The sequence below is a fragment of the Streptomyces sp. B21-105 genome, assembly GCF_036898465.1.
GTDB lineage: Bacteria > Actinomycetota > Actinomycetes > Streptomycetales > Streptomycetaceae > Streptomyces.
Genome location: NZ_JARUMJ010000001.1, coordinates 689001 through 746671 on the forward strand (window position 1 = coordinate 689001; position 57671 = coordinate 746671).

Annotated in this window: 38 protein-coding genes (2 of these 38 cut by a window edge); 24 read left to right on the forward strand and 14 right to left on the reverse strand. The window is 72.5% G+C overall.

Features of this window, described 5'->3' with window-relative positions:
* On the forward strand, window positions 1-914 hold the 3' portion of the coding sequence (locus QA802_RS02855; protein WP_319165340.1) for a carbohydrate ABC transporter permease. 10 nt of this gene lie to the left of the window's left edge; the window shows 914 of its 924 coding nt (coding positions 11-924); its start codon lies beyond the left edge, outside the window; its stop codon occupies window positions 912-914.
* Window positions 911-1816 (forward strand): carbohydrate ABC transporter permease, encoded by a 906-nt coding sequence (locus tag QA802_RS02860; protein WP_319165339.1) that lies wholly within the window; start codon window positions 911-913, stop codon window positions 1814-1816. The genes QA802_RS02855 and QA802_RS02860 overlap by 4 nt, the downstream gene beginning before the upstream one ends.
* Before the next feature lie 34 nt (window positions 1817-1850).
* On the opposite strand, the gene QA802_RS02865 is transcribed toward QA802_RS02860, so the two are convergent.
* Window positions 1851-3047, reverse strand: coding sequence for an RNA-guided endonuclease InsQ/TnpB family protein (locus tag QA802_RS02865; protein WP_334517857.1), 1197 nt, complete (start codon window positions 3045-3047; stop codon window positions 1851-1853).
* Between the two features lie 154 nt (window positions 3048-3201).
* On the opposite strand from QA802_RS02865, the gene QA802_RS02870 reads away from it, so the two are divergent.
* From QA802_RS02870 to QA802_RS02880, 3 genes are all read left to right on the forward strand, one after another.
* Window positions 3202-4230, forward strand: a complete 1029-nt coding sequence (locus tag QA802_RS02870; RefSeq protein WP_334517858.1) for a LacI family DNA-binding transcriptional regulator — start codon at window positions 3202-3204, stop codon at window positions 4228-4230.
* A 261-nt stretch (window positions 4231-4491) separates the two neighbouring features.
* Window positions 4492-4839, forward strand: coding sequence for a VOC family protein (locus tag QA802_RS02875; RefSeq protein WP_319165337.1), 348 nt, complete (start codon window positions 4492-4494; stop codon window positions 4837-4839).
* 307 nt (window positions 4840-5146) lie between these two features.
* Window positions 5147-5491 carry a MarR family winged helix-turn-helix transcriptional regulator gene (locus tag QA802_RS02880; RefSeq protein ID WP_334534270.1) on the forward strand — a complete coding sequence of 115 codons (345 nt, stop codon included), beginning with the start codon at window positions 5147-5149 and terminating at the stop codon, window positions 5489-5491.
* Window positions 5492-5531: 40 nt separating this feature from the next.
* Here the strand turns inward: QA802_RS02880 and QA802_RS02885 are convergent, their stop codons facing one another.
* Window positions 5532-5930 (reverse strand): SseB family protein, encoded by a 399-nt coding sequence (locus tag QA802_RS02885; protein WP_334517859.1) that lies wholly within the window; start codon window positions 5928-5930, stop codon window positions 5532-5534.
* A 442-nt stretch (window positions 5931-6372) separates the two neighbouring features.
* Window positions 6373-7164 carry an IclR family transcriptional regulator gene (locus tag QA802_RS02890; protein ID WP_334517860.1) on the reverse strand — a complete coding sequence of 264 codons (792 nt, stop codon included), beginning with the start codon at window positions 7162-7164 and terminating at the stop codon, window positions 6373-6375.
* A gap of 238 nt (window positions 7165-7402) precedes the next feature.
* On the opposite strand from QA802_RS02890, the gene QA802_RS02895 reads away from it, so the two are divergent.
* The 11 genes from QA802_RS02895 (at window position 7403) to QA802_RS02945 (ending at window position 32288) form a co-directional block, all read left to right on the forward strand.
* Window positions 7403-8218 (forward strand): AraC family transcriptional regulator, encoded by an 816-nt coding sequence (locus tag QA802_RS02895; RefSeq protein ID WP_334517861.1) that lies wholly within the window; start codon window positions 7403-7405, stop codon window positions 8216-8218.
* Between the two features lie 546 nt (window positions 8219-8764).
* Window positions 8765-9031, forward strand: a complete 267-nt coding sequence (locus tag QA802_RS02900; protein ID WP_319165330.1) for an acyl carrier protein — start codon at window positions 8765-8767, stop codon at window positions 9029-9031.
* Window positions 9015-9872, forward strand: coding sequence for a thioesterase domain-containing protein (locus QA802_RS02905; protein ID WP_334517862.1), 858 nt, complete (start codon window positions 9015-9017; stop codon window positions 9870-9872). The genes QA802_RS02900 and QA802_RS02905 overlap by 17 nt, the downstream gene beginning before the upstream one ends.
* Before the next feature lie 83 nt (window positions 9873-9955).
* The gene (locus QA802_RS02910; RefSeq protein WP_334517864.1) at window positions 9956-16978 is read left to right on the forward strand and encodes an SDR family NAD(P)-dependent oxidoreductase; all 7023 of its coding nucleotides are present in this window, start codon (window positions 9956-9958) and stop codon (window positions 16976-16978) included.
* Window positions 16979-17086: 108 nt separating this feature from the next.
* Window positions 17087-22219 (forward strand): beta-ketoacyl synthase N-terminal-like domain-containing protein, encoded by a 5133-nt coding sequence (locus QA802_RS02915; protein WP_334517866.1) that lies wholly within the window; start codon window positions 17087-17089, stop codon window positions 22217-22219.
* Between the two features lie 59 nt (window positions 22220-22278).
* On the forward strand, window positions 22279-24996 hold the full coding sequence (locus QA802_RS02920; protein WP_334534273.1) for a 3-hydroxyacyl-[acyl-carrier-protein] dehydratase FabA: 2718 nt from the start codon (window positions 22279-22281) through the stop codon (window positions 24994-24996).
* A gap of 35 nt (window positions 24997-25031) precedes the next feature.
* The gene (locus QA802_RS02925; protein WP_334517868.1) at window positions 25032-26657 is read left to right on the forward strand and encodes a PfaD family polyunsaturated fatty acid/polyketide biosynthesis protein; all 1626 of its coding nucleotides are present in this window, start codon (window positions 25032-25034) and stop codon (window positions 26655-26657) included.
* Between the two features lie 38 nt (window positions 26658-26695).
* Complete coding sequence (locus tag QA802_RS02930; protein ID WP_334517870.1) at window positions 26696-28429, forward strand: acyl-CoA dehydrogenase family protein; 1734 nt, start codon at window positions 26696-26698, stop codon at window positions 28427-28429.
* Window positions 28430-28442: 13 nt separating this feature from the next.
* Complete coding sequence (locus QA802_RS02935; protein WP_334517873.1) at window positions 28443-30218, forward strand: acyl-CoA dehydrogenase family protein; 1776 nt, start codon at window positions 28443-28445, stop codon at window positions 30216-30218.
* A gap of 1 nt (window position 30219) precedes the next feature.
* Complete coding sequence (locus tag QA802_RS02940; protein WP_334517875.1) at window positions 30220-30918, forward strand: 4'-phosphopantetheinyl transferase family protein; 699 nt, start codon at window positions 30220-30222, stop codon at window positions 30916-30918.
* Window positions 30919-30935: 17 nt separating this feature from the next.
* A complete protein-coding gene (locus QA802_RS02945) occupies window positions 30936-32288 on the forward strand; it encodes an NAD(P)/FAD-dependent oxidoreductase (RefSeq protein ID WP_334517877.1) in 1353 nt (450 codons plus the stop codon).
* On the opposite strand, the gene QA802_RS02950 is transcribed toward QA802_RS02945, so the two are convergent.
* Window positions 32285-32902: a MerR family transcriptional regulator gene (locus tag QA802_RS02950; protein ID WP_334517879.1), complete on the reverse strand. Its 618-nt coding sequence runs from the start codon at window positions 32900-32902 to the stop codon at window positions 32285-32287. The two genes, QA802_RS02945 and QA802_RS02950, sit on opposite strands and share 4 nt — an antisense overlap.
* 118 nt (window positions 32903-33020) lie before the next feature.
* Between QA802_RS02950 and QA802_RS02955 the strand changes: the two genes are divergently transcribed.
* The 3 genes from QA802_RS02955 (at window position 33021) to QA802_RS02965 (ending at window position 36563) form a co-directional block, all read left to right on the forward strand.
* Window positions 33021-33422, forward strand: coding sequence for a DUF3291 domain-containing protein (locus QA802_RS02955; protein WP_334517882.1), 402 nt, complete (start codon window positions 33021-33023; stop codon window positions 33420-33422).
* A gap of 28 nt (window positions 33423-33450) precedes the next feature.
* Window positions 33451-34896 carry an MFS transporter gene (locus QA802_RS02960; protein WP_334517884.1) on the forward strand — a complete coding sequence of 482 codons (1446 nt, stop codon included), beginning with the start codon at window positions 33451-33453 and terminating at the stop codon, window positions 34894-34896.
* A 221-nt stretch (window positions 34897-35117) separates the two neighbouring features.
* Complete coding sequence (locus QA802_RS02965; RefSeq protein ID WP_334517886.1) at window positions 35118-36563, forward strand: glyceraldehyde-3-phosphate dehydrogenase; 1446 nt, start codon at window positions 35118-35120, stop codon at window positions 36561-36563.
* A gap of 176 nt (window positions 36564-36739) precedes the next feature.
* Here the strand turns inward: QA802_RS02965 and gnd are convergent, their stop codons facing one another.
* The 9 genes from gnd to QA802_RS03010 form a co-directional block, all read right to left on the reverse strand.
* On the reverse strand, window positions 36740-38179 hold the full coding sequence (gnd, locus tag QA802_RS02970; protein ID WP_319165313.1) for an NADP-dependent phosphogluconate dehydrogenase: 1440 nt from the start codon (window positions 38177-38179) through the stop codon (window positions 36740-36742).
* 272 nt (window positions 38180-38451) lie between these two features.
* On the reverse strand, window positions 38452-38958 hold the full coding sequence (locus QA802_RS02975) for a MarR family winged helix-turn-helix transcriptional regulator (protein ID WP_334517889.1): 507 nt from the start codon (window positions 38956-38958) through the stop codon (window positions 38452-38454).
* A 370-nt stretch (window positions 38959-39328) separates the two neighbouring features.
* A complete protein-coding gene (locus tag QA802_RS02980) occupies window positions 39329-40954 on the reverse strand; it encodes a cellulase family glycosylhydrolase (protein ID WP_443042068.1) in 1626 nt (541 codons plus the stop codon).
* Between the two features lie 357 nt (window positions 40955-41311).
* Window positions 41312-41884, reverse strand: a complete 573-nt coding sequence (locus tag QA802_RS02985; RefSeq protein WP_334517891.1) for a MarR family winged helix-turn-helix transcriptional regulator — start codon at window positions 41882-41884, stop codon at window positions 41312-41314.
* A 196-nt stretch (window positions 41885-42080) separates the two neighbouring features.
* Complete coding sequence (locus QA802_RS02990) at window positions 42081-43022, reverse strand: LLM class flavin-dependent oxidoreductase (protein WP_334517893.1); 942 nt, start codon at window positions 43020-43022, stop codon at window positions 42081-42083.
* Between the two features lie 59 nt (window positions 43023-43081).
* Window positions 43082-44779: an amidohydrolase gene (locus QA802_RS02995; RefSeq protein ID WP_334517895.1), complete on the reverse strand. Its 1698-nt coding sequence runs from the start codon at window positions 44777-44779 to the stop codon at window positions 43082-43084.
* A 364-nt stretch (window positions 44780-45143) separates the two neighbouring features.
* Window positions 45144-46145 (reverse strand): ABC transporter permease, encoded by a 1002-nt coding sequence (locus QA802_RS03000; RefSeq protein WP_334517896.1) that lies wholly within the window; start codon window positions 46143-46145, stop codon window positions 45144-45146.
* Window positions 46142-47773 carry a sugar ABC transporter ATP-binding protein gene (locus QA802_RS03005; protein ID WP_334517898.1) on the reverse strand — a complete coding sequence of 544 codons (1632 nt, stop codon included), beginning with the start codon at window positions 47771-47773 and terminating at the stop codon, window positions 46142-46144. The genes QA802_RS03000 and QA802_RS03005 overlap by 4 nt, the downstream gene beginning before the upstream one ends.
* An 11-nt stretch (window positions 47774-47784) precedes the next feature.
* Window positions 47785-48822, reverse strand: coding sequence for a sugar ABC transporter substrate-binding protein (locus QA802_RS03010; RefSeq protein ID WP_319165301.1), 1038 nt, complete (start codon window positions 48820-48822; stop codon window positions 47785-47787).
* Window positions 48823-49089: 267 nt separating this feature from the next.
* Here QA802_RS03010 and QA802_RS03015 point away from each other — a divergent pair, with 267 nt between their 5' ends.
* The 3 genes from QA802_RS03015 to QA802_RS03025 all read left to right on the forward strand — a co-directional run bounded on the left by QA802_RS03015 (window position 49090) and on the right by QA802_RS03025 (window position 52695).
* On the forward strand, window positions 49090-50127 hold the full coding sequence (locus QA802_RS03015; RefSeq protein WP_319165299.1) for a helix-turn-helix transcriptional regulator: 1038 nt from the start codon (window positions 49090-49092) through the stop codon (window positions 50125-50127).
* A gap of 242 nt (window positions 50128-50369) precedes the next feature.
* Window positions 50370-51794 carry a family 43 glycosylhydrolase gene (locus QA802_RS03020; protein WP_319165572.1) on the forward strand — a complete coding sequence of 475 codons (1425 nt, stop codon included), beginning with the start codon at window positions 50370-50372 and terminating at the stop codon, window positions 51792-51794.
* A gap of 232 nt (window positions 51795-52026) precedes the next feature.
* Entirely contained in the window at window positions 52027-52695 is a 669-nt protein-coding gene (locus QA802_RS03025) for a YceI family protein (RefSeq protein WP_319165297.1), read from the forward strand.
* A gap of 184 nt (window positions 52696-52879) precedes the next feature.
* Here the strand turns inward: QA802_RS03025 and QA802_RS03030 are convergent, their stop codons facing one another.
* A complete protein-coding gene (locus QA802_RS03030; RefSeq protein WP_334517904.1) occupies window positions 52880-56065 on the reverse strand; it encodes a glycoside hydrolase in 3186 nt (1061 codons plus the stop codon).
* A 328-nt stretch (window positions 56066-56393) separates the two neighbouring features.
* Here QA802_RS03030 and QA802_RS03035 point away from each other — a divergent pair, with 328 nt between their 5' ends.
* Window positions 56394-57011: a hypothetical protein gene (locus QA802_RS03035; protein ID WP_334534280.1), complete on the forward strand. Its 618-nt coding sequence runs from the start codon at window positions 56394-56396 to the stop codon at window positions 57009-57011.
* Between the two features lie 171 nt (window positions 57012-57182).
* On the forward strand, window positions 57183-57671 hold the 5' portion of the coding sequence (locus QA802_RS03040) for a class I SAM-dependent DNA methyltransferase (protein WP_319165292.1). It continues 258 nt past the right edge of the window; only the first 489 of its 747 coding nucleotides appear in the window; the start codon lies at window positions 57183-57185; its stop codon lies beyond the right edge, outside the window.

Sequence of the window (57671 nt, forward strand, 5' to 3'; positions counted from 1 at the left end):
CACGCCGGACGTCGTACGGGGTCAAGGGCGCCCCGTACGCGTTCCTCGTCCCCGCCGCCGTCCTCTTCGCGCTGTTCTTCGCGCTCCCCATCGGGTACGCGGTCTGGCTCAGCTTCCACAAGGTGCGCGTCTCGGGCCTCGGCCTGGGCGCGGGCGCCCGCAAGGAGGTCTGGGCCGGCCTGGAGAACTACACCGACGCCCTCACCGACAGCGAGCTGGTCCACGGCGCGCTGCGCGTCCTCGGGTACGGCTGCATCGTCGTCCCCGTCATGCTGGGCCTGGCGCTGCTGTTCGCGCTGATGCTCGACTCCGAGAAGGCACGGCTCGCCCCGTTCACCCGGCTCGCGATCTTCCTGCCGTACGCCATTCCCGGCGTCGTGGCGGCGCTGCTGTGGGGCTTTCTGTACCTGCCGGACGTCAGCCCCTTCTACTACGTTCTCGGGAAGCTGGGCCTGCCGCAGCCGGACCTGCTGGACGGCGGTCCGCTCTACCTCGCCCTGTCGAACATCGCGGTCTGGGGCGGCACCGGCTTCAACATGATCGTCATCTACACCTCGTTGCGGGCCATCCCGGCCGAGGTGCACGAGGCGGCGAAGCTGGACGGTGCGACCCCGCTGCAGACCGCCCTGCGGATCAAGATCCCGATGGTGGCGCCCTCGCTGGTGCTGACCTTCTTCTTCTCGATCATCGCCACCCTCCAGGTGTTCAACGAGCCGACCACCCTCAAACCGCTCACCAACTCCGTGTCCACGACGTGGAGTCCGCTGATGAAGGTGCACCGGGACGCGTTCGGCACGGGTGACGTCTACCAGGCGGCCGCCGAGGCCGTGATCATCTCCCTGGCCACGCTGGTGCTGTCCTTCGGCTTCCTGCGGGCCGCGAACCGCCGTAACAGGCAGGAAGCGGCGTCATGAGTGCACTCGCCGTCCACAAGGCCCCCTCCACGGCCGGCGCGACCGGCGCCGCGCGCGGGCGTCCGCCGCTGCGCGGCCGGATCGCCCTGATCCCCACGGTCACCCTGCTGCTGGGCGCCGTGTACTGCCTGCTGCCGGTCGCCTGGGTGGTCATCGCGTCCACCAAGTCCGGCCGTGAGCTGTTCTCCACGTTCACCTTCCTGCCGGGCACGGGTTTCACGGACAACCTCAAGGACCTCAACTCCTACCGCGACGGCGTGTACTGGACGTGGATGGGCAACTCCGCGCTGTACGCGGGGATCGGCGCGCTGCTGTCGACCTGCGTGTCGGCGTTCAGCGGCTACGCCCTCGCCGTGTACCGCTTCCGCGGCCGGGAGCCGATCTTCAACATCCTGCTCGCGGGTGTGCTGATGCCGCCGGTCATCCTGGCCGTCCCGCAGTACCTGCTGCTGGCCCAGGCCGACCTCACGGACTCGTACTGGTCCGTGCTGCTGCCGCAGATCCTGTCGCCCTACGGCGTCTATCTCGCCCGCATCTACGCGGCCGCGGCCGTGCCCGGCGACGTGGTGGAGGCCGGACGGATGGACGGCGCGAGCGAGTGGCGGATCTTCAGCCGGATCGCGCTGCCGATGATGATCCCCGGGCTGGTGACGGTGTTCCTGTTCCAGTTCGTGGCGGTGTGGAACAACTTCCTGCTGCCGTACATCATGCTCAGCGACGACGAGAGGTTCCCGATCACGCTCGGCCTGTTCACGCTGCTGGAGCAGGGGGCCAACCAGCCCGCGCTGTACACGCTGGTGATCACCGGCGCGTTCCTGGCCGTGATCCCGCTGGTGGCGCTGTTCCTGGTCGTCCAGCGGTTCTGGAGTCTTGATCTGCTGTCCGGAGCCGTAAAGTCATGACCTTGACGCTCCCCTCCCTGAAGGGAGGAGGTTCTTACGGCTCGCGCCGTGAGACTTCCTGTTTCATCGCCGACTGCCCGCCCGGAGTACTCCGTTGAGGTCTTACACCGGCTCCACAGGCCGACACCGCCCGTCCGGCGGCCAGCAGGTTCTTCGCCGCGTTCACGTCCCGGTCGTGGGTCGTGCCACAGCTGTCGCACGTCCACATGCGGACGTGCAGCGGCATCTTCTCCTGGAGGGCGCCGCAAGCGGAGCACAGCCTGGACGAGGGGAAGAAGCGGTCCACCGCGATCACTTCCCGCCCGTGCCAGGCGGCCTTGTACTCCAGCATGCTCCGGAACTGCGACCACGCCGCGTCGCTGACGGCGCGGGCCAGGGTCCGGTTCTTGACCATGTTGCGCACGGTCAGGTCCTCGATCACGATCGTTTGGTTCTCACGAACGAGTCGAGTGGTCAGCTTGTGCAGCCCGTCACGGCGACGGTCGGCGATACGGGCATGGATCCTGGCGACCTTGCGCGCCGCCTCGGCGCGATTCGCCGACCCCTTGGCCTTCTTCGCCAGACGACGCTGGGCCAGGGCGAGGCGGGAACGGTCCTTGCGCTCGTGCCTGGGGTTGGCGACCTTCTCGCCGGTGGAGAGCGTCAGGAGGTGATCGAGGCCGACGTCCACGCCGACGGCGGCATCGCTCACGGGCAGCGGCTTGAGCGTCGGGTCGTCGCACAGCATCGAGACGTGCCAGCGCCCGGCTGCGTCCTGGGAGACGGTCACCGTGGACGGCTCGGCGCCCTGCGGGAGCGGCCGGGACCACACGACGTCGAGCGGCTCACGCATCTTGGCGAGCGTCAGTTCGCCGTCGCGGAAGCGGAAACCGCTGGTGGTGTACTCGGCGGACTTGCGGGACCTCTTCTTCGACTTGAAGCGCGGGTACTTCGCCCGCTTGCCGAAGAAGTGGGTGAACGCGGCTTGCAGATGGCGCAGGCATTGCTGGAGCGGCACGGAAGAGACCTCGTTGAGGAACGCCAGTTCCTCGGTCTTCTTCCACGCCGTCAGCATGGCCGACGTCTGGTTGTAGTTCACCCGCTCCTGCCGCGTCCATGCCTGTGTGCGGGCGGCGAGGGCCATGTTGTAGACCTTGCGGACACAGCCGAACGTGCGCGACAGCTCTGCCGCCTGCTCGTCCGTGGGATAGAAGCGGCACTTGAACGCCCGCTTCACCTGCGTCGTGGTCACTCTCACAAACTAGCGTTACGCCAGGTGAAGCTCAAACCCGCTGGTCAGAGCGCGGTCTTTCGCCCAGGAGGCGAAACCCCGCATCTTGCCCTGCTCCGCAGGAGTCCGTTTCCTCTCCGCCTTCTGAAGGACGGAGTATCCACGGAGGTTCCCGATGAACAATGGTGCGGGGGGCCGGCGCAGACCGCCGACCATCCACGACGTGGCGCGCGAGGCGGGGGTCTCCCGGGGCACCGTCTCGCGGGTGCTCAACGGCGGCCACTATGTCAGCCCCGCGGCGGCGGAGGCGGTCAACGCCGCCATCCGCAGGACGGGTTACGTCGTGAACCGGCACGCCCGCTCGCTGATCACCGGCCGGTCCGACTCCGTGGGCTTCCTGCTGACGGAGCCCCAGGAGCGGTTCTTCGAGGACCCCAACTTCAACGTCCTGCTGCGCGGCTGCACCCAGGCGCTGGCCGCGCACGACGTTCCCCTCCTGCTGATGCTGGCCGGCACCGAGGACGAGCGCCGGCGCATCACGCGGTACATCACCGCCGGGCACGTCGACGGGGTGCTGCTGGTCTCCAGCCACTTCGGGGACCCGATCGCCACCGAGCTGGGGGAGGCGGGGGTGCCCCTGGTCGCCTGCGGCAAGCCGATGGGGATCGGCGCGAAGGTGAGCTACGTGGCCGCCGACGACCGTGACGGCGCCCGGGACATGGTGCGGCATCTGCTGGCGCGGGGCCGTCGGCGCATCGGCGTGGTCACCGGCCCGCTGGACACCCCGGGCGGTGTGGAGCGGCTCGCCGGATACCGGGAGGTGCTCGCCGAGGCGGGCGTCCCCTACGACGAACGGCTCGTCGTGTCCGGCGACTACAGCCGGGCCAGCGGCGAGGCCGGCGCGGAGCTGCTGCTGGCCCAGGCGCCGGAGCTGGACGCGGTGTTCGTCGCGTCCGACCTGATGGCGCAGGGCGTGCTGGCGGTGCTGCAGCGGGCGGGGCGGCAGGTGCCGCAGGACGTGGCGGTCGGCGGCTTCGACGACTCCCCTGCGGCCACCGCCGCCAGCCCCTCCCTCACCACCATCCGCCAGCCCTGGGACCGGATCAGCAGCGAGATGGTCCGGGTGCTCCTCGCCCAGATCGGCGGCGAGGACCCCTCGGCGGTGATCCTGCCGACGGAACTGGTCCGACGCGAGTCCACCTGACCCCGTGGCCCGCCCGGCCGCCCGGTGCGGAACCGGCTCGGGTCAGGCTGAGCGCGGCCCGGACCGGGGTCGGGCCGGGTCGGCGGCGGGTGGGTGGTGGTGGTGCCCGGAGGGGGCCGCGGGGCGGGGAAACGGACGGGAGCCGCGAGCGGTCAGGATCGGAGAAGCGGTGCGGCGCGTTCTCGTCCTAGCGTGGGAACCACGAGAACACGGAGGTGTTCCCGGGTACCGCATCCGCATCACTTCACCGAGGAGAGCCTCATGGCCGCCGGACTGCAGACGATCATCTACCCCGTCAAGGACGTCGAGCGGGCGAAGGCCCTGTTCACCGCGCTGCTGGGGGTCGAGCCGTATGCCGACCAGCCGTACTACGTCGGCTACAAGGCGGCCGGCCAGGACGTCGGACTGAACCCGAACGGCCACGCCCAAGGGCTGACCGGGCCGGTCCCCTACTGGCACGTCACCGACATCCGGGACCGTCTCGCGGCGCTGCTGGCGGCGGGCGCCGAGGTGCTCCAGGACGTCCAGGACGTCGGCAACGGCCGGCTCATCGCCTCCGTGAAGGACACGGACGGGAACCTGGTGGGGCTCCTCCAGGACCCCGCCTGAGGACGGACCTCCCACCACCGTATGCACTCGCACTAATTGCATCGTCAACAAATGGCCCGGACGGCGTTACGATGTGGGTGTGACTCCTCCCCCTCGTGAACGAGGCGGCTTCTCGCGTGGGTTCGAAAGCCCTCATGACGGCCAAGCCCTGACCGCTGCCGAAGCGGATACGCAGAGTGCCACGTCGCTACACGGCGTAGAAAATCAGGGTGCGTCTCCCTTCCCGGTTGAAGCCGGGGATACCCGCGCGAGATCAGGGACGGCAGCGAAAACGGCCGGTACAGGCCTCGAGGAGCGGTGGCGGGACATCCTGTCGGTGCACGCCCGCACGATGTGCGAGATCGACCGCGCGCTGCATCCGCACGGCCTGGGAGCAAGCGACTTCGAGGTGCTCGACATCCTCGCCTCCCAGGCTCCCCGGGCGGGCGATCAGTGCCGGGTGCAGAATCTCGTCGGACGGGTGCACCTCAGTCAGAGCGCGCTGTCCCGTCTCATCGGCCGCCTGGAGAAGGAAGGCCTGGTGGAACGCTCGATCTGCGCCGAGGACCGGCGCGGGGTGTGGGTCGCCCTGACCCGCAAGGGCCGCGACCTGCACACCGAGGTCCTGCCCCTGCAGCGGGCGGTGCTGGAGCGGATGCTGACCGGATCCTAGGCAGGGCCGGCGCCCTTGTCGGCGCCCCGGCCCGTGCCGCTCAGCGGACGAGCAGGGTGCGCACTCCTTCGGACGTGAGCGTCAGCGGGTGGTCGCCGGCCGCGTCGATGGACAGGGACAGCTCGCCGGTCGGCCACTGCGCGGCGAGCGCGCCGAGCGGCACCAGCCGGTAGCGGTCGACCTCGGGCAGCAGGCCGGCCATCTCCGGCTCGGAGGTGAACACCGGCACCACGGGCGCTCCCCCGGGCTGTTCGAGAACGGGCAGTGCGACGGTGGCCGGGTTGGTGATGTCCTCGTCGACGGCGTCGTCGGGCACCGGCACGAGCACGTCGCTGTGCGCGAGTGTGTCCAGCGCCGAGGCGTCCTCGGTGTCCCGGGCCAGCGCGTCCAGCGCCAGTGCCGCCGGGTTGTCGGTGCGGTCGTGTGCGGGCGTCTCCATGTCGTCTCCCCAGGTAGCAGCGGTCCGGCTCGCGTACCCGGGGAGGCGGGGCTCAATCCCCCCGGGCGGCGCCCGACCGGACGGCCGGGAACGTGCGCGGGCTCGCGCGGGGCGGGCAGGGGCCGCAGTGACCGGCGCCCCCGCCGGGGTCGGCGGCGGGGACGCCGGCAGCGTCCCGGGTGGGGGACGCGGGTTCATGGGCGCCGGCCCCGACGCGGGTTCATGGGGCGCCCGCCCCGACGCGGGAGTCACCGCAAGCGCCTGTTCCGTGGGCGACGGGCAGCGGGATACGTGCCCCTTCGACGGGCAGCGGGGTACGCGCCCGTCCGGTGGGAAGCGAGGCGCCGGCCGGGAGATTCTCCCCTACCGCCCGACGGCGCCCCGATCGCCCGGAACAGCGGCCGGGGTCTGCCCCGCGTCGCCGTCCGGCCCCTTGTTCAGCTCACGCGCCGACCTCCGCGACGCGCAGGCCCTCGCCGCGCACACATCGTTGGATCATCACGGCGGCGGCCCGCACATGGGGCGCGACCCGCGCCGGCTGAATCACTTCGGCGGGCCCGACGACGCCCACGGCGGCCACGACCATGCCGCGGCTGTCGCGCACCGGGACCGCGAACGCACCCCGTCCTTCGGCCAGGGTGCCGTGCGCGGCGGCGTAGCCCTCGCGCCGGACCTTGGCGAGACAGCGATTGAGGCGGGCGCCGTCGGTGATGGTGACGGGGGTGAAGGCGCGCAGCGGCCCGGAACACACCTCCTTCTCCACGGCGGCGCCGGCGTGGGCGAGGAGGACCAGGCCGAGCGCGGTGGCGTGCAGCGGGACGCGACGGCCCTGGTCTCCGTAGACGGCGATCAGGTCCGCGTCGTCGGAGACGAAGGAAAGGCAGACGCTCTCCCGGCCGTCGCGGATGGCGACAGTCGCCGCGGCAGAGGTCCGGTTGTGCAGCGCAACGAGATGCGGCTGCGCCACCTCGGCCATCGTGCAGGAGCGCGGCGCCAGCACGGCCGTCTCCCACAGCCGAAGACCGATGGTGTACATGCCGTCGACGCACCGCTCGAGGGCGCCCCAGCCGTGGAGTTTGTTGACGATGCGGTGCACGGTGGCCACGGGCAGCCCGGAGCGTCGGCTGATGTCGCTGAGCGTCAGGGTTCTGTTGTCCCGGTCGAAGGCACCGAGGATGCTGAGCGTCCGGTCGACGACTGAGCGCTCCGGAGCGGCGGAGTGGGGAGTGGTCATCCCGTTCAGAGTCCCTTCACCTTCAGGTCGAGGGTGCGTACTGACACGTGCGCGCACTTGTGCGTGCACATGCATGCACCAGGAGTAGTGATCGGGCATCGGGCGACCGGATCTATCATTGAACCCTCAAGTGGCCGCTTGAAAGGTCGATTCCGGAACGCTCATGGTCGATTTCGCTTCGTTACCTATCCCCGTCATCCGCTACAGATGCGTCGCCAGACCTGGTCTCGGCATCGCGATGGCGACTGTGCGGGAGCTGTTGACATACGCCCCCACCAGCTTCCTGGCGGCCCCCCACCGGCTCGAGTTCCACCAGCTCGTGCTGGTCACGCAGGGCGCGGGCGTCTACTCGGCCGACTCCACCAGCCACGAGTGCCGGCCCGGCACGCTGGTGTGGATCCGCCCCAACCAGGTGATCCAGTTCTTCCCCGAGCCGGGCATGGACGGCGACATCGTCATGTTCACCGAGTCGTTCCCGCTCCAACTGGGCGCCCACATGGGGATGCTGGACGATGTGCTGCGCCCCTCGCAGTGGCAGCTGCCCGACGTCGAGCTCAGGGCGTTCGAGCGCGTTCTCCATGTGCTGAAGGAGGAGTTCGAGCGGCCCGACCAGGGACTCGGCGAGGAACTGCTGAAGCACCTGCTGGCCGTGGTCCTGCTGCACATCGACCAGATGTGCCGCCAGCACCGCTGCGGCACCGCCGCGGTCAGCGGCGACAACGGGGACCTCTTCCTGCGCTTCCGCCGCGAGCTGGACCACTCCTTCCGCTCCAGCCGGCTGGTCGAGGACTACGCCGCCGCCCTCAACTGCAGCACGCGCGCGCTGGCCCGGGCCTGCCGTGCGGTGGCCGGAAGCTCCACGAAGGACCTGATCGACGCCCGGGTCGCGCTGGAGGCGCGCCGGCTGCTCGCCCACTCCGACCTGCCGATCAGCGCCATCGCCCGGCAACTCGGATTCTCCGAAGTGACCAACTTCGGCAAGTTCTTCGCCCGCCGCGTGAATATGACACCGGGCTCGTTCCGCCGCGAGGCAAAAGTGGGACATCAGCCGTAATGCGGCCGAGTCGACCGGCTTCACCGGCGGTTCACCTATTACCGCCGCAAGGTGTCCTCGAGGTCTACGCACGTATACCTCGATTTCTTTCCACTCTTCGGAAGACCGGTTGTTGAAAATTCCGAAAACTGGCAAGACTTGGCCTGCGTGCTTCGGGCGGCCACTCCGAAGTCACCCCCCGCACCTGCGATCCAGCAGGTCTGCACCATCGAGCACCGATGAACGACCGAAAGATCACTGACCGGTTTTATTCGCTGCCCCCACGGCGATCACCAGAAAGTTGCCCATAGCTCACACCCCCCACGTATTCACGCTGGTCCGGACTTCCGGCCCTCTTTCACGGCTCTCGCGCCCGTCACCCGGGGGGATACCCGGACGTCCCTGGCGGGCGCGCCGTGAGACGCCCTCGGCATGCCGCCCGGCGTCTGCCACGGCCCCTGATCCGTGCGCCGACCGCGTACGCGATCCGCCGTACGCACCCGCATTCACGCGCCCTCCGGCAACTCCCCGGACAAAGGTGCGCCCAAAAAGGAAGGACGTCGCAACATGCCCGCAGTCACCGCAACGGAAGCCGAGAACTGGCTGATCGAGAAGATCGCCCACCGCCTCGGCGTGGCGGCCACCGAGGTCTCGCGCGAGGTCTACTTCGACGAGCTCGACCTCGACTCCACCGAAGCCCTCATCCTGGCGGGCGAGTTGGAGAACTGGCTCGGTTTCGAGCTGAGCACGACGACCCTCTGGTACCACCCCACGGTCAAGGACCTGGCGGCGTACCTGGCCGAGGAGAGCGCGCAGCGTGCGGCCGCCGCGTGACGCACGGCCGCCGGTCGCCCTCCTGCTGCGGACCGCGGCGCCCGGCCGGCGCACCGTGTACGTCGTCCATCCCGGCGCGCTGTCCGCCCGGGTCTACCAGGGTCTCGCCGACGCGCTCCCGGAGGGCGACGGGCTGACCGTGCTGGACCTGAGCGCCGTCCCCGCCTACGCGGAGGCGGCGCTGACCGGGGGCCGCGCGGCGACCACCGTGGAGGCGCTGGCCGACCGGCTGCTGGCCGCGCTGGAACCGGCCGACGGGCCGTACTCCCTGGCCGGCTGGTCGTTCGGCGGCACGCTGGCCCTCGCGATGGTCCACGCCATGCCCGCCGGCCGTCGTCCCGAACGGCTGGTGCTGCTCGACAGCATCGCGCCGACCGACGCGTACAAGCAGCCCGACGACTCGCTCGAACCGGACCTGCTCCTGGGCTGGTTCACCATGTACCTCGGCGCGAAGCGGGGCCGCCCCGTCGACCTGACCCCCGGCCGGCTCGCCGGCTGCGGAGTCGACGACGGACTGCCCGTCGTCCTCGACACGGCTGTCGCCGCCGGGGCGCTGCTCCCGGGCACCCCGCTGCCGGGTCTGCGCAAGCTCTACGACACGTACGTGGACGGGCTGTTGCGCAACCACCGGCTGGTGACCCCGCACCGTGCCGTCCCCGCACCGCTCCCCCTCGTGCTGGTCAAGGCGGAGCGGAGCCTGATCCCGGACGACCCGCACCTCGGCTGGCAGCCGCTCGCCCCGCACGGCCTGACGCTGCACAGCTCGCCCGGCGACCACTACACGATGCTCGGCCGCACCGACTCGCTCGAGGTGCTCGCCCCGCTTCTGCACACCGTCTGATCCCCCCTTACGCGTGTCACCCCCAGGGCCCCGAACCGGCCCGGGCTGTAACGGCCCTGCCGTCCGACCGAGAGAGCCTCGCCGTGAACGCTTCGCACCCTTCTGACCTCGACCGCCGACTCGCCCGGGATCCCATCGCGATCGTCGGCCTGTCCGCTCTGTACCCCAAGTCCCGTGACCTGCACGAGTTCTGGGCGAACGTGGTCTCTGCCGCCGACTGCATCGAGGACGTCCCGGCGTCCCACTGGGACGTGTCGGAGCACTACGACCCCGATCCCACCGTCCCCGACAAGACGTACTCCCGGCGCGGTGGCTTCATCCCCACCGTGGACTTCAACCCGCTCGAGTTCGGGCTGCCGCCCAACACCCTCGAAGTCACCGACGTCCTGCAGTTGCTGAGCCTGGTCGTGGCGCGTGACGCGCTCAAGGACGCGGGCGCCGACCAGGAGTGGTACGACGCCTCGCGCACCGGCGTGATCCTCGGGGTGACCGGCGCCAACCAGCTCACCCAGCCGCTGTCCAACCGGCTCCAGACCCCGGTCCTCAAGGAGGTCGTGCGCTCCTGCGGTCTCTCCGAGCGCGACGCCGAGGAGATCGCGGAGAAGTTCAAACTGGCCTTCGCGCCCTGGGAGGAGAACTCCTTCCCCGGCATGCTGGGCAACGTCGTCGCCGGCCGGATCGCCAACCGCCTGGACCTGGGCGGCACGAACATGACCGTCGACGCGGCCTGCGCGAGCTCGCTGGGCGCGGTCAAGAGCGCCATCAGCGACCTGCTGGAGCGCCGCTCGGACACGATGCTGGTGGGCGGCTGCGACGCCGAGAACACCATCTTCATGTACCTGTGCTTCAGCAAGACGCCCGCCTTCTCCAAGACCGGCGGCATCCGCCCGTTCGACGAGAACGCCGACGGCACCCTCATCGGCGAGGGCATCGGCATGCTGGCCCTGCGCCGGCTGTCCGACGCCGAGCGGGACGGCAACCGGATCTACGCCGTCGTCCGCGGCATCGGCTCCTCCAGCGACGGCCGCTTCAAGTCGATCTACGCCCCGCGCAAGGAAGGCCAGATGGCCGCGTTGCGCCGGGCCTACGAGGACGCCGACGTGTCCCCGGACTCGATCGAGCTGTTCGAGGCGCACGGCACCGGAACGGCCGTCGGCGAGGCGACCGAGCTGTCCGCGCTGAGCGCGGTGGTCTCGGGGCACGGCGAGGACCGGCAGTTCGCGGCGGTCGGCAGCGTGAAGTCGCAGATCGGCCACACCAAGGCGGCCGCCGGCGCGGCCGGGATGATCAAGCTGGCGCTCTCCCTGCACCACCGGCTCCTGCCGCCCACCATCAACGTGGAACGGCCGAACCCGTCGGTGGACTGGGAGAAGAGCCCGTTCTACGTCAGCTCCCGCACCCGCCCGTGGATCCGCGACCCGCGTCGCCCGCGACGCCGGGCGGCCGTCTCGGCCTTCGGGTTCGGCGGCACCAACTTCCATGTGGTGATGGAGGAGCACGGCACCGGGGACGACCTGCGGGTGCTGTTCCCGGTGAGCCGGGTTTATGCATGGCATGCACCTGACATCGGTGGGCTGATCCGGGCGCTCGACGAGGGTGCGGAGCCCGCCCCGGCCCCCGCACCGGCGGGCCACCCGAGGCTCGCGCTGGTCGCCCGTTCCGGCGCCGAGCTCACCGAACTGCGCGCGCTCGCCCTGGCCGAACTGCGCGGCCGGCCCACGGCCGAGTCCTGGTCGCATCCCCGGGGCGTCTACTTCCGCGCGTCCGACGCGCCCACCGGCAAGGTGGCCGCGCTCTTCGCCGGCCAGGGCAGCCAGTACGTGGAGCCCGGCCTGACGGCGGTGCTGGCGCTGCCCCCGCTGCGGGCGGCCTTCGACGAGGCCAACGCGGCCTTCGGGGAGCACGGACGCCCGCTGTCCCGGGTGGCGTTCCCGCCGCCCGCGTTCGACGAGGCGACGCGCACCGCCCAGGAGAGCGAACTGCGCCGCACCGAGTACGCCCAGCCCGCGATCGGCGCGCTGGCGGCCGGCCACTACCGGTATCTCACCGAACTCGGCTTCGAGGCCGAGGGTTTCCTCGGGCACAGCTTCGGCGAACTGGCCGCGCTGTGGGCGGCCGGCGCCCTCGACGACGACGCGTTCTTCGCCCTGGCCCGGGCGCGCGGCGCGGCGATGGCGCCGCCCGCCGACGCACCCCCCGGCTTCGACCCCGGCGCCATGGCCGCCGTCACCGCCCCCGAGGAGCGGGTGGCCGAACTGCTGTCCGCGCACCCGGAGTTGACCGTCTGCAACCGCAACGCTCCGGACCAGATCGTGGTCGGCGGCGCGACCGACGCGGTGGAACGGTTCGTCGAGGCGGCGGGCGCGGCGGGCGTCCGGTCGCTGCGGCTGCCGGTGTCGGCGGCCTTCCACACACCGTTCGTCGCCCACGCGGTGGAGGCCTTCGGGCGCCGGGTGGACGAGGTCGAGATCCGTGAGCCCGGGCATCCGGTGTACGCCAACTCGCCGGGCGCCGCGTACGGTCCGGACGTCGACGCCAACCGGCGCACGCTGGTCGAGCAGATCGGCAGGCCCGTGGAGTTCGCCGGCCGGGTCGAGGAGATGTACGCGGCCGGGTTCCGCACCTTCGTCGAGTTCGGACCGAAGGGCGTGCTGACCCGACTGGTCGGGCGCGTCCTCGACGGACGCGAGCACTTCGCGGTGCAGCTCGACCCCGGCAGCGGCGCGGACGCGGATCTGACGCTGAAGCGGGCCGTTGCCCAACTGGCTGTGCTGGGCCTGCCGTTGACCACCTCCGACCGGTACGTCGCCGAGCCGGTGAGCGCCGAACCCGTCAAGGGGATGACCGTCCCGCTGAACGGCATCAACCATGTGCCCGAGGCGCGGAAGGCGGCGTACCGCGACGCTATCGAGAACGGGTACCGGGTGACTCCGGGCGGAGCGGACGGCCCGGACGGTCCGCGGCCGCTCGCCGGTGCGCTCCCGGCACCCGCCGCCGTACCCCTTGCCGCGCAGCCGGTGCCGGCCCTGCGGCAGACCTCAGCGCCGATGCCCGCACCGGCCGCCGCCGACACCCGGGGCGCGCTGTCGCCCGTCGCCGTACGCACGGCGCCGGCGGCCGCCCTGCCCGTCCCCGCCGACGACCTGGAGAGCGAGCCCGTGCACCAGGAACACCCTTCCCCCTCCCCCGCCCCGGCCACCGCGGCCGCTCCCGCCGACGACCGGCTCTCCTCGCTGATCGCGGATCATCTGGCCCTCCACGACGACTACCTCCAGGGACAGCTCGACAGCGCCCAGCGCATGATGGGGCTCCTGGAGCGGGCCGACGGCCAGGGCCGCGTCGACGCGGTGATCCCGGGCGTGGCCTCCGTCAAGGAACACGGGCTGGCGATCGGGCGCACCCACGTCCGGGCCAACGAGATCCTGCGCGACCTGGCCGCCATGGAGCTGGGCAGCGCCCCTCCGGCGAACCCGGCGAACCCGGCGGCGCCCGCTGTCGCGGCCGGCCCGTCCGTGACGGCGGCCGTGGAACTGCCCGCGACGTTCGCGGCGACGCCCGCCGCCCTTGTTCCGGCGCCCGCCCCTGCGGCACCGGCGTTCCCCGCCGTCCTCCCCGACGCACCGGCCGCCCCCGTCGCGGTGACCCCGCCACCGGCGGCGGCCGTCCCCACCCCGCCGCAGAGCCCGTCCGACCAGGGACCGTCCGACGAGGGGCCGTCCGAGGACGACATCGCGGCGGCGCTGCTCGACGTGGTCGCGCAGAAGACCGGTTACCCGGCGGAGATGCTCGAACTCGGCATGGACGTGGAGGCGGACTTGGGCATCGACTCCATCAAGCGCGTCGAGATCATGGGCGTCCTCCAGGAACGCTTCCCCAGCCCCACCCCCGTCGGCCCCGAACAGCTCGGCGAACTGCGCACCCTCAGTGAGATCGTGGGCTTCGTCCTGAGCCTGGGCAGTGTGCGCCCCCGCGCCCGCACCGCCACCGCAGCCGCCGGCGTCCCCGCGTCCGTCGCCGGCCCGGCTCCCGCCGCGGCCGTCAGCACCGAGGACGTAGCCACCGCCCTGCTCGGCGTGGTGGCGGAGAAGACCGGCTACCCGGCCGACATGCTGGACCTGGGCATGGACGTCGAGGCCGACCTCGGCATCGACTCCATCAAACGCGTCGAGATCATGGGCGTCCTCCAGGAACGCTTCCCCAGCCCCACCCCCGTCGGCCCCGAACAGCTCGCCGAGCTGCGCACGCTGAACGAGATCGTCGGCTTCGTACTGGAACTGCGCGGCACGGACGCCCCCACGGCACGGACGGAGGTCGCGGCGACGGCCTCGACCGCCACCGCCGACGACGTGTGCGACGCCCTCCTCGAGGTCGTCGCCGCAAAGACGGGCTACCCGGCCGACATGCTCGACCTGAGCATGGACGTCGAGGCCGACCTCGGCATCGACTCCATCAAACGCGTCGAGATCATGGGCGTCCTCCAGGAACGCTTCCCCAGCCCCACCCCCGTCGGCCCCGAACAGCTCGGCGAACTGCGCACGCTCAAGGACATCGTCGGCTTCGTCACGGGGCTCGCCGGTCCCGCGTCCGAGCCGCAGGTGCAACCCCGGGGGCAGCAGGAGCAGACGCCGACGGCGTCCGGCGTGTCCGGCGTGTCCGGCGTGTCCGGCGCGTCCGGCGCGCCCGACACGTCCGGAGCGCCCGTGCCCCCCGGGATCGGCCGCGGACAGGCCGCCCTCGTGGAACTCCCGTCCCCCGACCAGCTCGTCGACGCCTATCCGCAGGGCGCGGCCGCGCTCGTCGTGGACGACGGCAGCGAGGTGGCGCGGGCCTCGGCGGCCCGCCTCGTCGAGAGCGGCTGGCAGGTGCGCGTGCTGCGGCTGCCGGGGGTGGCACAGCGTGTCAGCGGGGCCGCGGACGTCGCTCTCAGCGGCTGGGGAACCACCGAACTGGCCTCCGCTATTGATCAGTTGGGCAAGGAAAGGGTCCATCTCGTGCTCGGCTTCGGGGCCGCCGAAGGCCTCGGCTGGGCCGAGGGGGTGCGCCGGCTGGCCCATCACCTGCTGATCGCCCGCCATCTGGTCGGCCCGCTGCGCGAGGCCGCGGCGACCGGCGGGCGTGCCGCGTTCGTCACCGTCACGCGGCTCGACGGCTCCTTCGGACTCGACGGGGTGGCCGAGGAGGCCACACCCGCCGGCGGCGTCGCCGGACTGGTCAAGACGCTCGCGGTGGAGGCGCCCGGGCTCTTCTGCCGGGCCCTGGACCTGTCCCCCTCGCTGAGCGCCGCCGAGGCCGCCGAGCTGGTCCTGGAGGAGGCCTACGACGCGGCTCCCGCCCCGGTCCAGGTGGGCCGTGACGGGGTCCGCCGGGTCGCCCTCACCCTGGGAGACGCGGCGCACGACGCGGCGCACCGCACGGCGGGGCCGGCCGCGGCCGGGCTCACCGAGCAGGACCTGCTCGTGGTCACCGGTGGCGGACGCGGCATCACCGCCGCCTGCGTGGCCGAGCTGGCCCGGCGGCACCGGCCCGGGCTGCTGCTCCTCGGACGGACGCCGCTCGACGACGAGCCGTCCTGGGCCGACGGGGTGGCCGACGCGGGTCTCAAGGCCGCCGCGGCCGGCGAGTTGACGGCCCGGGGCGAGAAGCCGACCCCGAAGCGGGTCGAGCAGCTCTACCGGGCGGTGACCGGCGCCCGGGAGATCCGTGCCACGCTGGCGGAACTCCGGGCGGCGGGCAGCCGGGCCGAGTACCTGGCCGTGGACATCACCGATCCGACCGCCACCGCAGCCGCGCTCGCCCCGTACCGGGAGCGGATCACCGGTCTGGTGCACGGCGCGGGCGTCCTCGCCGACCAGCTGATCGGCAACAAGAAGGCGTCCGAGATCGAACGGGTCTTCGCGCCCAAGCTGGACGGCCTGCGGGCGGTCACCGCGGCGCTGCCCGCGACGGCCCTGCGGCACGTGCTGCTCTTCTCCTCGGTGGCCGGCTTCTTCGGCAACCGGGGCCAGTCGGACTACGCGATGGCCAACGAGGTGCTCAACGCCTGGGCCGCGTCGTTCAAGCGGCGTCACCCGGCGGCCCGGGTCACCTCGCTCAACTGGGGCGCCTGGGACAGCGGAATGGTCTCGCCCGAGGTGAAGGCCGTCTTCGCGCAGCGCGGTCTGGTCCTGATCCCGTCGCAGACCGGCGCCCGGATGTTCGCCGAGCAGTTCACCGCCGAGCGTGCGCATGACCTGGTGACCGTGCTCGGCCCCACCACCCCGCTGTCCGAGCGCGAGACGGCGCTGCCGACGGCGCCCGTCACCGTGGAGCGCGCGCTGGCCGGTCTGGAGCACGACCCCATGGTCGCCGACCATGTGATCGGCGGGGTTCCGGTGCTGCCGGCGGCGATTCCGCTCGGCTGGGCACTGGCCGCGGTGGAGCGCGCCTTCGGCACGACGGCCGCCGTGGTGCGGGACTTCACCGTCTACAAGGGCATCGTGTTCGACGCCGGCCGGCCGGAGCGCTGGCAGCTGACCATGACCCCGGCCGGGGACGCCGTGCGGATCGACATCCGCGGCATCGAGCCGGACGGCACCGTGCGGCCCCGCTACGGCGCGCTGGTCGTCCCGGGCGCGGCGCCCGCGGCGGCCGAAGTCGCCGGGCTGCCCGCACCGGGCGGCGGCCGGGACGCCTCAGGCTTCTACCACGACAGCACCCTCTTCCACGGACCGTCGCTGCGGGGCGTGCGCCGGGTGCTGGCCGAGGACCGCTCCCGGCTGGTCCTGGAGTGCGCCCTGCCCGAACTGCACCCGGCCTCGGGCGCGTTCGACAGCTCCCGGTTCGCCCCCGGCACCGCCGACCTGCTGCTGCAGGCCGGGCTGGTGTGGGGCAGCCTGTTCCGGGACGCGGCCGGACTGCCGCTCTCGGTGGAGGGCGCCGAGCTGCACCGGCGGCTGCCCGACGGCGAGCCCTTCCTGATCGTCGTGGAGCCCGCCTCCTCCGACCGGGACACGACGGCCTCCTTCACCATCACCGCCTGCACCCCCGACGGGCAGGTCCTGGCCCGTCTCGACGGGGTCTCGGTGGTCTCCGCTCCCCAGCTCGCGGCCAAGTTCGTCAACGACTGACCGTCCCGGAGCGACAGACGCAGGCGCCCGCCGGTCCGCACGGCTCCGCCGACCGCACCCCCGGAGCCGTCCGGGCCGGCCGCCCCCTCAGAAGGGATCCCAGCTTCCATGAACACCTATGCCGTCGTCGGCCTCTCCTGCCTGTTCCCGGGGGCCGACTCGCCCGCCGGATTCTGGCGGAACCTCCGTGCCGGGGTGGACAGCCGCCGGGAAGGAGGCGAGGAGATCTTCGGCGCGGCGCCGGACGACCGCGACGCCGACCCCGGCCACCCCGTCTACTGCCGCAAGGGCGGCTTCATCGACGACTTCGCCTTCGACCCGTCCGGCTACCTCCTCGACGCCGGCCGACTGGCCCGGCTCGACCGGCTGTTCCACTGGTCGCTCCATGTGGCCCGCCAGGCGCTGCGGGACTCCGGCCACGCGGACCGGCCCGACGTGCTGGCCAGGACCGGGCTGATCCTCGGCAACTACTCCCTGCCCACCCCCGTCTCGGCCGAGGGCAGTGTGCCGCTCTTCCAGGAGGCGGTGCTGGCGGGCCTGCGCGCGGCCCGGCTGCCCGCGCTCGACGGTCTGCCGGGCCCTGGGCCGCTCGTCGACGGCGGCGGCCTGCTCGCGGAGAACGCCCGCGTCAGCGGCTCCCCCGCCGGCGTCGCGGCGGCCGCACTCGGGCTCGGCGGCCCCCGCTACGCCCTGGACGCCGCCTGCGCCTCCGCCCTGTACGCGCTGAAGCTGGCCTGCCACCACCTGGACACCGGGCGCGTCGACCTGGTGCTCGCCGGCGGTGTCTGCGCCCCCGACCCACGTCTGCTGCACGTGTCCTTCTCGGATCTGCACGCCTATCCGGAGGACGGGTTCAGCCAGCCCTTCGACACCCGTTCCGGCGGCATCGTCACCAGTCAGGGCGCGGGCATGCTCGCCGTGAAGCGGCTGGCGGACGCGGTGCGCGACGGCGACCGGATCCACGCCGTGGTGGACGGCGTGGGCCTCTCCAACGACGGCAGCGGACGCCATCTGCTCGTACCGCAGGCAGCCGGTCAGCTCCAGGCCTACGAACTCGCCTACGCCGAGGCGGGGTTGGACCCGGCCGGGATCGACTACCTGGAGTGCCACGCGACCGGGACCCCGATCGGGGACAGCACCGAGGCCGAGTCGGTGAGCGCCTACTTCGGCGGTCGCGGACGGGTGCCCCTGATCGGTTCGGTCAAGGGCAACGTCGGGCATCTGCTCACCGCAGCGGGACTGGCCGGCCTGCTCAAGGTGATCCTCGCCATGGCCGAGGGTCACATCCCGCCCACCATCGGCGTGGAGCAGCCGGTCACCTCCAAGGACGGCCGGGTCGGCTCCGACACCCTGGTGCGGACGGGACGGGCGTGGCCGCGAGGGGAGGGGCCGCGCCGGGCGGGGGTGTCCGCCTTCGGCTTCGGCGGCGCCAACGCGCACGCCGTGCTGTCCACGCCCCCGGAACGACCCGAGGCGACGGAACGACCCGAAGCCACGGAACCGCCCGAGGCGGCCAAGCGGCCCGAAGCGGCGGACGGCCCGCAGGCCTGCGTACCGGCCGCCCTCGACGTCATCGGGCTCGGCGCCCACTTCGGTCCCCTGGAGTCGCTGGAGGCCTTCGAACAGTCCCTGCACAACGGTGCCGACGCCTTCCGCGACCTGCCCGAGCGGCGCTGGCGCGGCCTGGAACAGACCCCCGGCGGCTCCCTGGACCGTGCCGGGGCGGGGCCGGACCCGCTCCCGGTGGGCGGCTTCGTGGACGGGGTCGGCATCGACCCGTTGGATCTGCGGATCCCGCCGGCCGACCTGCGGATGTACAACCTCCAGCAGGCGCTGGTGGTGAAGGTCGCCGACGAGGCGCTGCGCGACGCCGGGTTCAGCCGCGCCCCAGCCGAGGGGCGGTCGGCGCCGCCGCCGCGACGGATCGCCGTCGTGGTGAACATGGAGATCGAGCCCTACACGCACGCCCGGATCGCCCGCTACGGCCTCGGCGACTTCCTGCGCCGCGAGTTCGACCGGGCCGGACTCCACCCGACCGAGGAGCAGCGGGCGGCGCTGGCCGCGCTGGCCCGGGACGCGGTGGCCGACCCGGTGGGCACCAACGAGGTGCTCAGCTTCATCGGCAATGTGATGGCCAGCAAGATCTCCTCGCTGTGGAACCTGACCGGCCCGTCCTTCACCGTCTCCGCCCACGCCGCGGGCACCGTGGAAGCGCTGGAGATCGCCCGGCTGCTGCTGCTCGACCCGGGCATCGAGGCCGTCCTGGTCGGCGCGGTCGATCTGGCCGGCTCGGCGGAGCAGGCCCTGTTGCACGCCGGGACCGCCGCCGGAGCGGCCGCGGGGGCCGGGCTGTCCTTCGGTGCGGGCGGCCCGGTGCGGCGGGCCGGCGACGGCGCGGGCGCCGTGCTGGTCACCCGCCCCGGGGGCGCCGACGCGTCGGCCGGCCGGCGCGACGCCACCGGGGCCGGCGGCCGGGTCTACGCCCGGCTGGACGGTCTCGCCCTGCGGCACGCCCTGCCGGTGGACGGCGTCGTGCCCGAGGCCGCCGTGGAGCCGATGGCCGGGGCCGCCGAGGCCGCGCTCGCGGAGGCCGGCGTCCGCGCGGCCGACGTGGGGTATCTGGAGGCCCACGCGGGCGGCACCGCCGTCCAGGACCGGGCCGAACTGGACGCCCTGGCGCGCGTCTACCCGGCCGGGCCCGGCAGCACGGCCCTGGGCAGCGCGAAGGCGCAGATCGGCGACACCGGGTGCGCGGCCGCCATGGCCGGGCTGATCCGCGCCGTGCTGTGCCTGCACCACGGCTATCTGCCCGGCGCCCCCGGCTGGAGCCGGCCGGCGGACGAACTCGCCGGTTCCTTCGCCGCTTCGGCCCTCTACGTTCCGGAGTACTCCCGGCCGTGGCTGCGGGCCCGGGGCACTGACCGCCGGTACGCGGCGGTCGCCGTCATCGGCGCCGACGGGGCGCACGGCCATCTGGTGCTGTCCGCGGACGCCACCCGGGGCCGCACGGTGACAGCGGACTGGCGGCGGGCCGGCGGCCCGGTCCTGCTGCCGCTGTCCGCCGCCACCGCGGACGGGCTGCTGGACGCCGTCGAGGAGCACCGCAGGCTGCTGGCCGACGGCGCCGACCCCGGCGCGCTCGCCCGGACGGCCGCCGCCGCGCTGCCCGACGGGGCGCTGCGCGCCGTGCTCGTGGGCGCAGACGGCGCAGAGCTTGCCCGCCAGTTGGAGCTGGCCGCGCGAGGCCTGCCGGCCGCACACGCCCGTGGCGAGGAGTGGGCCACACCGGCCGGTTCGTTCTCCACCGGGTCGCCGATCGGCCCGGCGGGGAAGGTGGCGCTGGTCTTCCCCGGCGCGTTCAACTCCTATCCCGGCCTCGGGCGGGACTTCTTCCGGGCCTTCCCCGGGCTGCTCGACCGGTTCGAGGCGCGCTCCGACGAACCGGCCCGGCTGCTGCGGGAACGCCTGCTGTACCCGCGCGCGCAGACCGCCCGGGGACGGCGCGAGCTGATGGAGCACGAGTCGGCGCTCGGCGAGGACATCCCGTTCATGCTCGCCACCGGCACCAGCTTCGCCATCCTCTACACCGAACTCGTCCGGGACGTCCTCGGCGTCCCCGTGCGCGGCGGGTTCGGCTACAGCCTGGGCGAGTCCAGCATGCTGTTCGCGACCGGCGGCTGGCGGTCCGAGGGCCGTCGCGACGACCTCATCAGCGACACCCCGATCTTCCGCGACCGGCTGTGCGGTGCGCGCCGCACGGTCCGCGAACTGTGGGGGCTGCCGGAGGACACCCCCGACCAGGACGTGTGGGGCAGCCATGTGCTGCTGACCGACGCGGAGACGGTGCGCGCGGCGCTCGCCCGCTACGACAGGGTGTTCCTCACCCACGTCAACACGCCCCGCGAACTGGTGATCGCCGGCGATCCCGCCCAATGCCGGTCGCTCATCGAGGACGTGGGCTGCCCGGCGGCCCGCTCCCCGGTCAACGCCGTCATGCACGCCCCCGTCGTGGACGCCGAACTCGACGGGCTGGCCGGCCTCAACGACTACCCGACCGGCTCCGTCGGCGATCTGGAGCTGTTCAGCGCCTACGACTACCAGGTGCTGCCCGGGCTCGACCGCGGGCGGATCTCGCGGCGGATCGCGCACACGCTGCGGTCCACGATCGACTTCCCGCGTCTGGTGCACACCGCCTACGACGCCGGGTACCGCTACTTCATCGAGGTCGGCCCCAGCGCGACCTGCTCCCGCTGGGTGCGCGACACCCTGGGCGACGCGGCGCACGTGGCCGTGCCCGTGGACCGGCGGGGCAGTTCCGCCGCCCGTTCCACGGCCCAGTTGGTCGCCCGCCTGGTCGGGCACGGTCTGCCGGTCGACCTGGCCGCGCTGCTCGCCCCGGAGCCGGCCGCGGCGCCGGCCCGGCGGCAGATCCGGGTGGGCGGCGGCGAGCCGATCCCGGCACGGGTCGCCCGCGGGGCCCGCGAACTCGCGTCTCCCTCCGCCCGGTCCACGGCCCCGGCTCCGGATCCGGCTCCGGCCTCGGCACCGGTGCCCGCCGCACGGTCCGCCTCGCCGGCCGCCACGGCCGCGCCCTCGGCCCGGCCGGCCGGAACTGCCGTACCTGCCGGGTCCGCACGATCCGCCGCGCCCGCCGGGACCGCCAGGGCCGCCGGGTCCGGCAGGCCCTCGGGATCAGCCAGGCCTTCGGGGTCCGCCGCGTCCGCCGGGGCCGCTGCGCCCGCAGGTCCCATCGGGGCCACTGGAGCCGTCCGTTCCGTGGGGGCAGCCGAGTCCGCCGCTTCTGCCGTGCCCTCGGACGCCGCGTCCGCCACGCCCGCCACACCCGCCACTTCCGTCGGGGCCACCGGGGCCGTCCGGTCCGCGGGGTCCGCAATGCCCTTCGGGGCCACCGGGGGTCCGGGGACGCCGGATCCGGTACGGCGGGCGGCTCGTCGCTGCCCGTCCCGCCCGACGTCCGGGCCGTACCACCGGCCTCGCCTGTTCCGCCCGTCCCACCCGTCCCGTCCTCCCCGTCTGTTCCTGTTCCCGTTCCGTTGGAGGAGCCAGCGCCCATGCCCGCTGACCCGACGCTCGCCGACCCCGAGACCCTCACCTTCGACGGTGACCCGATCGCCTTCCTGCCCTGGGCGCCGGAGGAGCCCGCCGCTCCGGCCGGCCCGCCCGCGGCCCCGTCCCGTCCGGCACACCGGCCGCGGCCGGCCGCCGCCACCGGCGCCGTGACGACCGCGGACGTCATCCGTGAACTGCGCGAACAGATCGTCACCACCCACTCGGTGGTCATGGAGACGCAGCGCGTCCTCCAGCAGGCCACTCTCAGTCGTGCCGAAGCGCTGCTCGACACGGGTCCGGCCCGCACGAACCCGGCAGCCCCGACGGCCTCGACGGTCCCGACGGCCTCGCCGGCCGGGCGTCCGGCTGCCCCGGCCCTCCCGGCCGCCGCTCCGTCCGCGCTCTCCCCCGCACCGGCCCCCAGGGCCCTGCCGCCCGTGCCCGAATCCCCCGCTCCCCCGCTCGGACGCGGCGACGAGATCTGGAACGAGGCCGATCTCCTGGAGTTCGCGACCGGCTCCGTCGCCAAGGTCTTCGGCGAGCGGTTCGCCCCGATCGACGGGTACGGCAAACGCGTCCGTCTCCCGGCGCCCCCGTACCACTTCGTCACCCGCGTCACCGCGCTCAAGGGCGAGACCGGGGTCTTCGAGCCCGCCACCATCACCACCGAGTACGACGTGCCGGACGACGCCTGGTACGCGGTGGACGGCGGTGTCCCGCCGGCGGTGACCGTCGAGGCCGGACAGTGCGACCTGCTCCTGGTCAGCTACCTCGGCATCGACTTCAGGAACCGCGGCGAGCGCGTCTACCGGCTGCTCGACAGCTCCCTGATCTTCCACGGCGATCTGCCGCGCACCGGGCAGACCCTGCGCTACGACATCTCCATCGACCGCTTCGTCCACAACGGCGACACCACGCTCTTCTTCTTCAGCTACCTCTGTTACGCCGACGGCGAGCTGATCCTCGAACTCAAGGACGCCTGCGCCGGCTTCTTCAGCGCGGCGGAACTGGCCACGCCGCTCGGCGTCGTCATGACCGCCAAGGAGAAGGCCGCGCGGGAGGCGCTCACCAGGACCTCGTTCAAGCCGCTGGCCCGCACCGACCGCGATCACCTCACCCCGGCCGACCTGGAACTGCTCGCGCAGGGCCGCCCCGGCGACGTCTTCGGCCCCGACCACGCCCAGGACGAGGGCGTCAACCCCTCCCTGCGTCTCCCCCACGAGATGCTGCGCATGATCGACGACGTCACCATCGACCGCACCGGCGGACCGCGCGGCATCGGACGGATCAGCGCGACCAAGCGACTCGAGCCCGACGCCTGGTACTTCACCTGCCACTTCCCCGACGACCCGGTCCTCGCCGGCTCCCTGGTCGCCGAGGGGGCGGTGCAGCTGCTCCAGATCTACCTGCTGCACCAGGGCCTGCACCTCACACTGCCCGACGCCCGCTTCCAGACCGTGACGGGCCGCCGCATCGACGTCCAGGTGCGCGGTCAGATCACCCCGCGCGACCGGGAGATCCGCTACGAGGTCGAGGTGATGGAACTGACGCTGCTGCCGCGGCCCACCGTGGTCGCCGACGTCCTCATCTACCTCGGCGACAAGCCCGTCGTCCGGATGAAGAACCTGGGCCTGAAGATCCAGGAGAAGGAGGGCACCGCGTACCGCCCGGAGACCGGCGGGATGCCGCGGTTCCTCGGCCGCCGCAACCGCGACGGCGAGCCGGCGATGATCAACGAGCTGCATCTGGCGCACGCCGCCAAGGGGCAGCTGGACATGGCCATGGGTCCCGAGTTCGAGATCTACCGCGACCGCCGGGCGCCCTACATCCCCAACGGGGACTTCCAGTTCGTCGACCGGGTCATGTCCCTCACCGGCGCCCGCGGCGATCTGCGCCCCGGGGCGGAGATGGTGACCGAGTACGACTCGCCGGCCGACGCCTGGTACTACCGGCACAACTCCCACCCGCACATGCCCAACTGCGTCTACATGGAGTCCTCGCTCCAGGCGGCCATCTTCCTCGGCTACTACCTGGGCGCCACCCTCAAGCAGCCGCAGGAGGAGTACGCGATCCGCAACCTCGACGGCCGTGCCACCCTCGTCAAGGACGTGGACCTGCGCGGGAAGACCGTCCGCCACCGGTCCCGGCTGCTGATGACGAGCGCGGTCTCCGGGGCCGTCCTGCAGAACTTCTCCTACGAACTGTCCGCCGACGGCGAGGTGTTCTACACCGGTGAATCGCTCTTCGGCTACTTCAGCGACAACGCGCTCGCCAACCAGGTCGGCCTCGACAGCGGGACGTACGTCGCGCCGTGGCTCGAACAGGAGCGGGAGCAGGGCCGGCCGGCCGACGACCGGGTGCGGCGCATCGAACTGCCCGCCGACGCGGCCGTGTTCACCGACCCGGCGCTGGGCGCGCTGCGGCTGCCGGGCGGCCACTTCCAGCTCGTGGACCGGGTCGACCTGGTCGAGGACGGCGGCCGGCACGGCGCCGGATATCTCACCGGGTACCGGGAGATCCGTCCCGACGAGTGGTACTTCGACTGCCACTTCCACCGTGACCCGGTGATGCCCGGTTCGCTCGGCGTCGAGGCCGTGCTGCAGGCGATGCGGCTGTTCGTACTGGAGCGCGGACTCGCCGAGGGCGTCGAACGGCCGCGGTTCGCCATGGCGACCGACGTGGAGATGAAGTGGAAGTACCGGGGCCAGATCCTGCGGGACGACCGGGAGCTCCGCTTCGACGTGCACATCAAGGAGGTCCGCCGGGAGGCGGACCGGGTGCTGCTGATCGCCGACGCCGACCTGTGGAAGCCCGGCCTTCGGATCTACGAACTCACCGATGTGGCGATCGAGGTCCGCAGTTGCGCCGACGACCCCGCCGCCCCTGCCGCCTGGGCCCCCTCCGCCTCGGCCTCCTCCTCCTCGTCCTTCTCCTCCGACGAAGCCTGACCGGACGCCCGTCCAGCCCAAGGAGCTGCGTTCTCATGACCATGCACGTGCCCCCGCTCCGCTGGTCCGGGGAGGGGTACCCGAGCACCGACGCCGCGAGCGTCTACCAGGCTCTGGCCGAACTGGAGGCCCCCTGCTTCGTCGTACGGACGGCGACCGGGACCGGTGTCGTCGCCGGTGGCACCGCGGTGGCGGGCGGAGCGGGACCGGTGGTGCTCGCCGCGGCCCAGCCGCTGCCCCCGCACCGCCTCGGCTCCGCCGCGTTCCTCGCCGCCCACGGGGTGAGCCGGCCCTACATGGCCGGCGCCATGGCGGGCGGGATCGCCTCCGCCGACCTGGTGATCGCGCTGGCCCGTGCCGGATGTCTGGCGTCCTACGGGGCCGCCGGACTGCTGCCGGAGACGATCGCGAAGGCGCTTGCCCGGTTCGCCGCCGAGATCCCCAGCCAGCCGTACGCCGTCAACCTGATCCACTCGCCGAGTGAGCAGCGGCTCGAACGGGAGGCGGTGGAGCTGTTCCTCGCGCACGGTGTGCGCTGTGTCGAGGCCTCCGCCTACATGGACCTCACCCCGCACGTGGTGCGCTACCGGCTGGCCGGGCTGAGCCGGGGCCCCGACGGCCGGGTGGTGGCCGGGAACCGGCTGATCGCCAAGGTGTCGCGGCCCGAGACCGCCGAACGCTTCATGCGCCCGGCGCCCGCGGCCCTGGTCAGCGCGCTTTCGGCGCAGGGGCTGATCACCTCGGAGCAGGCCGGGCTCGCCCACCATGTGCCGCTGGCCGACGACATCACCGTGGAGGCGGACTCCGGGGGGCACACGGACCGGCGTCCGCTGCCGGTGCTGCTGCCCACGCTGCTCCGGCTGCGTGACGCGGTCCAGCGCGAGCACCGCTATCCGGTGCCGGTCCGGGTCGGCGCGGCCGGCGGGCTCGGTACCCCCGGCGCGGTGGCCGCCGCCTTCGCGATGGGCGCCGCGTACGTGGTCACCGGGTCCGTCAACCAGGCGTGCCTGGAGTCCGGGGCGTCGCCGGCCGCGCGGGCGAAGCTGGCCGAGGCGGGCATCGCCGACTGCGACATGGCGCCGGCCGCCGACATGTTCGAGATGGGCGTGGAGCTGCAGGTGCTGAAGAAGGGCACGCTGTTCCCGATGCGGGCCCGCCGTCTGTACCAGCTCTACCAGGCCTTCGACGGGCTAGAGGCGATCCCGGCGGACGAGCGGGCCAAGCTGGAGCAGCAGGTCTTCCGGCGTCCGCTGGAGGAGGTGTGGCAGGAGTGCGTGGGCTACTTCGAGCGCCGTGACCCCGAGCAGCTCGCCCGTGCCGCCGGCAACCCCAAGCGCCGGATGGCGCTCGTCTTCCGCTGGTACCTCGGCATGGCCTCGCGCTGGGCGGTGACCGGTGACGAGGAACGGAGCATGGACTACCAGATCTGGTGCGGTCCGGCGATGGGCGGCTTCAACGACTGGGTGACCGGCAGCTATCTGAAGAACCCGGCCAACCGGCGGGCCGCCGAGGTCGCGCATCACCTGCTGCGGGGCGCCGCCTTCCACACCCGGCTGGCCCAGCTGCGCACGGCCGGGGTGGGCATCCCGTCCGCGTGCGCGGACTACCGGCCGGTGCCGCTGGAGGCCCCGGCGGGCCAGACCCCGGCGGGCGCCCGATGACCGCGCCGACGCCCGACGGGCCGACTTCCACAGCCCTGGTGACCCAGGCGTCGACTCCCGCGCCGCTGACTCCCGAGCGCCTGGAGGAGACGCTGGGCGACCCCTACGACGACGACAATCCGTACGGGTTCGCGGCGGCGGTGGCCCGCGACGAGGCCGACGCGTTCCCCGAGGAGCTGTGCGCGGCGCTGCGGGGCACGGGCTTCCATCTCGCCTACCTGCCCCAGGAGTGGGGAGGCTCCTTCGAGACGTTCGACCGCAGCATCGCCCTGGTGCGGGCCGCCGCCCGCCGGGACGTGAACGTGATGCCCGGCACCATGTTCAGCATCATCGCCGCGACCTGTCTGCAGATCCACGGCAGCCCGGAGCAGCGCGAGCGGGTCGCGGCGATCCTGCGTGAGGGCGGGGCCGTGGCGTTCGCGCTGTCCGAGGCGGAGCACGGCAGCGATCTGCTGGCGGGCGAGGTGCGGCTGGCCGACGACGGAACGCTGCACGGCGAGAAGTGGATGGTCGGCAACGGAAGTCGCTGCTCGGCCGTCTACGTGGTGGCCCGGACCGGGGAGCGCGGGCCCGGCGCCTTCTCCTCGTTCCTGCTCGACCTCGCCGGACTGCGGGCGGAGAGCGACGGTCTGACCCGGGCGGCCTCGCCGCGCACCGGCGGGATGCGCGGCATGGACTTCGCGCATCTGCGGTTCGCCGGGCTGCCGGTGCCCGAGGACGCCCGGGTCGGGAGGGCGGGCGAGGGCCTGGAGGTCGCCATCAAGGCGCAGCAGGCGGTCCGGCTGATGAGCATGGCCGGCTCGCTGGGCATCGCGGACTCGGCGCTGCGGCTCGCCCTCGACTTCGCCCTCGAGCGCCGGTTCGGGCGGGCCGTGCTCAGTGAGACGCCGTACGTGCGCCGGGATCTGGCGGCCGCCTCGGCCGCGCTGATCGCCGCGGACGCGGTGGCGCTGGCCGCCTCCAGGGGGGTCCACGCGCTGCCGGAGGCCTTCAGCGTGTGGGGCCCGGCGGCCAAGCACGTGGTGGCCGAGGCGAGCGAGGAACTGGTCCGGCGCTGTGGGGCGGTGCTCGCCACGCGTTCGGTGCTGCGGGCCGGCGCGCCGGGCTCCGGAATGTTCCAGAAGTTGCAGCGCGACGCGCAGGTGGTGCGGGTCATCGACGCCAGTCCGCTGGCCAACCTGCGGTCCTACGCGGGTCAGATCCGCACGCTGGCGGCCGGCGGCGCGGAGGTGAAGCCGGACGTGCTGGAGAGCGTCTTCACCCCGGGCGCCCCGCTCCCGCCGTACCGGCCGGCCCTGTTCGATCTCGTCACGCGCGGGGCCGATCCGGTGCTGGGCGGTCTCGGGCCGGTCGCCGACGCCGTCGGCGAGGCGCTGCGGGGGGACGAGGGGCCCGCCGCCGCCCTGGTCGCCGAGCTGGCCGGGCAGGTGGCCGTGCTCCCCGCGCTGACCGAGCGGGCCACCGCCCGTGGCGCCGACCCCAACGAGCTGGTGGATCTCGCCGAACGGTACGCCTGGCTGCACGGCGCCGCCGCCTGCCTCCGCCTGTGGTGGGCGAACCGGGACCGCTCGCTCTACGGCGCCGCGCCCGGTTCCCCCGGCTGGCTCGGCGCGGCCCTCGGCTACCTCATGGCCCGCGCGGACGGCGTCGACCCACGCCGGCGCGGCCCCGCACTGTCGCCCGCGCTGGACGCGGCGCTGGCGCTGCGTGAGCGCAACCGGATGTTCACCGCCCTGCCCGTCGTCCTGGCCGCCCGGCGCGCGGCCTCCTGACAGGAGCACCCTCATGCAATCCGACCCCAAGACCGAACTGATCGCGCTCGCCGCGCGGTTGGAGGACTTTCTCGGCGATCCGCACGATCCGGCGAGCCGGATGCCGTTCGACCAGGTGATGGAGTACGACGAGCGCGAGGAGTTCCCGTTCGCGCTGCTCGGTCTGTTGCGCCGGTGGGGCGTCCCGGAGTACTCGCTGCCCGGCGCCCAGGGCGGCCGGGCCGGGAACGTGGAGACCGGCTTCAACCTGGCGCGGATCGTCGCCCGGCGCTGCTCGTCCACCGCCACCGCGATGGTGATCAACAACCTCGCCTTCATGCCGGTGTGGATCGGCGGCACCGACGAGCAGAAGCGCCGGCTGATCGCGGACATGAAGGACGGCCACAGCATGTCCTGGGGGCTGTCCGAGCGCGACCACGGCAGCGACCTCCTGGCGAGCGGGACGACCGCGCGCAAGGTGGCCGGCGGCTACCTCGTCAGCGGAGAGAAGTGGCTGATCGGGACCGCCACCATGGCCGACCGGATGACCCTGTTCGTGCGCACCGGCGAACGGCCGGGCCCCGGCGCCTTCTCCATCCTCGTCCTGGACAAGGCGCGCACCCCGGTGGACACCGTGCGGGAGCTGCCCCGCGAGAAGCTGCACGGTCTGCGCGGCATGGACATCAGCGGTCTGCGCACCGAGGACGCGTTCGTGCCGGACGAGAACCTGATCGGCGCGGAGGGCCAGGGACTCGAGATCGCCCTCAAGGCCACCCAGGCGGCCCGCGCTGTCATCAACGGTCTCGCGATGTCCGCGGCCGACACGGCGCTGCGTCTCACGCTGGACTTCACCGAGCAGCGCATGATCTTCGGCCAGGCGGTGAGCGACATCCCCTACAGCCGCCGCCAGCTCACCGAGGCATTCGCCGACCTGATGATCTGTGACGCGGTGAGTCTCGGCGCGGTGCGCAGCCTCCAGGCCGCGCCGGAGCAGACCAGTGTGTGGACGTCGGTCGCCAAGTACTTCCTGCCGACCCTGCTGGAACGCTCCGTGTCCCAGCTCAGCGTGGTGCTCGGCGCCCGGTTCTTCCTGCGCGGCCATGCCCGCTACGGCGTCTTCCAGAAGATGCTGCGCGATCTGCTGGTGGCCAACTTCGCCGACGGCAACACCGTGGTGAACCTGCGGAACCTGGGTCAGCAGCTGGGCGGGCTGCTGGACGGCGCGACCGGGGCGGACGACGCGACCAGGGCCCGTGCCGCCGAGCGGGCCGGCGTCCTGTTCGGCATGCACCGGCCGCTGCCGGTGTACGAGCCGTGGAAGCAGGAGCTCTTCAGCCGGGGCGCGGACGACGCGCTGCTCGCCGCCCCCGACGGGCTCGCGCGGCTGCGGGAACTGGCCGGTGACGCGAAGGAGGAGGAGCGCGGCAGGCTGCTGCGAGCCGCCGACGCGGCGCAGGAACTACTGGATCACGCCGGGAAGTTGGCCGACCGGCGCAGTGCGTTGCAGGCCCGTCTGGGCCGCGGCTACGGCCAGAGCGCCGAGCTGTTCGACCTCGCGAAGCAGTACTGCCTGCTGCACGCCACCGCGGCCTGTGTGCTGACCTTTGTGCACTCGCACGAGGTGCTGGAGGATCCGCTGCCCAACGCGGCGGTGCTGCTGCTTCAGCTGGAGCGGTTGCGCCGGCAGCTGCACCCGCACGAGTCGATCACGGACCAGGCCGACGTCGACGAGGTCATGCGGGTGCTGCGTCACCAGTACCGGGAGCACCGGCTGTTCTCGTACTGGCAGTTCCCGCTGGCCCACAGCTGACATGTCGGACCGTCATCTGTGGTTGCTGCCCGAACCGGCGGCCGGGGCGTTCGTGGCGCGTCTGGGCGGGACGGACCTGCTCAGCGGCGGCGAGCGGGCCCGCTGCGAGCGCGCGCTCGCGCCGCACGGCCGGCTGCGGCACGTCGCCGCGCGGCTGCTGGCGCGGCACGCGCTCAGCGACCGCTCCGGTCACCCGGTCGGCTCCTGGCGGTTCCGCACCGCCGAGGACGGCAGGCCGGAGCCGGACCGCCCGGCCGACTCAGGCCTGCGTTTCAACCTCTCGCACACGGACGGCCTGATCGCCTGCGTCATCACCGACGGGGGCCGGGCCTGCGGCGTGGACGCGGAACCCTCGCCGGCCGGCGCGGACGCCGTGGCGCATCTGCCGCGGCACTTCGCGGAGCGGGAGCGGGCCGACCTGGCGGCCGTGGCGGACCCGGAAGCCCGGGCCGCGCGGGTCGCCGCGCACTGGGTGCTCAAGGAGGCCTACCTCAAAGCGCTCGGCACCGGGCTGCGCCGCCCCCTGTCCTCGTTCGCGTTCACCGGCCTGTCCGGCCCCCGTATCCGTCTCCACGACCCCGAACGGTCCGTCGCGCGCTGGCATTTCGACCTCGTGCGTCCGACCCCGCACCACGTGGTGGCCGTCGCCACCGAAGAGTCCCGGCCCGGAGGGCTGAGCACCGTCACCCTGTCCGGCTGACCCCGTAAGGAGCCCAGATGTCCCCCAAGCCCAGCATCGCCGTCGTCGGCGGTGGCGTCGCCGGCCTCTCCGCGGCGTACGGCCTGCGCGAGCACGCCGAGATCACCCTGTTCGAACGGGACGACCGCTTCGGCGGCCACGCCAGCACCGTGGAGGTGGAGGACGCGGGCCAACTCCTCGGCCTGGACACCGCGTTCGTCGTCCACAACCGGCCCGGCTACCCCAACCTGACCGGGTTCTTCGACGAACTGGGGGTCACGACGCAGCCGTTGCCGACCGGTTTCAACTTCTTCGACCTCGATGCCGTCTTCCAGTACGGCAGCGCCGAGTTGGACCTCCCGGAGGAGGAGGTCGTCGCGCGCTACCCCGAGCACTTCCAGACCATCTGGCGCGAGGCCCGCCGGTTCCACGAGGAGGGCCGCCGGGACTTCTTCCGCAAGCGGACGAACATGCCGATGGGCGAGTACCTCGACCGGGGCGGCTACAGCCAGGAGTTCCGGTACGGGTACTTCATCCTGCTGTGCAGCGCGGTGTGGTCGGTGCCAGCCGAGCTGATCTGGGAGATGCCGGCCACGACGGTGATCGCCTTCTTCATGGCCCACGACGAGGGGGGCCTCGGCGGCCGCCGCGTCGACTGGCGGACCGTGACCGGGGGTTCGGTCTCCTACGTGCGCAAGGCGCTCACCGCGATCGACGCGAAGGCACGGCTGTCCGAGCCGGTGACCGGGATCCGGCAGCTCGAGCACGGGGTCGTGGTGCGCACCGCCGCCGGCGAGGAGCGCTTCGACCACGTGGTGCTCGCCACGCACGCCGACACCGCCCGCTCGCTGCTGGAGAACCCGACGCCGGCCCAGGCGAAGCTGCTCGCGGAGCTGCGCTACAACGCGTCCTCGGTGGTCCTGCACACCGACGCCTCGGTGATGCCGGTCGACGAGAAGCGGTGGGAGGCCTGGAACTACGGCAAGGTGACCATCGACGGGACGCCGCGCCCGTACGTCGTCTACTACATGAACAAGCTGCACGACTTCGAGTCGGCGACCGACTACTTCGTCACGCTCGACTGCCCGCTGCCGATCCGCGAGGAGTCGGTCATCCGGGCCTTCCACTACGAGCACCCGGTCATCGACATGGCGATGCGCGACGCGCAGCAGACCATCTACGACGTCAACGACGGTCCCCGGGTCAAGCTGTGCGGCTCCTACTTCCACTCCAGGCAGCAGTACCACGACCAGATCGGCTCGCACGAGGCGGCGTTCTCCTCCGGGAAGGAGGCGGCGGCCCAACTGCTGCGGGAGCTGGGCCGCCAGCCACGGCGACAGGTCACGGCAACAGGTCAGGCAACAGGTCACGGCAACAGGTCACGGCACTAGGAAGTGTGCCTGCGGGCCGACTCGTTCTCCTGGGCCATGCGCCGGAGCGCCATCAGCGCGGGCTCCAGGAGGACGGTCAGCAGCAGGGCGCGTTCGGCGGCCTCCAGCGGGTCGTCCAGATGCTCGAGCTGGTCGAGATCGAGGACGGCGGTGCGCTCGGCGAGCCGCGCGTACGGCAGCAGGGTCCGCCAGTCGAGCGGAACGCCGAGGTCACGCAGGGAGCCCAGGGTCTCGGCGAGGGTGGCGCGGGCGGGCGCCGACGCATGCACGTCCCAGCCCAGCTCCTTGACGAGTTCGTCGACCTCGGCCGCCTCCGGTCCGTCCTGCGCGGGCTTCTCGCCCACCCGGACGGATCCCAGCGTGAGGCCCAGCAGCCGGTGGGTGTCGCCCGTGTGCTCGGTGACGGCGTCGAGCACCTCGCGGGTGGTGCTGACCGACAGGCCGCGCACACCGGTCAGCGCGCGGATCAGGCGGAGCCGGCGCAGGTGCTGCTCGTCGTACTCGGCCTGGGTGGCGGCCGTCTGACGGCCGGGCGCGAGGAGCCCCTCGCGCAGGTAGTACTTGATCGTCGTCACGGAGACGCCGCTGCTGCGGCTGAGTTCGGAGATGCGCATGCGATCGGCTCCGGTTCGGTGGTCGGCCTTGCCCGAAAAACTGGATACCTCTACTGTCTAACATAGATAGTAGAGGTATCTAATATTCCTTCGCGCCGCCGGAGAGAAGGCATCAGCCATGCCCACCCTGCGCTGGACCACCGTCAGCACCCCCGCCCCGGACGCCGGGACGTTCGTCATGGCGTCCCGGTTCGAGGTCCGCTCGTTCAAGGACGTCCCGCGCTTCTTCCTGAAGTCGCTGGCCGCGTGGAAGCAGGTGTCCGGCGCACCGGGCGCCTACGGCGCCTCGCTGATCGCCCAGCCGCTGAAGCGCACCTTCTGGACCCTGTCGGCCTGGGAGGACAAGGACGCGCTCTACACATACGCGCGGACCGAACCGCACACATCGATCATGACCGGACTGCGGCCCACGATGAAGGACTCGGTCTTCACCTTCTGGCAGGTCCCGGCGGCGGACCTGCCCATCGACTGGACGGACGCCCGCCGCCGCCTCGCCGAGCAGTCCCGCACCGGTGCCTGAAACCCCTCGCCCAGGAGAGATCCCCGTCATGACGCTGTCCGAAGAGAGCCCGGTCCTCGACGAGCCGGCCGCCTCCGCCCCGCCGGCCGAGCGCCGCCGCACACCGCTGTGGCTGGCGATCGTCGCCGCCAGCGTGCCCATGTTCATGGTCGCGCTCGACAACCTCGTCGTCTCCACGGCCCTGCGCACACTGGCCGTCGACCTGGAGGCGAACACCCAGCAACTGCAGTGGTTCGTCAACGCGTACGTGCTGAGTTTCGCCTGTCTGCTCATGACCGGCGCCGCGCTCGGCGACCGGTTCGGGCGACGACGGGTCTTCGTCGCCGGCATCGCCCTGTTCACGCTGGCGTCCATCGGCTGCGGCCTCGCCGACACCAGCGCCCAGCTGATCGCCTTCCGCACGGTCCAGGGCTTCGGGGCGGCGGCCGTCATGCCGTTGTCGCTGACCCTGCTGTCCCAGGCGGTGCCCGACCGGCTGCGCGGCATGGCGCTCGGCGTGTGGTCCGGGGTCAGCGGTCTGGCCGTCGCGATGGGCCCGGTGGTGGGCGGTGCGGTGGTGGAGGGTCTGGACTGGCGGTGGATCTTCTGGATCAACGTGCCGGTCTGCGTGATCGCGATCCCGCTGGTGCTGTTCGCCCTCCGGGAGAGCTCGCTGCCCGGCGCGCGCCTCGACCTGGTCGGCATGGTGCTGGCGGCGGCGGGGCTGTGCGCGGTGGTCTGGGCGATCGTGCACGGCGAGCCGGACGGCTGGACGTCGGTGAAGGTGCTCGGCGCGTTCACGGCGGGCGCGGCACTGCTGGCCGCCTTCGTCGGCTGGGAGTCCCGGGTGCCGGAGCCGATGCTGCCGCTGTCGTTCTACCGGGTCCGGTCCTTCACCCTCACCAACGTCGTCTCGGCCACGATGTACTTCGGCGTCTTCGGCTCCCTGTTCCTGCTGGCCCAGTACCTCCAGATCGTGCCGGCGCGCACCCCGCTGGAGGCCGGTGTGCGCACCCTGGCGTGGACGCTGATGCCGATGTTCGTGGCCCCCGTGGCCGGACTGCTCACGGAGCGGGTGGGCGGCGGCCGCCTGATGGCCCTCGGCCTCTTCCTCCAGGGCGTCGGCCTGGGCTGGATCAACCTGGTCGCGGACGTCGACACGACGTACTCCTCGCTGGTCGGACCGATGATCGTGGCCGGCGTCGGCATGGGCTTCGTGTTCGCGCCGACGGCGGCGGTGGTGCTCGGCTCGGTCGCCAAGGAGCACGCGGGCAAGGCGTCCGGCGCCAACACCACGGTCCGCGAGATCGGCGGCGCCCTCGGGATCGCCGTGCTGAGCACGGTGTTCGTGGCCCACGGCAGCACGCGGGGCCCGCAGCAGTTCGTGGACGGGCTGCACCCCGCGGTCTGGGTGGGCGTGGCGGTCGTCTTCGCCGGCGCCGTGTGCGCGCTCGGCATCCCGCGCCGACAGCAGCAGCCCTCCGAGCGGCCTTGAGCCTCCCCTGACCGGCGGCCGGGGCGGGCGCTTCCACGTTCCCCCGCCGAGGCTCCCGCCCCGGCCGTCCCCCGCTACACGCCGTCCCCCGCTACACGCCACACCCGCCGCACACGCGCCGCGGTCGCACGCCCTCCGCACACCTGAGCGCGGGCCCGCTGGAATGATCAAAAACCCGAAGGGTTAGCATATGAGCGCCACCTAGCTCGAAAGATAGGCCCGTGACGCTCAACGACGATTCGTTCACTGACTGGAAGAACCGCGAGGAGATCGCGGAGTCGATGATCCCGATGATCGGGAAGCTGCACCGCGAGCGGGACGTGACGGTCCTGCTGCACAGCCGCTCCCTGGTGAACAAGTCGGTGGTCAGCATCCTCAAGACCCACCGGTTCGCCCGGCAGATCGCGGGCGAGGAGCTCTCCGTCACCGAGACGCTGCCGTACCTGGAGGCCCTCACCGTCCTCGACCTCGGCCCGTCCCAGATCGACATCGGCATCCTCGCCGAGAGCCACCGGGCCGACGACCGCGCACTGCCGGTGCGGGACTTCACCGCCGAGGCCGTCGCCGGCGCCACCGGTGGCAACAAGATCGACCGGCGCGAACCGCGCGACGTCGTGCTCTACGGGTTCGGCCGCATCGGCCGGCTCGTGGCCCGGCTGCTCATCGAGAAGTCCGGCTCCGGCAACGGCCTGCGGCTGCGCGCCATCGTGGTCCGCGGCGGCGGCGAGCAGGATCTCGTCAAGCGGGCGTCCCTGCTGCGCCGCGACTCCGTGCACGGCCAGTTCCAGGGCACGATCACGGTCGACGAGGCCAACAACAAGATCATCGCCAATGGCAACGAGATCACGGTCATCTACGCGAACGACCCGTCCGAGGTCGACTACACGGCGTACGGCATCGACAACGCCATCCTGATCGACAACACCGGCAAGTGGCGCGACCGCGAGGGCCTGTCCCAGCATCTGCGGCCCGGTGTCGACAAGGTGGTCCTGACCGCGCCCGGCAAGGGCGACGTCCCGAACATCGTGCACGGCGTCAACCACGACACCGTCAAGCCGGACGAGCGGATCCTGTCCTGCGCGTCCTGCACCACCAACGCGATCGTCCCGCCGCTGAAGGCGATGGCCGACGAGTACGGCGTGCTGCGCGGCCACGTGGAGACCGTCCACTCGTTCACCAACGACCAGAACCTGCTGGACAACTACCACAAGGCCGACCGCCGGGGCCGTTCGGCGCCGCTGAACATGGTGATCACCGAGACCGGAGCCGCCTCCGCGGTCGCCAAGGCGCTGCCCGACCTCGCGGCGCCCATCACCGGCAGTTCGATCCGGGTCCCGGTGCCGGACGTCTCGATCGCGATCCTGAGCCTGCGGCTCGGCAGGGAGACCGACCGCGAGGAGGTCCTCGAGTACCTGCGCGGTGTCTCGCTGACCTCGCCGCTGCGCCGCCAGATCGACTTCACCACGGCGCCGGACGCGGTCTCGATGGACTTCATCGGCTCGCGCCATGCCTCGATCATCGACGCCGGCGCCACCAAGGTCGACGGCGACAACGCGATCCTCTACCTCTGGTACGACAACGAGTTCGGCTACTCCTGCCAGGTCGTCCGCGTCGTCCAGCACGTCTCGGGCGTGGAGTACCCGACGTTCCCGGCGACGAGCGCCTGACCGGCGGTCACCGAAAACCGGTCAGCAGACCGCAACGGCAGGAGCGGGGCACTCGACGAGCGCCCCGCTCCTGCCGTTTCCGGGTCCTCGTTTCAGGCCGTTTCCGCAATCGGTCAGGCCGTTTCCGTAATCCGTCAGGCCGTTTCGGGGATCCGTCAGGCCGTTTCGGGGATCCGTCAGGCGGACGTCTCCGGGCGGCCCGGCTCGGCCCAGTGGGTGTGGAACGCGCCCGGCCGGTCGGTGCGGCCGTAGGTGTGGGCGCCGAAGTAGTCGCGCTGCCCCTGGAGCAGGGCCGCGGGCAGCCGCTCCGCCCGCAGGGTGTCGTAGTGGGCGAGCGCGGCGGAGAAGGCCGGCACCGGGATGCCGCGGCGGGCGGCGGAGGCCACCGTCTCCCGCCAGGGCACCTGCGCGTCGGTGATCTCCATGGCGAACTCCATCTCGCCGAGCAGGCTGACCAGGTCCGGGTCGGCCGCGTACGCGGCGCGGATACGGTCCAGGAACGAGGCGCGGATGATGCAGCCGCCGCGCCAGATCCGGGCGACCGCGCCCAGGTCGATCTTCCAGCCGAACTCGCCGGCCGCGTCCTGGATCATCTTCCAGCCCTGGTCGTAGGCGATGACCTTCGAGGCGTACAGGGCGTGCTCGACCTGCGAGGTGAAGCGGGTGGCCTCGGTACGGCTGAGCGGCGGCGTGGTGCCGCCGGGCAGGCCCGCGTAGGCGGCGCGCAGTTCACGCTGCCCGGAGGCGGCCCGGGCGAAGGTGGCCTGGGCGATGGCGGTCACCGGAGAGCCCAGGTCCAGGGCGGTCTGCACGGTCCAGCGACCGGTGCCCTTCTGACCGGCGGCGTCGGCTACGACGTCCACGAACGCCCGGCCGGTGGCGGCGTCGGCGTGGGCGAGCACCTCGGCGGTGATCTCGATGAGGTACGAGCCGAGCCGGCCCTCGTTCCAGGTGCGGAAGATGCCGGCGATCTCGGCCGGGGTGTAGCCGGCGACCTGGCGCAGCAGGTCGTAGGCCTCGGCGATGAGCTGCATGTCGGCGTACTCGATGCCGTTGTGCACCATCTTGACGAAGTGTCCGGCGCCGTCGGTGCCGATGTGGGTGGCGCAGGGCTCGCCGTCGACCTTCGCGCTGATCGACTCGAACATCGGGCCGAGCACGGCGTACGACTCGCTGGAGCCGCCGACCATGACCGCCGGCCCGTTCAGCGCGCCCTCCTCACCGCCGGAGACGCCGGCGCCGACGAAGTGGAGGCCGCGCTCGCGCAGGGACTCCTCGCGGCGGCGGGTGTCGGCGTAGTGGGCGTTGCCACCGTCGATGATCATGTCGCCGGGCTCGAGGAGCGGGGCGAACTCCTCGATGACGGCGTCGGTGACGGCGCCCGCCTGCACCATGATCATCAGGCGGCGGGGGCGTTCCAGCGCCGCCACGAAGTCCGCGGCCGATTCCGCGGGCACGAACGCGCCCTCGTGCCCGAACTCCTCGACCAGCGCGCGGGTGCGTCCGGCGGTGCGATTGTGGACGGCGACGGTGTAACCGTTGCGGGCGAAGTTGCGCGCGAGGTTGCGGCCCATCACGCCGAGGCCGGTGACGCCGATGGCGGCGGTTGCGTTCACGAGGTGTCCCTAGGATCGGTGGCGTGGCCTGAGGGCGGGCGCCGCCCCCGGTACCCCCAGGTACGGACCGCCGGCCGGTTCTTCTCGATTCCGCGCCGAACAAGCTGACCGGCCGGCCGCTGGGGGCCAACGCGCCCCGCCCCGCCGGGCCGGATCCACCGGCGTCCCCCGACCGGATCCACCGGCATCGCCAGTCCGGGTCCACCGGCATCGCCCGGGCCCGGGTCCCCCGGCGTCGCCCGGCCGGGGCTACGGGCATCGCCCCGCCGTGTCTACCGGCGTCGCCAGGGCAGCGCCGCGGGGTCCGCCTCGATGCTCTCCGCCCGGTGCAGGGCGTCGCTGATGGCCTCGCCGATCTCCGCGAACTGGCGCACCTGCTCGGGGGTGAGCACGTCGAACACCGTCCGGCGCACGGCCTCGACATGGCCGGGGGCCACCTTCTCCAGCAGTGACCTGCCCGCGTCGGTGAGGCAGGCGAGCTGGCCGCGACCGTCGGCGGGGTCCTCTCTGCGGTCCACGAGTCCGATGTCGCGCAGCCGGCTCACCGCGTGGGTGAGCCGGCTGCGGGTGATCTTCAGCCGCTGCGCCAGGTCGGACATGCCGAGCGTGTTCTCCGGGGCCATCGAGAGGTGGGCCAGCAGGCTGTAGTCGGCGTGCGTCATGCCCGCGTCGCGCCGCAACTGCCGGTTCAGGTGGTCGGACAGCAGCGTGGAGAACTCGACGTAGGCCAGCCAGGCTCGTCGTTCGTCGGCGTTGAGCCACCGGGGCGTCGTGGACATGCGCACACAGTACGGGGCGCTTTCCGGCGATCGGTCCCCTCACCGGGGACGACGGACCGCGGGGCGGCCGTGGTGCGGGGGCAGCCGCGGTACGGGGGTGGAGAGGTGGGGGGCAGCCGAGGTGTGCGGGGCCGGGTGGGACCGAGCGCCCGGACGAGCGCGTGAGCGTCCCTGGGACCGCGTGCCGGCGCGCGTCGTCCCGGCGTACAGCGTCCCCTGGTGTACGTCGTCCCCTGGTGTACGTCGTCCCGGCGCGCTGGGTACGGCGTCCCAGGCGCGCCGGGTGGCGGCTCCCACGGGAGCGCGGGCGCCGCCGCCGTCACCTACGCCTCCCCACCCAGGCGGGCGGGGAGGCGTAGGTGACGGTCCGTCAGGACGTGGCGCACGCACCTCCGTCGAGAGTGAACGCGGTCGGCGCGGTGTTCTTCGCGCCCTTGGCGCCGATGAAGCCGACGGTGACCGAGCCTCCGGCCGGGACGGTGGAGGTGTAGGCGGCGGGCGTGACGCTCACCGAGCTGCCGCTCTGGGCCGCGGTGCCGCCCCACATGTTGGTGACGGTCTGGCCGTCGGCGAAGGCGAAGGCCAGTTTCCAGCCGCTGACGGGGGTGGCGCCGGTGTTGCGCAGGGTGATGTCCCCCTGGAAGCCGCCAGGCCACTCCCCCACCACCCGGTAGGCGACGGAACACGCCACGGCGGGCGCGCTGCCCGTGGTGACGTTCACCGTGGCCGAGCGGGCGGAGCGGTTGCCGGCGGCGTCCCGGGCGTAGACCGCGAAGGTGTACGCGGTGTTCGCCGTGAGCCCGGTGACGGTGGCGGAGGCACCCGTGGACGCGCCCACCTTGGTCTCGGTGGCGCCGCTGACCCGCACCACGTCATAGCCGGCGACGCCGACGTCGTCGGTGGCGGCGGACCAGGAGAGGGTCGCGGAGGTCGCCGTCACCGCCGAAGCGGTCGGGGCGCCCGGGGCGGTCGGAGCCTGGGTGTCACCGGGCGAGCCGCCGCCGAAGACGGTGGCCTCCTTCGCCGTCTGCGCGATGCCGTTGACGCCGTTGAAGATGCGCTTGCCCCACGAACTGAGCTGTGCGGGATCGAAGTTGAGCGTCAGGTCGAGGATCGGGTCGGTGTTGCCGCTCCACGACCAGGCCAGGTAGCCGAGGTCGAGCTGCTCGGCGGCGGCCATCATGGTGTCCTCGTCGGGGTCCCCCCACTGGTCGGCGGGACCACCGAACTCGCCTATGAGGACCGGGAGTTCGGCGGCGACGAAGGAGTTGAGATAGTCGGTGATCTCCGCGGCCGTGTCGAAGACGCTGTACATGTGGATCGAGAAGATCAGGTTGCCGGTGGGGTCGGCCGAGTACACCGACTTGGCGTTGGCCTTCATGACGCCCTGCCAGTCCTGGCCCCAGTTGGGCGCGTCCACCATGATCGTGTGCTGGAACCCGGCGTTGCGCAGCTTCTTGATCGCGGCGACGGTGGGATCGGTCCAGCCCTCCGGGGCGGTGTTGCCCCAGGGCTCGTTGCCGATGTTGACGATGATGTAGTCCTCCTGGCCGGCGAGCACGTCCTTCAGGCCGATCCAGTAGTCGGCCGCCTGGTCCAACGTGCCGGCCGCTGCCTCCTCGCCGTAGCCGGTGGTGTCGTGCACCTCCAGCACGCAGATGAGCCGGTTGGCCTTGCACTGGGCGATGACGCCCGCGACGTCGGCGGGACTGTTGGCGCTCCAGCGGTGGCCGTCGGCGAGGACGACGCGCACGGCGTTGGCGCCCATCGCCTTGATGTCGGCGAGCGACTGCTGCGTCCTGCCCGGGTACCAGGTGTGCGCGTGGTTGACGCCGCGCATGACGAAGTCGCTCCCGTTGCCCTCGACGAGACGTCCGTCGCTGATGTGCAGGCCGGTCGCGAGGGCGGCGGTCGACTGCGGCTGCGCCTGCGCGGTCGCCGGACACAGGGCACCCAGCAGGACCAGGCCGGCCAGGGCCGCGAGTCTGGTCAGCAATCCGGCTAAGGAGAAGGTTCGTGGGGCGGGGACAGTGCTCACTGCGACTCCTGGGGTGAGGCCGAGGAACTCAGTCGGCGGGAGGGGTGGGGAGGAACACGGGGCAGGTCGGGAGGGCGTGGGGGGTCACCGAGTATGGGAGCGCTCCCATGAAGCCACTTACGCCAAGTACACGTCAAGACATCGCGCACAGACCGGCCCGGACTCGCGCGGCGTCACACGCCTCGGCGCCTCCTGCTCGCTCGCCGCCGTCGGTCGGGCCGTCGCCCCGGAATCCCCGACTCAGCCGACGACGAGCGCGCGCGGCCGGCCGGCGGCCGTCTGTCGTTGTCCCCTCAGGGGGCTTCGAGGCCCGGTTCAGGCCTTCGGACGGCGTCCGCTGCGGCGCGGGGCCGGCTCGGCGCCGTCGAGAAGGGCGGCGCGCCGCTCCTCGCCCTCCTCCTCGACCTGCCGCACGACGCGGCGCAGCCCGTCCGCGACGGTCCGGCACTCCTCGTCGCTGAGCCGGCCCGCCACGAAGGCCTCCTCCTCGTTGAAGGCCGGGAACAGCCGCCGCATCAACGCCTCCCCCTCGTCGGTGAGGCTGAGCAGCACCAGCCTGCCGTCGGTGGGATGCCCGGCCCGCCGGACCAGACCGCGGCCCTCCAGCGTGCGCGCCACGCCGGTCAGCGTGCCCTTGGAGATCCCGGCCTCCTCGGCGACGTGCCGGGTCTCCGACTCCCCCCACACCCAGACCACCCACAGCACGACGAACGCCGTCCAGGTGAGGTCCGAGCCGCGCAGCACGGAGTTCTCCAGGTGCTGCCGGACCGCCGAGGCGGCGCGGTAGATGTTCGCGACGACGGCCATCTGCTCGCGCCGCAGCGGGATGCCGCCGAGTTTGGCCTCGGCGAGCTTCTCGGCTTCGGCGATGGATCGCTGGCCGGGCATCGGCACACTCCTTCGGCCACGGGGGCATGGGTCGGTGGCGGTCGGTGGATCGTCGTGTTGTTCGGGCTCAAATTGTACGAAACGACAGGCCGCGGAGAAGCCGGGTGCCCGACGGGGTGAGAAGCGGGGTGAGGAGCAGGGCGCGGCGGGGGTGAGGTGCGGGGATGGGGAACAGGCTGACGAAGAGCGCGCGGGCTCAGCGGGTGAACGCTTCGACCCGGCGCATCACGTCCCGGCAGAAGGCGCCGATCCCGGCCGGGTCGTCGATGAACTGGTTCGGTTTGACGCAGAACGTGGTGAAGCCCTGCTCCAGCTGCTCCGGGATCCCGGCGAGCGCGGCGCCGAGGTCGGCGGTGGAGCGGTCGTCGGGGAAGACTCCCTGCGCGCCGCCGATCATCTCCAGGTCGGCGAGGCTCCGGCCGGCCGCGGTCATGGCCTCCTGGAGCGTCCGCAGGTCCTGCGGCGTCGGCCGCCCGAGGGGGTGGAAGCCGTGGCCGTACCGCACGAGCCGGCGCAGCACCGGCCCGGCCAGGCGCTGGCCGCCGAACCAGAGCCGGGGCCCAGCGGGACGGAACGCCTTGGGCTCGAAGTAGACGTCCCGGAACGGGTAGTGCGCGCTCTCGTGCGAGATCGGCGACGGCCCCCAGGCCTTGGCCCAGACGTCCAGGTGCTCGTCCAGCAGCCGGCCGCGTCGTGCGAAGGGCACTCCCAGCGCGTCGTACTCGTCCCGGCTCCAGCTCACCGTCGGCTGCACCAGGAGCCGTCCCTCACTGATCAGGTCGAGGGTGCCCAGTTCCCGGGCCATCAGCAGCGGGTGGCGCAGGGGCGCGAGGACCGCGGCGGCGGCCAGCCGCAGGCGCTCGGTGACCGAGGCGATGGCGGCCAGCAGGAGCAGTGAGTGGGGCCAGGGGGTGTGCGGGTCCTGGTTGCCCGGCAGGGCGTAGTCGCGGGGGTTGCCCATGACGCCGTCGGCGGCCGCGTCCGGGCCGAGCACGATGTGCTCGCTGACCATGACGGAGTCGAAGCCGGCGTCCTCGGCCTCGCGGGCCCAGCGGATCGCGGCGGGCAGGTCGGCCCGGCCGCCGGTGAGCGTCCAGTTCTCGCTGAGGACGAGCAGCATGCGGGGTGCGGTGGCCATGTCGTCTCCTTCCTGTTCCTTCCTGTTCCTTACTGTTTCTCCCTGTTTCTTCGTTCTCCTCAGCGTTCGTGGACGACGCGGCCGTCGAACACCGTCAGGTCGACCTCGGCGTCGGTGACGGTGTGCGGGTCCCGGTCCAGCAGGGGACGGTCCAGGACGCACAGGTCGGCGACCTTGCCGACCTCGATCGAGCCCTTCCACTCCTCGGCGAAGTCCTGCCGGGCCGGGTGGACGGTGTACGCGCGCAGCGCCTCGGCGAGCGGCACGCACTGCTCGGGTCCGCTCGGGCGGCCGCTGGCCTTCGACTCCCGCAGCAGCATCGCGCTCACCCCCTGCCGCCAGTCGGGTTCCGTGATCGGCGCGTCGGAGCTGGCGCACACCCTCACCCCGGCTTCGACGGCGGACCGCACGGGCCACTGGTAGGCGGAGCGCTCGGGGCCGACGACCTCGTCCATCAGGTCGGAGATGGTCCACTTGATGGCCGGGTTCATGTTGACGCCGTAGCCGTGGGCGGCCAGCTTGGCGAGGCTGCGCGCGCCGACGAAGTCGCCGTGGATGACGTAGTGCCGGGCGTCTGGTCGCGGCGCGGAGGCATTGGCGGCGACGAACGCGTCGACGACCTCGTCGATGGCCCGGTCGCCGGTGACGTGCACGCCGAGCTGGAAGCCGGCCTCGTGGGCGACGCGGATCATCTCGCGCAGTTCGCCGCTGCGCAGCGCGGGCGTGTCGCCGTGGACGCAGAGCGCGCCGTGGCCGCCGTCGGCGTAGGGCTCGTTCATCCAGGCGGTGCGGTTCGGGGGCACACCGTCGGCGAAGACCTTGACGCCGATGGCGTTCAGCAGGCGCGGGTCGGCGGACTCGGGGCGGCACAGTTCGGCCAGACCCTTGCGGACGTCGTCGGCCGAGCCGCCCATCGGCGCGGGCAGCAGCAGCACACTGACCCGGGCCTCGAGTTCGCCGCTCGCCGCGAGATCGGCGTAGGCGGTCCAGTTGTCGGTGCTCAGCCCGCCGAAGAGGGAGCCTGCGCCGCCGGGGCCGAGCCCCGGTTCGGTGTAGCTGGTGATGCCGCGGGAGTGCAGTTCGCGCACCACGCCCTGGATCGCCCGGCGGCGCTGGTCGACGGTGGGCGTGGGCAGACCGACGTTGACGAGTTCCTGGGCGGCTTCGCGCAGGATGCCGGCGGGGCGGCCGTCGGGGTCGGCGTCGATGACGCCGCCGGGCGGCGGCGCGCTGTCCGCGTCGACGCCGCAGCGGCGCAGCGCGGCGCTGTTGACCCAGACCAGGTGTGAGGAGAAGTGGGTGAGGCAGACCGGGTTGTCCGGTGCGACGGCGTCCAGGTCACGGCGGTGCGGGAAGCGCCGGGGGTCGGTGAGGCACTCCGCCAGGTAGCCGGCGTCCCAGCCCAGTCCGACGATCCAGTCGCCGGGGCGGGCTGCGCGGGCCGCCCGGCCGACCGCTTCGGCGATGTCGGCGATCGATCCGACCGCCGGGTGGCCGACGTCGAGGGCGAACGGCGGCTTGGTCATGCCGTACGCGGCTCCGTGGAGGTGGGAGTCGTTGATGCCGGGCAGCACGGTCCGGCCGCCCAGTTCGACGAGCCGGGTGCCGGGTCCGGCCAGGGCGCGCATCTCCACGTCGCTGCCGACGGCGACGATGTCCCGGCCGCGCACGGCCACGCCCTCGGTCACGGTGAAGTCGCCGTCGACGGTCAGGACCTGACCACCGGTCAGGACGAGGGAGGGGGCGGTGTCGTTCACGTGAGTCCTCTCGGAGCGGGGCGGAGCGGAGGGTGGAGCGAGTCGCGACGCGGATGACGGTTCGCGGCGTTCGAACGGCCGGGGAAGTCGGCTCGGACGAACCGGGCGGTCGTGAAGGGGCATGCGGGTGCGGGCAGGCCGGACGGTCGAGGAGGGGCAGACGGTCGAGGAGGGGCAGTCGGCGCGGACAGGGCGGGCGGTCCGGGAGGGTCGGGGCGAACCGGGCGGTGGGGCGGGGCAGACGGTCGGGAAGGGGCAGTCGGCGCGGACAGGGCGGGCGGTCCGGGAGGGTCGGGCGGCTGGGGCAGTCGGGGGCAGTCGGCGGGGCGTGCGGTCGGGATGAGTCGCAGTGGTCCGGCCGGGCTTACCGGTGCAGCCGGGGTCCGAAGAAGGCGAGCGCGGCGCCGGCGACGAGTGCGGTGCCCTGGGCCATCTGCTGCCAGAACGTCGGCACGCTCAGCAGTGTCAGCCCGTTCTGCAGACAGCCCAGGAACAGTACGCCGAGCAGGACCCCGAGGACGGAGCCCGACCCGCCGGTCAGCGCGACCCCGCCGAGGAGCACCGCGGTGAGAACCGTCAGCTCGAATCCGGCGCCCGAGGTGCCGGCGACGACGCTGTCCAGCACCGAGGCCTTGATCGCGCCGGCGAGCGCGGCCGCGACGCCCGTCACGACGAACAGCGCGAACGGGGTGCGGCGGACGCCGATGCCGGAGAGGTAGGCGGCCTCACGGTTGACGCCGATCGCGAAGACGTGCCGGCCGGCCGGAGTGAGCGCCAGGAACAGCGCGCCCGCCGCGAGGACGACGGCGGCGATCACGACCGGTGCGTCGATCCCGGCGATCCGGGACCCGCCGAGCCAGGCGAACCCGGAGCCGAAACCGCTCAGCGGCAGCGGGAAGAGCTGCTGCGCGAATCCGCGCACCGCCGTCAGCATCCCGAGGGTCACGATGAACGCGGACAGTCCCAGGTAGCAGCACAGCACGCCGTTGACTGCGCCGACCGCCGCGCCCGCCGCCAGCGCGCCGAGCACGGCGACGACCGGCGACTGGTGCTGCTCCCCGGCGAGCCAGCCGGCCACCAGACCGCCGAGGGCGAGCGTGGAGCCGACGGAGAGGTCGAGGTAGCCGCTGATGACCAGCAGGGCCAACGGCACGGCCACGATGGCGACGGCGGCGGCGTCGGTGGCGATCCCGCGCAGGTTGCCGGTCTCCAGGAAGCTGCCGGTCGTCGACTGGAAGACGAGCACCATGACGGCGAGGACGGGCAGCAGCGGCTGCCGTCGTACGGCGTGGAGCGCGGTGTGGGCCGGCGTGCGCGCGGCGGGCAGCAGACGGTCGGCCGAGGGGGCGCTGGTCGCGGTGGTCATGCCGCTCCTTTCGAGGGCGAGGGAGAGGGAGAAGCCGGGGCTTCCGTGGGCGTCGGCCGGGCGGCTTCGTGGACGGCCGAGAGCAGGGCGGTTTCGGTGAGTTCGGCGCCGGACAGCACCCCGGTCACCCGGCCGCCGGAGACGATCAGACAGCGGTGGGCCAGCGCGACGACCTCCTCGGGGTCGCTGGAGGCGAACAGCACGGCCGTACCGCGCTGTGCGGCCAGCAAGGACACCACCTGGTAGATCTCCTGCCGGGCGCCGACGTCGACGCCCTGGGTGGGGTCGTCCAGCAGCAGGACGTCGACGTCGTGCGCCTCGTTGATCCATCGGCCCAGGACGAGCTTTTGCTGGTTGCCGCCGGAGAAGGCGGCCGCGGGCAGCCGGGGGTCGGCCGGGCGCAGCCCCACGGCTCGGGACAGCCCGGTGAAGATCCGCCGTTCCGCGCGCAGCGCCCGCACCCCCCGCCGGGCCAGCCCGCGCACCGACGGGAGCAGGGCGTTGTCCTGTGCGCTCAGGGCCCCGAACACGCCCTGCCGGCGCCGGTCTCCCGGAACCAGGGCGATCCCCGCGGCGAGCGCGTCCGCGGGCCGGTCGGCCGTGACGGTCCGGTCCCCGACGCGGACCGTTCCCGTGGTGGCGGGGCGTCTTGCGAAGAGGGTCTCGAGGATGCGGGTGCGGCCCGCGCCGATGAGGCCGTACAGCGCCACGATCTCGCCCTCGGCGACGTCCAGGTCCACGGGGCCGAAGCCCGGTCCGCGCAGGTCCGTCACCGCGAGACGGGCCGGGCGCGGGCCTCCCGGGCGCGCGGGCCGCGTGGCGTCGGACGGGTCTGCGGTCGTCCCCGGCCGGTCGTGGCGTTCGCCGGGCCCCTCGGGTCGCCGTCCCAGGCCGTGCGCGGGGGAAGCCGCTCCGGCTACGGCCTCGACCAGCTCCCGCCGGGTCCGTCCAGCCACCGTCGAGCGGTGGCTGACGCGGCCGTCGCGCAGCACCGTCACCGCGTCGGCCAGGCGTTCCACCTCGCCGAGCAGATGGGTGACGTAGACGATGGCCAGGCCCTGGGCGCGCAGGTGCTCCACCCGTGCGGCGAGGGCGTCGCTCTCGGCCCCGGAGAGGGCGGCGGTGGGCTCGTCGAGGACGAGTACCGAGGCGCTGCGGCTCAGCGCCTTGGCGATCTCCACCAACTGCCTTTGCCCCATGGGCAGTTCGCCGAGCCGGTCGCGCGGTGAGCAGGTCGCGGCGACCCGTTCCAGCAGGCCAGCCGCCACCTCCTCCTGGGCGCGCCGGTGGACGGTCCCGTACCGGGTCCACTCCTGCCCGAGGAAGATGTTCTCGGCGACCGTGAGGGAGTCGACGACGCTGAGCGTCTGGAAGATGATCGCGACTCCGGCGGCGATGGACTCGCGCGGGCTCAGCCGCGTGTAGGCGGTCCCGTCGATCTCCATCGTGCCGGCGTCCGGCGGGTAGGCGCCGCCGAGGCACTTGATCAGGGTCGACTTGCCGGCGCCGTTGTGCCCAAGGAGCGCGTGCACCTGCCCCGCCGGGACGGTGAGGTCCACGTCGTGGAGGGCGCGGACGCCGCCGAAGGACTTGCCGAGGCCGCGGACGCGGAGCGTGGGTTCGGTCATGGGGGGCGCGCCTAGGCGTTCTGGGCGAGCAGGGCGTCGATGCGCACGGTGTCTCCCGGCCCGACGAGGGTGACCGGCACCTGGACGCTCGGGTTCGCCTTCCCGGCGGCGACGGCGAGGGGCACGTCGACGACGGCCTCGGCGATGTCCTGCGGCGCGAGGGCGGCGGACGCCCGGTAGAAGGTGCCTTGTTTGATCGCCAGCAGGGAGGGGGCGGCGCCGTCCTGGCCGCCGACGAAGGTCTTGGCGTCGGTCGTGGCGCGGCCCGTCTGCTGAAGCGCCTTGTACGCGCCGTACGCGGCGGCGTCCGTGACCCCGAGGACGAGGTTGAGGTCGGGGTGCTTGGCGAGCACCGCCCGGGCTTTCGACAGGCCGGTGTCGGGGTCGATGGCCTGTTCCCGGGCGACGACGTCGACGCCGGGCGCGGCCCTGGTGAAGGCGTCGATCATGCCCTTGGTGCGCTCGCGGCCCAGCTGGATGGTGTCGTCGGTGAGGAAGGCGATCTTCCCCTTGCCGCCGAGCTGTTCCTGGGCCCACTGGGCGGCGGCCTCCCCGAGAAGGGTGCCGCCCTTGAGGAAGTTGAACTGGATGTCGGCACTCTGGTGTTCCAGGGACCCGCCGTAGGTGACCCAGATCAGGCCGGCGTCCGTCGCGGCCTTCGCGAGCGACTCGGTCGCCTCGAAGACCATCGGGAACGACACGATGGCGGGGATCTTCTGGGCGACCCAGGTGCGCAGGTTGCCGGCCTGGGTGTCGGCGCTCGCGGCGTCGTTGGTGGTCACCAGGGAGACGCCGCGCTTCTTCCCGGCGGCCGTGGACAGCTTGACGAGCGCCGAGTAGAGCGGGATCTGCGTGAACGGGTAGTCCAGACCGATCTTCGTCAGGGTCTTCGCCCCGGCGCCCGACGCCCCCGCGGCCTGTGCTGAGCTCGCGCCGCCGCCCGGCGCCGAGCAGCCCGCGGCGCCCAGCAGGGCGGCGGCGAGGGTCCCGCCGGACAGCCCGAGGAACTGCCGGCGCGAGGCGGAGGGCGGGGACGGGAATCGGTTCATGGCGGGTCTGTTCATGGCGGCGCTCTCCGGGGGTCGCGGGGGCCCGGCCTCGCTGGCATCGGGGCATCGGGCGTCGGGCGTCGGGCTGTGCCGAACAGGAAAGACCCGGGCGGCCCGGCCCGCCATCCGTACAAATACCGACCGGCGCGGCGGCGGCCGTCGGCGCACTTCGGTCACGAATCGGCGAACGGCTTGTCGGACCGCCCGAACAGCCATACCGTTAGGGACCAAACGACACTCCTGGTCGTGGGTTCCCGGAGGCCCGCCATGATCAGCCACCAGCAGCTCGCGGCGGCCGCCCGCATCGGCATGCTCACCCGCGAACGGGACACCGCCTCAGCCTGCGCCCAGGCCCTGGACGAACTCGGCCGGGCCCTGCCCCTCGACGCGGCGACCCTGCTGGCGATCGACCCGCGCACCGGTGCCCACGTGCAGCTCGCGGGCATCGGCTACCCGGCCGGGACGTCCGAGTCGCTCGCCGTCGAGTTCGCCGCCACCCCCTGGTACGCCAACGTCGTCCGGCAGACGCTGCCCCCGTCCATCACCGAGGACGTGGAGGACACGACGTCCGGCGGACAGCGGTTCCGCAACGGCTGGTTCTACGCCGAGCGGGTCCGCCCGGCGGGCTTCCGGGACGCGCTGACCGGTGCCCTGCGCCATCAGGGGCGCCTGGTCGGCCTGATCAACCTGTCCGTCGAGGGCTCTGGCGCGTACGACACGGACGCGCGGCGGCTGCTCGCCTCGGTGCTGCCCGCTCTGGGCGCCCTCGCCGACCCGGTCGCGCACACGGGTGACGTGCACGACCTGCCACCGGGATCGGGCGCGAGCCTGGTCACGGAGGCGGGCGTCATCGACCTCCCCGGCCGTGCGCCCGCCGAGGTACTGGCGGACGACGCGTTCGCCCGTCTGGTCGGGGCGTTCACGGCCGCGGGCGGGGTGCGGCTGCGCGCGCTGTGGCCGGCGGGCCGCGCATGGCGGCGCGTCGTGCTGAGCCGGTGCACCGCGGGCTCACCGCTGGCCAGGGACGCGGTCCTGGTGACCGAGACGCCCACCGAGTTGCCGTACGGCCTGAGCCCGCGCGAGCTGGAGGTCCTCACCCGGGCCGCCCGCGGCCAGACCAACCAGGCCATCGCCCAGGCGCTGTTCCTGTCCCCGCGGACCGTGCACAGCCATATCGAGCACCTGCTCCGCAAGACCGGCAGCGCCTCACGCGCCGAGGCGACGGCCCTCGCCCTGCGCGACGGCCTGCTGCGGCCCACGACGGAGGACCTGGAGCACTTCGTCGAACGCCTGCCGGCCCGCTGACGTTCCGCCCCTGCGACGCGGCGACGCGGCGACGCGGCGACGCAGGGATGCTCCTGCGACGGAGGTGTTGACCGGCGCAGGTACAGAACCTATCTTTTGGCCGAGTTTACGAACGCTGTTCGATATATCGACAGCGGCAAAGAGGGCGGCATCTCCGCGACAGCCGCAGCCGTATCCGCCCGCACCCGCACCTGAGGGAGTAGTCCGTGAGACCTGAACTCACCCGTCGAACGGTCCTCGGCATGATCGCCGGATCGGCCGCCGCCGCCGTCACCGGCGTCTCGGCCGGTACCGCTCACGCCGCCGTGCCCGCGTCACCCGGTGTGACCTACACGAACACCATCGCCGAGCAGCGGGCCGACCCGCACATCTACAAGCACACCGACGGCTTCTACTACTTCACCGCCACGGTGCCGGCGTACGACCGGATCGTGCTCCGCCGGGCCACCACGATCCAGGGGCTGACCTCGGCCGCCGAGACGACCATCTGGACCAAGCACGCCAGCGGCGCGATGGGCGCACACATCTGGGCCCCGGAGATCCACTTCATCGACGGCAAGTGGTACATCTACTTCGCCGCCGGCGACGCCAACAACATCTGGAACATCCGGCCCTACGTCCTGGAGTCCACCGCGGCGAACCCGATCACGGGGCCCTGGACGGAGAAGGGGCGTATCGCCCTGCCGCTCAACACCTTCTCCCTGGACGCGACGACCTTCGCCGTGGGCGGCACCCGCTACCTCTCCTGGGCGCAGAACGACCCGGCCGTCGGCCCCGGCACCAACATCTACCTCGCGCAGATGTCCAACCCATGGACCATCACCGGCGCCCCGGTCATGATCAGCCGGCCGACCGCCTCGTGGGAGACCGCCGGAGGCCAGACGGTCAACGAGGGCCCGGCCGTGATCCAGCGGGGCGGCAAGGTCTTCCTGACCTTCTCGGCCAGCGCCACCGACGCCAACTACTGCATGGGCATGCTGACCGCGTCCGCCGGCGCCGACCTGCTCAGCGCCTCGTCCTGGGCCAAGTCCACGGGCCCGGTCTTCGCCAGCAACGCCGCCACCAGCCAGTACGGCCCCGGGCACAACCAGTTCACGGTCTCCGAGGACGGCAAGTCCGACATCCTCGTCTACCACGACCGCAGCTACAAGAACATCAGCGGCGACCCGCTCAACGACCCCAACCGCCGCACCCGCGTCCAGAAGATCTACTGGAAGGCCGACGGCACGCCCGACTTCGGCATCCCGGTCGCCGACGGTCTCACTCCGATCCGGCTCTCCTCGTACAACTTCCCCGACCGGTTCATCCGGCACTGGGAATACCGCGCCAAGATCGAGGCGAACGTCTCGCCGCTGGCCGACTCACAGTTCCGGGTCGTCACCGGTCTCACCGGCTCGGGAACCGTCTCCCTGGAGTCGGCGAACTTCCCCGGTTACTTCCTGCGCCACAAGAACAACGAGGTGTGGGTGGAGAAGAACGACGGGACGGCACTGTTCGCCGGCGACGCCTCCTTCACCGCCCGGGCCGGCCTCGCGGACTCCGCCGGGGTCTCCTACGAGTCGTACAACTTCCCGGGCCGCTACATCCGCCACTACAACTACCTGCTGTACACCCAGACTCTCAGCACGGCGACCGACCGGGCCGACGCCACGTTCTACACCCAGTAGGCCACCACCGCGGCCGTCACCGTACTTCCCGACCAGGATCCACCGCGCGCACACCGGCCCCGTGGCCTGTGAAGCCGGGTTGGCTCCTTCTCGTTCGGTGACGGCCGTGTGTGGATGTCGTGACCCCCCGGCCGCCGATGGACGTCTATGAACCCTTCGGTACCGATTCGGACCGTCGGCGCCCGGGGCACCGGCTTGCAGCGGTATCGGCCGTGCAGTAACCACGTGGATCATGAACCTGTTCACCCGCGGCGCGACCCTCCGGCGTTCGGCACCCGCCGCCACTCCCCAACCGCCCGTCGACCAGGCCGCGTTCACGCCCGCCGGCTCCGGCGGCCGGCCGGACCCCGCGCTCGCCGCGCTGACCGGCGAGTGGATGATCGACCCCGCGCACAGCCGGGTCGGCTTCTCCGTCCGGCACGCCCTGGTGACCACGGTGCGCGGGGCGTTCACCCGGTACGAGAGCCGCCTCTGCTTCGACGGCCGCGACCCGGCCCGCTCGCGCGCGGACATCGTGCTGGACACCGCCAGCGTGGACACCGGCGTGGAACAACGCGACGCCCATCTGGTCGGTCGCGACTTCCTGAACGCGGCGGCCTATCCGCGGATGCGCTTCACCAGCACCGCCGTACAGCTCGCGGGCTCCGACGTCTACCGCATGACCGGGGACCTCACCATCAGGAACGCGACGCGGCCCGTGGTCCTCGAACTCACCTACCTCGGCCACGTCGTCGACCCGTTCGGCTACGAGCGGGTGGGCTTCGACGGCACCACCACCATCGACCGTTCCGACTGGGGCCTGACCTACAACGCACGCCTGGCGGAGGGCGGTGCGATGGTGAGCGAGAAGGTGCGTCTGCAGTTCGACATCGCCGCCATCCGCACCCCCGGCGCGCGCTGACCGGTCCGACCCGGACGCGCCATGGCCAGGGCCATGGGCGACGTCCGGGCAGACCACACCGCGCAATCCGTGCGCGGGCCGCGGCGCAGCACCGGCCGCCGCGGCCCGAGGCCCCCGGTCTCGGGGCTCCAAAACCGCGGCGCGGGCGCCCGCTCGCCCGCACGGCCCCGCACCGCGTGCGGCCTCAGCGGCGGACGAGGCGGATCCGGTACGTCCGGGTCTGCGATCCGTCCTCGCCGGTCACCGTGACGGTCGCCGACCGTCCGCCGCGCTCGTCGCGATACTCGACGGCGACCTTCGCGTAGGGGTCGCGGGTCGTCGCCGTGACCGTGCTGCGGCTCGGGTCGCGGGTGACGACCCGGTAGGAGGTGGTCTCCGGGTCGAACGACGCGATCGGCGTGCCGGACACCTCGACGGACGCGGCGGCGGCGTCCGAGGCGGCTCCCGGGGCCTTGGCGAACACCTCGATCTCGCTCGCGGTGAGGTAGCCGCCCGGGCGCGCGGTCATGACGACCCGCACCGCGGACGCCGCCTTGGCCGCCAGCGGGACGTCGACCACCGGCGCGCCCTCGCTGCCGACCGCGACGGGGCCGCTCGCGTCCTCCCAGGTCCCGGTACCGGCCGCACGGACCTGCACCTTCAGCGTCTCGGGGAACGAGGCGCTGTTCCCGTCCCGGTAGAAGTGCGTGACGATCCGGCTCAGGTCGCGTGCCTCGGGCAGGGTGAAGGTGATCGTGTCGGACGGGTTCTTGGTGGTCCCCGGCTTCCAGTTGGACCAGGCCTTCTCCGACAGGTCCCCGTTGCGCAGGCGCTCCGCGGAGTACCCGCTCTCGGTGAACGTGGCCGCGACCGAGACGCCGTCCTCCGCGGCGATGTTGGTCTGCACGGGTTCGGTGACCTGTACACGTGCCGTCGCATCGACCGTGCCGCCGCCGACGACCCGGGCGACGCCGCGCAGGGCGACGACTCCGGTCCCCTCGAACGACCCTTCGGGCGCCGCGTCCCACGTCACCGGAAGGTCGACCCGGCCGCCGCGGCGGCCGACGCCGACGACGGTGGCCGGGAGGTCCGGCGTGCCGCCGACGTAGGTCTTGGCCCGACCCGCGAGGGTCGAGGCGATCGTGTCGACGGTGACGACCGCGACCGCGGGGACCGTCCGTCCGAGGGGGTCGGTCGCCTCGCCCCTGACCCGCACCGTCCCGGGAGCGCGCCAGGTCCGGTCGGCCGGGAGCTTCCACACGACGGGAAGCGCGCCGCGGGCGCCGTCGCGGAACACCGGCGTCACGGTCTTCGGCAGTTCGGGCCCCAGACCCGGGACGGTGAACGCGTCGGCGGGCTCGGTGCGCAGCACCGTCTCGTCGATCACGGACCAGCGCTGGTTGGCCGCGGAGGTCGGGGTGTAGGTGGACACCTTGGCGCCGTCCGCGGTCGACTGTCCGGCGACGTCGAGCAGCCGGCCTGTGGCGGCGTTGACGAACGTCCATGTGCCGTCGCCGGTCGTCGACATGATCCACTGTGCGGCTTCGGCGACCCGGCCCTTCTCCGGCTTCTCCAGAACGGCCTGGTCGTCGCGCACGGTGAGCAGTTCGCCGGTGCCGGTGCGGGCGAGCGCGTAGCGCTCACGGTTGTCGGTGCCGCGCGTCAACTTCCGTACGGACCACAGCTGTCGGGCGCTGCCGCCGTCGTCGGTGCGCAGCACGACGCCGGTGCCGTCGTCGGAGGGGGCCAGTGACTTGCCGCTCTGCGTCCCCTGGAGCCGGTAGACGTGCCCCGGCTGGACGAGTGCGGCGTCCTTCGCCACGCCGCCGACTCCCTCGACGAGGAAGGTCGTGACCGACTTGGCGGGAACGGCGAGGGTGGCCGACCGGTCGGTCACCCGGACCGGCGTGCCCCGGACGAGGGCGCCGTCGGCGCTCGTCACCACGGGGGTGACGAAAGCCCCGCGCGCGACCTTGCCGAAGCGGGAGAGGTCGAGGGTCACCGAGCGGGCGGAGGTGGTGCCGTTGACGTGCACGACGGTCGCCGTACGGCCGGACTTCTGCACCGCGGCGACGCTCGACGGATCGTCGGTCTTCACGAAGTGGTCGCCCGGGCGGATGTAGTGGGTGAAGTTCCGGATGGTGTGGAACTTGGAGTTGGTGCGGATCGGGCAGCTCTGCAGGGTGTCCTCGGCCGTGCAGTTGAACGGCACGTGGATGCTGCCCCAGTTCTTGCCCGCCGCGGCCTGCGGGATGGCGTCCTCGATCGGCTGCCAGAACACCCAGGCCGAGGGCTCCAGTTCACGCATGTCCTCGACCATGCGGGTGGCCATGCCGAGCCCGGGTTCCATGCCGGTGAAGTCGGTGCCGGTGCCCCAGGTGCCCTCGACCTCGCTCATCCACAGCTTCTTGTCCGCGCCCTTGGCGATGTCCCGGGCGCTGGTGCGCATGCCCGTGCCGTAGGTGTGCACGTTGAGCTGGTCGAGGGCGGCGCGGGCCGGGGCACCGTAGGCGTTCCAGTTCTGGGTGAAGATGGTGGGGTTGGTCTCGTCCATCGCGGAGATCCGGGCGTTCGTCTTCGCGCCCCGGAGCGCCTTCTCGAGCGCGAGGACGACCTTCTGCTGGAGCTCCGGGCCCGCGTGGGCGCCCTCCTGGCGTCCGCCCGTGGGTTGGCCGTTCGCTCCGATCTGGGTTCCCCAGTAGGGCGTGTTGGGCTCGTTGAGCGGGTCGATCGTGTCGAACTCGATGCCGTGCGCCTGCTCCAGACGCTCCGTCACCTTCGTCAGGTACGTGGCGAAGGCGTCGACACGGTCGGCGCGGATCTGGTCGGTGCTCGCGTCGAAGCCTCCGGAGACGTATCCGCTGACGGTCTGGAACCAGGGCGGCGAGTTGCTGAAGGCCTCCCATCGGCTGACCTTGTCCTTGATCTGGTCCACCCACCAGCGCTGGCCGGCGTCGGCGTCCCAGTTCCACTGGCCGGGGTCGTCGGGGTTCCACCAGTCGACGTCCTGCCGGGTGGTGCCGGCGGGGGCCTTCCAGAAGCCCTCCATGGTGGCGCCCGGTTTCATGTAGTCCGTCCGGACGTCCGGCGCGTTGCCGCCGCCGATGTTGTACCGGGCGATGGTGAGGCCGAGGCCGTCGTCTCCGAACAGCATGTCCACGAGGCGTCTTCGGATGGGGTCGGGGTAACGGCCGGTGGCGTTGGCGAACCAGACGAGACTGGTGCCCCATCCCTCGAACTGCTGCTGCTGATACGAGGGGTCGACGCGGACGGTGACCGCGCTCTGCGGTGCGGGATCCGCGCTCGCCGGGGGCGCGGCCATCAGACTCGCGCCGAGCGCCAGGGGAACCGCGGGCGCCAGAGCCCGGACGATGCGATGCCGAGAGGACACGGCACTCCCTTTCACAACACAGAGGCGAACAGAACCAAACAGAAAGAATCGCGCACTGGGCATGTTTGAGGATGGCAATGAACTCGTCAAGATGTCGGACGAGCCGGAACCCGAGTCGCCGTCACGCCAGTTCGACGCGGCCGGTCGTTGACATGCACAAACCACGACCCCTAGCCTCCGGGAAAAAGCGGAAAGCGCTTACCGTCCTGTTCCCCGACAGGATCGATCAGGACCGGTATCTGAACGGCCGTCACCTCTGCACCGTCGTCCCCCCACCTTCGACGGTCACCCCCCACAGGAGGCCCCCATGCGTACACGCCGAGACCCGATGCCCGCGCGACGCACACCCGCGCCCTGGCCCGCCACGGCGGTCGTCGCCGCGCTGGCCGCCGCCGTCCTGGCCGGTCCGGGCGTCGCCCAGGCCGCCCCGCGGACCACGGCGCCGGCGGCCGAGGAGCAGGCAGCCGCCACCATCACCTGGACGCTCCAGAGGGCGAGCAACCCCACCGCGGACCAGCGCACGGCCTACGACCTCATCACCAGGGCCATGAACGCCGCCGTCTCCCGGTACAACAACCTCAGCGACCTGGGGAAGTCCCTCACCGTCCGCTACGACCCGGGCGTGCCCACCGCCGACGGGAACATCAACGGAACCATCCGCTTCGGCAACCGCGGTTACATGACCGAGCGGACCGCGTTGCACGAGATCGCCCACACCATCGGCGTGGGGACGAGCGGACGCTGGTCCGCGCTCGCCGGCAGTGGCATCTGGACCGGCGCCCAGGCCACCGCCCTGGTCCGGCAGTTCGACGGCTCGAGCGCCGAACTGTCCGCGGGCGGCGGCCACTTCTGGCCCTACGGCCTCAACTACGAGAACGAGTTCTCCGCCACCGCGGCCGACCGCCACGTACGGATCGTCGCCGCCATGGTCCGCGACGGCCTGTGACATGAAGGGCGACGGAGCGACGGGCGGCTGAGCGGCGGGAAACCCCTCCGCCGCCCCGGCGTGCTCCGCCGCCCTGACGTGTCCTGACCGGCTCGCGCCGCCGCGTACGGCCGGAGCGCGGGCGGTAAATCCGTCGACAGCGCACCACTGCCACCGGCACAGTGGTCGCCCGTGACGAGCAGTGAGATGTGGACGCGTGCCACCGCCGACCGCTACGACGCCGAGGAGACCGAGATGTCCTCGGCCGCCGTTCTCGGACCCACCCTCGCCTTCCTGTCCGAGCTCGCCGGGGACGGCCGGGCTCTGGAGTTCGCCATCGGGACCGGCCGGGTAGGCGTCCCGCTGCGGGAACGCGGCGTGCCGGTCGTGGGCGTCGAGCTCTCCGAGCACATGACGGCGGTGCTACGGCGCAAGATCGACCAGGACACGCTCCCGGTGGTCTTCGGTGACATGGCCACCACCGTCGTCCCCGGCGAGTTCAACCTGGTGTACCTCGTCTACAACACCATCACGAACCTGCTCACGCAGGACGAGCAGGTCGAGTGCTTCCGCAACGCCGCACGCCATCTGGCGCCCGGCGGCCGATTCGTCATCGAGCTGAACGTGCCGCCGCTGCGGTTCCTGCCGCCCGGCCAGGTCGCGGTGCCGTTCGACGTCTCC

Bases quoted from the DNA above. Each gene is read 5' to 3' on its own strand.
- QA802_RS02860 (WP_319165339.1), top strand. From the start codon at position 911: ATGAGTGCACTCGCCGTCCACAAGGCCCCCTCCACGGCCGGCGCGACC.
- QA802_RS02870 (WP_334517858.1), top strand. From the start codon at position 3,202: ATGAACAATGGTGCGGGGGGCCGGCGCAGACCGCCGACCATCCACGAC.
- QA802_RS02875 (WP_319165337.1), top strand. From the start codon at position 4,492: ATGGCCGCCGGACTGCAGACGATCATCTACCCCGTCAAGGACGTCGAG.
- QA802_RS02885 (WP_334517859.1), bottom strand. From the start codon at position 5,930: ATGGAGACGCCCGCACACGACCGCACCGACAACCCGGCGGCACTGGCG.
- QA802_RS02890 (WP_334517860.1), bottom strand. From the start codon at position 7,164: ATGACCACTCCCCACTCCGCCGCTCCGGAGCGCTCAGTCGTCGACCGG.
- QA802_RS02895 (WP_334517861.1), top strand. From the start codon at position 7,403: ATGGCGACTGTGCGGGAGCTGTTGACATACGCCCCCACCAGCTTCCTG.
- QA802_RS02900 (WP_319165330.1), top strand. From the start codon at position 8,765: ATGCCCGCAGTCACCGCAACGGAAGCCGAGAACTGGCTGATCGAGAAG.
- QA802_RS02915 (WP_334517866.1), top strand. From the start codon at position 17,087: ATGAACACCTATGCCGTCGTCGGCCTCTCCTGCCTGTTCCCGGGGGCC.
- QA802_RS02920 (WP_334534273.1), top strand. From the start codon at position 22,279: ATGGAGACGCAGCGCGTCCTCCAGCAGGCCACTCTCAGTCGTGCCGAA.
- QA802_RS02925 (WP_334517868.1), top strand. From the start codon at position 25,032: ATGACCATGCACGTGCCCCCGCTCCGCTGGTCCGGGGAGGGGTACCCG.
- QA802_RS02935 (WP_334517873.1), top strand. From the start codon at position 28,443: ATGCAATCCGACCCCAAGACCGAACTGATCGCGCTCGCCGCGCGGTTG.
- QA802_RS02940 (WP_334517875.1), top strand. From the start codon at position 30,220: ATGTCGGACCGTCATCTGTGGTTGCTGCCCGAACCGGCGGCCGGGGCG.
- QA802_RS02945 (WP_334517877.1), top strand. From the start codon at position 30,936: ATGTCCCCCAAGCCCAGCATCGCCGTCGTCGGCGGTGGCGTCGCCGGC.
- QA802_RS02950 (WP_334517879.1), bottom strand. From the start codon at position 32,902: ATGCGCATCTCCGAACTCAGCCGCAGCAGCGGCGTCTCCGTGACGACG.
- QA802_RS02955 (WP_334517882.1), top strand. From the start codon at position 33,021: ATGCCCACCCTGCGCTGGACCACCGTCAGCACCCCCGCCCCGGACGCC.
- QA802_RS02960 (WP_334517884.1), top strand. From the start codon at position 33,451: ATGACGCTGTCCGAAGAGAGCCCGGTCCTCGACGAGCCGGCCGCCTCC.
- QA802_RS02975 (WP_334517889.1), bottom strand. From the start codon at position 38,958: ATGTCCACGACGCCCCGGTGGCTCAACGCCGACGAACGACGAGCCTGG.
- QA802_RS02985 (WP_334517891.1), bottom strand. From the start codon at position 41,884: ATGCCCGGCCAGCGATCCATCGCCGAAGCCGAGAAGCTCGCCGAGGCC.
- QA802_RS02990 (WP_334517893.1), bottom strand. From the start codon at position 43,022: ATGGCCACCGCACCCCGCATGCTGCTCGTCCTCAGCGAGAACTGGACG.
- QA802_RS03000 (WP_334517896.1), bottom strand. From the start codon at position 46,145: ATGACCACCGCGACCAGCGCCCCCTCGGCCGACCGTCTGCTGCCCGCC.
- QA802_RS03005 (WP_334517898.1), bottom strand. From the start codon at position 47,773: ATGACCGAACCCACGCTCCGCGTCCGCGGCCTCGGCAAGTCCTTCGGC.
- QA802_RS03010 (WP_319165301.1), bottom strand. From the start codon at position 48,822: ATGAACCGATTCCCGTCCCCGCCCTCCGCCTCGCGCCGGCAGTTCCTC.
- QA802_RS03015 (WP_319165299.1), top strand. From the start codon at position 49,090: ATGATCAGCCACCAGCAGCTCGCGGCGGCCGCCCGCATCGGCATGCTC.
- QA802_RS03020 (WP_319165572.1), top strand. From the start codon at position 50,370: ATGATCGCCGGATCGGCCGCCGCCGCCGTCACCGGCGTCTCGGCCGGT.
- QA802_RS03025 (WP_319165297.1), top strand. From the start codon at position 52,027: ATGAACCTGTTCACCCGCGGCGCGACCCTCCGGCGTTCGGCACCCGCC.
- QA802_RS03035 (WP_334534280.1), top strand. From the start codon at position 56,394: ATGCCCGCGCGACGCACACCCGCGCCCTGGCCCGCCACGGCGGTCGTC.